The sequence below is a fragment of the Fodinicurvata sediminis DSM 21159 genome (genome assembly GCF_000420625.1).
Classification (GTDB): domain Bacteria; phylum Pseudomonadota; class Alphaproteobacteria; order Kiloniellales; family DSM-21159; genus Fodinicurvata; species Fodinicurvata sediminis.
In genome coordinates this window covers 1-54532 of sequence record NZ_ATVH01000019.1, presented here as the reverse complement: position 1 = coordinate 54532, position 54532 = coordinate 1, and the positions used below count along the sequence as shown (strand labels likewise).

The window sequence follows — 54532 nt, the reverse complement described above, 5'->3', positions numbered from 1 at the left end:
CCAGCGCCAGCAGGTGATGGACGATGCGGTCGCGAAAGTCCGGTGCCTCGATCAGGCGCGTCTTGGGCCGCTGCACCGTGAAGCGCCGCATGGGCCGGGGCCGCCACATGTCCCAGACCAACTGATGCTGCAGCTCGATCAGCTCTTCCTCCCACTGCCGGCCAAAGCGCAGCACGTCGGGCTTGTAGCGCTTGCCCTTCGCGGCCAGGCGCCAGGCCTCCAGCATCCGCTCCCAGCTGATCATTTCATCGAACACGGTCATCCTTCCTTCTGTGCCGGCCGGGGCCACGTCTGCCGCCCCAGCCTGTTAAGATTTCGCCCTCCTGGCGAGGACACGCAGCTCCGATTCCTTTCCGGATCGCTGCAGGACAAAACCCGGTCTGCCCTGTCTATCGCGAACCCCAAGGGGTCGCAGGCGGCGCGGAAGCCATAGTTGCCATTGACATTCCACAGATTGCCGTTATTCGAGCAGCGGGCGCCGGCCGTCGAGCCGTCGTCCCAGTTGCCGCCTTAGGGCCGCGCGCCCTGTTTCGTCTTGATCAGGCCTCCCAATATCTTGCCTATTTCCGTGACCCAGCGAGCTACAACCTCCTGGCGCCGGTTGGACAAGAACCTCCGCCTGTGTGCATGGCGCACCAGAAAACGCAGTTGCTCGAGGCCGATGTCGATTTCATACAGCCACTTCAGTTTGTCCCTGGACTTCCGCATGCGGATGGTCAGCCGCATCAGGTCGTAGACCGCGTTCTTGATCTGGGTCGCTAAGGCGAATTTTTCCGTTTTCGGGAAGCGGTCCACGACAGGAAAAAGATAGTCAGCGAAGTCCGCCATCTTTTGCTCCAGGATCAACGGTTCCAAGACAGGTCTCCAGATGACAGGTCACAGCGGATCGCAGGCGGCGCGGAAGCCATAGAGGCCACCGACAAACCACAGAAGGCCGTAATGCGAGCAGCGGGCGCCGGCCGTCGAGCCGTCGGCCCAGGTGCCGCCTGTCAGGGCTGTATGGTGGCGTGCGCTGCCCGTCGCGAAGGCGCTGTCCTGGCCCTGGCTGGTGCCGTTATAGCTGCCGTCTGTATTGCCTATGTCCCATGTGACGTGCCATAGCGCGCCGCTAGGCTGATCAATGTTTTTGCACGAAACAGCCTCAAATCCATACCCCGTGTCATCGCCAGTATTGTTGGGCCCGCTACCGCCCTGCGCGCCGCCAGGGATGCCATAGGCGGCCACCATCATCTCTGTAGCCATCGCCAGGCGCTTTCCGGCGTTCGCGGCCATCCAGTAAAAATCCCATACCGCATAGGGTGAATTGTCATTCCGGACCGGTGCGGCGTCATATACCGACAGACCCATGGTATCGGGCCACGTCGCGCCATCGGCGGAGTTGAGATAGATGTCGATCCAGGGCCCGCCATCCCAGATTTCGACCATGCCCGTGGGATCACAGGTGGGCCGGTGCTTCAGGTCCCAGACACTGTTCGGCACGATTTGAACCGGCAATGTAGCCCCGGCGCTGTAGCGATCCGACAGCGGCCGCACCCGGCCATAGTGAAACCCGCCCAGCTTGCGCGAATTGTCCGCCGTATAGCCGTCCGGGTAGGTGGCGTTCTTGCTGGCGACCAGCCCCGCCGTGCCGCTGCTGTCCTGTACGGCATAGATATAGACGTCATCGCCCAGGGCCAGGGCTGTGACCGTTCCGTCATCATTGGCGGTGGGGTCCCAGTCGGTCGCGGATGCCAAGCGGAAGCCCTCGCCGGCGCCGCCCACATTGATGATGCCGGCCGGGATATCCAGCGTGTCGCCTGTCCCCTTGGCCAGGCGGCCCATCAGATTGATGTGACCGGGCCCGTCTGCTGGGACTGCTCTCTTAACCAGCGCCATTGATAACGCCCTCCATGTCTGAAATCGCCGCCTCGACCTCGGGCACGCTGTAGCCCAGCTTGAAGATCCGGGCCTTGGGGTCCTCGATCCGCACGCGCTGCTGGCGCGCGGTCACCGCGTCGGTCTCCTCATCGCGCAGGACCAGGACAGTATAGTCCGGCTCCGGCCCGTCCGGCGCCTCACCTTCCGCCAGCTCGCGATCGAAGACATAGCGGTGACGGCTCAGCAGGGCCTGCCAGTGCGCCAGGGCGCGTGCCCTCTCCTGCGCGCCATAGCGGCCTTCCAGCACGCCGGCGCGCACGTTCTCATAGTCCTGCCGTGTGCGCAGGACGCGGGGGACTCCGATCATGGGTCAGGCCTCCTCGACTGTGATCATGGTGATGCCATTGATGCGGCCGATATAACCGACCACGGCAGTCGCATTGGGCAGGTTGGTCCCTGGTGCGCCTGGATCGATTTCAGTGGTGGTCGACACGCTTGCCGCAGCAGCCTCGGCATCGTTCTTGTGCTGCTCCGCCGTGTCCCGGTACCCGGCCGCCGCCGCTGCCGCATTCGAAGCTGTAGAGGCAGAACTGGACGCGGCGGACGCGCTGTTGGCGGCCGCTGTTGCCGAGGCCTCCGCATTGGCGGCCTGGTCGTCATAGTCGTCTTGCGAGACGCGGATGTTGCCGTCCCCGTCGAAGACCAGGGCCTTGTTGGCGCGGCCGCTTTGCGTCGGCAAAATCTGATCGGCCACCTGGGCATCGCCCGGGGAAAGCTTCAGCGTGCGCTGAACGGCTTCCTCCAGTTGCTGGATCAGCACGATCGCGCGATCGGCCATGCGCTCCATGGTCGAGCTGGGAAAACGGCCGCCGCCTGGCAACGCGACTTCCTGGGTGGACTCCACGCGCCGGATGAGGACAAGCGTCTTGCCGGTCTCGAGCGCCGGATCGATCGTCACCGTGCCGCCGTCGCTGCTGCCGGCGCCCGACACTTCGTACTCGATATTCAGGTCATCCAGGTCTTCGCCGTCCAGCAGGACCTGAATATCCGCTGCATCGAAAATGACGTTGTCGAACGAGAACTCCGTGGTTTCTCCGTCCGTCGTATAGGCCCAGCGGCTGGTGGTGGTCTCGATTGTCATGGCTCTTCTCCTACCTCAGGCGCGGCTCTGCGCCGCCCTCCGGCGTGTCTGGTGCGGGACTGCCCGTCACGGCCCGGCGCTGCTCTTCCCAGCGTTCGCGGCGCAGGGCGCTCAGTTCCGGGAATTCCTGCATGACCTGCTCCCGGGCCAGGTCGCGAAACTCGCCTATGACACGGCGGATCATGGTCCGCTTCATCTCATCGGTGGCCGAGGCATAGCGGCCGGACAGCGGGTGGCTGCCCTCCATGATACCGTTGAGGGTGTCATAGGCCCCCAGGCCGGTGGATGGATCCTTGGCGCCGTTGCCGGCCAGCTGGACGTAGCGGTCGTATTCTTCCGGCTCCAGCTCGATCTCCTCGATCGTCTTGGTGGGCAGCTGCACGCCCAGGTCCAGCCGGATCATCTCCTCGTCGATCGGGCTGTCCTTTTCGCCCTGCTTGTAGATCGGCGATATGATGTCCGGCCCCAGGCCGCCTTCCAGGACCACCGGCTCGCCCCACAGGTTGCGGCGCGGCGGCAGGGTCTCCGAGTAACCAGGTACCCGGCTGACGATCGCATCACGGATCGACCAGACCGCGCGCTGCGTGGGATCCATGGTGCTCGCCACCTGGGCCGGCCCCGTGGGCACCACCAGGGTGCCCGTAAAGCGCTGCAGCCAGCGTTCGCCATAGCGATCGGGATCCGTGATCGCGTCCATCAGGTCTGCGGGGCCCTGCAGCCAGGTCTTCGAGGTGACGTTGTTGGATACGGCCAGCGTACCGGCGGCGACCAGTTCCGCCGCATCCTTCTCGCTGATCTGTCCGGCGATCTGGGCATAGTCCGCGGACAGGCCCAGGATCATGCCGAACGGATCCGCGCGGCTGTAGCTGTACCAGGTATCCCCCACCTTCACGGAATAGGGCTGCTTGCCCGAGCGGCGCCAGGCCGCCTTCAACTCCGGCTGCTGCGGGCCGGAGCCGGTGACGACGCCGGACAGGGCCAGGTCGGCCGCTGTCAGCATTAGCATGGACCCCATGGAGATCTTGGCCAGGGCCAGGTCGCGCGCGGCGCCGCCGGCGCGCAGGTCCGCCTGCACGGTCGGGTTCAGCAATGCGAACGGCGTTCGTGACCCCGCTTCCTTCATCAGGTTGACCGGCGTGCGGATGAAGGGCAGGACGAACTTGGCCGCGGGCATGTTGTTGACCGCGCGCTGAAGACTCTGGCCAGCATCGCCCAGCGGCCGCGTGAAGGTCAGGGAGCGTGAGAAGGCCAGCGCATCGTCCAGCATCTGGTCACTGGGATTTTCCAGCAGCTCGTTGACCCGGGCGACCAGAGCATCGCCTTCCAGGCCCTCCTGGCGCGCCTGCCGCAAGGCGGTGGCACGCGTCTGCATCGATTTGCCGATCACGCGGAAGAACTCATCCTGCGCCATCAGCGCCCGTGTCGGCAGGCGCAATACACCGCCCAGCAGGTCCAGCGCCTTGCCAGGCACACCCTCCAGGCCGAAGTTTTCGGCCGATACCGCCCCTTCCCGGCGCGTCTCGACCTTGCCGAACACGTCCGATGGCTCTCCGGTGCGGAAGGCCCGGCCGGCCAGGCGCAGGGCATCGCGGAACCCGTGGACCAGGCCATAGGCCATCGCGGCCGCCTCGCCATCAGCCACACCGTCCCCGCCGAAGGCGCGGCCGATCCGGCTGGCCAGCGCGCGCTCCGGGATGCGATAGAGCGAGAACACCCCCGACGATGCGATATTGACGGCGTGCGTCTTCGGACCGGACAACAGCGCGAAGTACCAGGCCTCGATCAGGCTGTCCGTGACGCGCTGCCCGATCGAGCCGCGGGCCGCCTTGTCCAGCAGGGCCGGGTCGCTGATTTCGCTCATGGCATGCGCCAGCTTGCGCACCTGGTCGGGGCCGCCGCCGGTCTGTTCCAGGGTCTCGTTGATCTGCAGCAGCTGCCGCGCCCGGCTGCCCGTGGGCAGCTGCAGGGCGCGTAGCGCCCGGCCGGCCTCCGAGGCCGCGCCCTGGAACTGCTTCTGCAGGGCGCCGTGCAGGGCCATCATGCGTTGAAACTGATAGAGATCCTTGTTGTCGGTACTGCCGCGCGCGACCCGGGCCAGTTCCGTCAGGTTCTCGGCCGAGCTTTCCAGGACGGCGCGGGCGGCCACCATTTCCTCGGCATTCCAAGTGTCCCCGCCCTGGCGTGCCAGCAGGTCCTCCGGCGTCATGTCCAACCGGCCGGCCAGGTCCTGCAGGGCCTCGTCACTGATCCGGCCGCGCCGGGCGTCATCGATCCGCCCCTTGAACAGGCCGGCCACACGCCGCACCGCCGTCTGCAAGTCCTCTTCCGTGGCGACCTTGGCCCAGTTCATCCGGAAGGGCAGGTCCTTCACGGACACGCGGCCGTTCAGATAGCGGTCCGCGCGCTCTGCGACCTCTTCGGGGTCGAGGCCGAACCAGGGATCCTGCGGTGCCTCTGCCTGCCGGCCCGTTCCGGCCTCGGTTGCGTCCGCCGCCGCATCGGCCGCCGCATCATCCGTGGCCGTTTGACCGGACAGGCCGTCTTCCGCCGCGCGGCCCGTGCCGGCTTCGGTGGCCTCGCGGGCGGCGGCGTCCTCGGGCAATTCGACCAGAGGCCGCGCCGTATCGCCCAGGCGATCGTAAAGATCCGTTGGCCGGTCGGCTTCCTCTTCCAGGGCTCGCGCGGCGCTCTCGGCATCCTCTCCGGCCGTCTGTCTCAGGCTGCGGGCATTGCGCAGAGCGCGCAGCCCCAGGACCACGCCGTCCGCCACCACCCCCACGCCGCTGCCCACCAGGGCGTTCTTGATGCGCCCCTCCAGGCGTTCGGCGGCCCGCGCGTCCGCGCTCTCGCCTTCCGCCTCACCGGTGGCCAGGTACTCGGTCACCGGGTTTTCCAGGGCCGGCACGGCCTCGATCAGGCTGGCCAGGTTTGGATCCTCGGGATCGAAGGCCAGCGCATCGGCCACAGCACCGGCGCCGGCAGCTTCCGCGACCTTGCGCCCTGTACTGACCTGCCGCGCGGCGCCTGCGGCACCTGTGCCCCGGGCCGCGCGCAGGGCGCGCAGGGCCGGTAGGAAGCCGGTGAGAAAGGCCGTGACATCGCGAATGCCCTGCCCGGTCATCGAGCGCGGTTCGGGAATTTCCGGAAGCTCGACCGTGACATCCTCGCCATAGCTCAGGTCCGCCACATTGGCATCCAGCCACCCGGCCAGGTCATCCACCGCATCGATGGTGTTCCGGGCGAAGTCGCGCACACCGCCCGCCACGCTGCGCGGCAGGTCGATTGTTACGCCGGTGCCGACGTCGGAAGCCACATCCCCCGCCGTGTCCAGGGTCTGGTCCCACAGTCCGCCATCATCGCCATCCGGACCCGCTGCAGACTGGGGCGCCGCGTCAGGCCCTTCGGCACCGGCACCGGTTTCGCTGTCCGCACGGGCCGCCTCACCGCCGGCGGCTTCGGCTTCCCGTTCCCGGCGGCGCTTACGCAGGTACTCCATGTGCGGGCTGGTCTCGCGCAGCTTCTCGCGATAGGCCTTGGACAGATCGTCCTCTTCCGGGATCAGGACCGGCTCCTGGTCCGCCGGCGAACGCCGTTCGTCCAGCTGCGGACCGGAGGTGCTGGCCTGGTCGCGATCGGCCGCACCATCATCATCCGCCGCCGTGCCAGCCGGGCGCAGGTCCGGAAGGGCCTGGTCATCACCACGCGAAAGGTTATCTGTCGGATCCGCCGGGGTCCGTCCGGTCTGGCCCGACTGTTCGCCCCGGATGCGGTCTGTCAGGTCGCTCATCGGCTGCGGTCCCCGTCCTGGTTCATCTGTTGTTGTTGCCGCATCTGCGCGCGCAGCCGGCGTTCGTATTCGTCCAGCAGTTCCATTTCCTGCTCGAAGCGATCGACGGCCAGTTCGCCGGCATCATGGGCATCGGCCGTGGCGGCGCGCGCGGCTTCCACGTCCTCCAGGCTCTCGACGCCATTGGGCGCGCGCCGCGGGCGCGGCAGGTCCAGGGTGCTTGTCGTCTCCGTGCCGTAGCGCTCGACGATATCCTCGCGAATGGCCGGCAGCTCTTCGCCGGCCTCCAGCCTGCGGTCCAGTTCCGCCATGGCGCGGGCCAGGCGGCGCTGTTCGTCGCCGCGCACGAAGGTCGAGCCGGGCCCGGTGGTCACGATATGCCGCTCGATGAAATCCACGGCCCGGCTGTAATCGTGGCTGCTGTAGATACTTTCCTGCCGGCTGATCTGCCGGTTCTTGTCCCACAGCCGGCGCACGGTATCATCCGTCAGGCGGCCATCCTGCCGGCCCTCCAGGATCATTTCATGCACCTCTTCCGGCGCGCGCGTTTCGCGCAGGATGATGTCCTCAATCGCCAGGACCAGGCCCTCATCGTCCTCGGGCGCGCTTTCGTCCTCCAGCGTGCTGCGCAGCAGACGATAGTCCGAGAAGCTGATCTCGCGCTTCCGGGCGGCTTCCTCCAGCTCTTCGCCCAGCAGGGTCGGATCGTCGGCCGTGCTTATGGTCTGGAACATCTCGAAGGCCCGGTCCTCACGCCGGCGGCGCGCGGCGGCCTCTTCCTGGCGCTGGCGTTTTTCCTGGGCGGCCAGCGCCGACCTCTGACGGGCTTCGGCGCGGCGGTCCGCGCGATCGAGCAGCCGCGCGCGCTGTTCCTCGCCCAGGTTGCGATAGTTGTTCGGATCGATCAGCAGATCCACCGCATGATCGGGATCCTCGCGGATGGCGTTCAGGACGTCCGCCGTGTCGACCTGGCCCAGCAGGTCGCGCTCGCGTGCGACGGCCTCCTGTTGCGTGATGTAGCCGGCTTCGGCCATTTCCCCGATCGCCGTGCGCCCGCGCGCCAGCAGCTCCGTGCGTTCCGCCTGGTTTTCGGCCGAGGCCGCCAGGCGCGCATATTCGGGCAGCGTGTTGTCCAGCGTGGCCTTGGCGTCGTCGACTTCCATCTTGAAGGCCTTGCGGCGGACGTTGACTTCCTTGTCGAGCGCCAGGCGCTGATAGGATTGCTCGAAGGCCTCGCGCACGGCCGGGTCATCGGTGTCTTCCAGGATCTGCTCGCGCAGGCCCTGCACGCCTTCCTCCCAGCGCTGTTCCATGTTGCGCCAGTCGCTTTCGCGCTCCAGCTCCAGCTGCAGTTCCGTCAGGCCGCGCGCGGCGGCACTCTCGACGCGCACCAGGTCGGCTTTCCGGCGCGACTCCAGGCGCTGTTCGGCGAACTCCTGCACCTGGTTCATCACGTCCTGGGCGCCCTGCATCGGCGCGGCGGCCGCGGCGGCGAAGCGCTCGGGGCTGACCCGCGGCATGGAGGTCACGCTCGCGCGGGCCTGGGCTTCGTACTGGGGAATCCGCACACGCACCATGGATCAGTTCTCTTCGTCGTAATAGCGCGCCAGGGAGGTGGCGCCGCTCAGCAGCGAACTGCCCGCCCCCATGTATCCGGCCCGCTGCGCCTGCTGGCCCTGCATGCGGTCCAGGGCGGCCTGGCTGCGCGCGCGCACGGCGCGTTCGCTGCCGGCGTTCCGGATCAAGAGGGCATCGATTTCCCCCTTCATCGCCGTTTCGCCCATCATCAACAGGGGCGTGCCTTCCAGGCCGCCGCCGGCGGCGGCCGCGGCGCGCTGGGACCCGATCATCCGGCGCACACGCTCCCGATGGCGGCGTTCCTCCAGGGCGGCGGCCTGTTCGGCCTGCTGGGCTTCGCGTTCGGCCAGCTTGGCGTTGTAGTCTGCCGCGGCATTGGCCGCCTGGCCCTGCTGGATGGCGCCCATGGCGCCGACGGCGGCACTGCCGACCGAGGCGATCGCCGCGATGGTGCCGATCTCGATGCCGCTCATGATCCCCCCTCACTGGCATAGCGCACGCGCCCATAGAGCGCATAGGTCTCGCCCCGCGCGCCATAGCCGGCCATTGGCCCTTCGTATGTGAAGCCCAGCATTTCCGCCCAGCGGTGCCCTGCGGGAAAGCGCATGATGACGGACATTTCGATCCGGTGCAGGCCGTCCTCATGGGCCTGGTCCAGAACCCGTACGGTCTTGCGCGTGATCGCGGGCCAGGTGTTCGCCGGCATCCGCCCGAAGAACGACCAGGCCAGCGCCCGCCACTGCCAGACCGGCAAGACACCGGCGGATCCGACGCAGGCGCCGTCACGCAGGCAGCTCCAGGCATAGCCGTTGACCAGGCCGGAGGCATCGGCATTCTCGATCCAGTGCCGGGCATCGCGCGTGGGTGCGTCGATTTCCTGCAGGTGCCGCGGCTCGAAGGGCACGAACTCGATCATGGCTCGCCCTCCAGGCGCGGCATCAGGCAGACCACCATCAGCGGCAAGGGCAGATCCTGCACCACCCAGATATCGGCATCGCTGTCATAGTCCCCCGGAAAGGTGACCTCGATGTCCCCGCTCATCAGCGGCACCGGCGCATCCATGGCATCCTCGACACGGCGGAACGGCACTTCGTCCAGGCTGTCCAGGCTGCGCCCGATCTTCATGCCCAGGCTGCGCTCAAGGCGCACCGTGCATTTCCACACCCGCTTCGTCTTGCCCTGGGCGGTGCCTTCCCGGGCGGCGGCTTCCAGGCTCATGGGGCGGACGATCGAGCGGTAATCCAGTCCGACGCGCACCTTCGAGGCTTCATAGTCCAACTGGATCTGACCGTTCTCAACGGTGCGTTTCGGGTGGTTGGCCCCATCGGTGACGATGGCGACCTCACAGCCCTCCAGATGCTCCAGGCCGCTGAGCGTATCGGTGGGCGCGCCATCGTAATCCAGCGCGCAGTCCAGATAGACCTGGTCGATCGCCGGCGTGTCTTCGTCGCGGAAGCTGTCCATGACCTCGATGTAGCGGCGCGTCTGGCCATCGATCGTCCGGCGCGTGACCATCCAGAGTTCGTCCTGGCTCTTCCCCGGCTGCGAGGCGACGTCCTCGACCCGGGCGTCATAGGCCTCCTCTCCGCCCAGGCTGTGCGGCGCCCAGGCGGTTACCTCCTCGGCGCGCACATAGGTGAAACTGCGCAGGCGATCGTCGGCCGTCACCGTCCAGAGGATCGACCAGGGCTCCGGCTGCCAGGCGATGGCGCGGATGCCGCGGCGAACCAGATGCGGCGCACGGCGCGTCATGTCCGCCGTGCGGTAGGCATCGCTTTCGAAGGAATAGACCAGTTCGTTCAGTTTGCGCCCCTGGCGCTGCACGAACAGGATGACGTCATCCACCTGGATCGGGCGCACGCGCGCGCAGCCACGGCGCGTCGAGACCGTCGAGGACACGTTGCTGGGGGTGATGATCGCATTCGGGCTGTCGCCGCCGATGCGCGCTTCCCCGCCCAGGGTTCCGGCGAAGATCTCGCGTGCTGACGACAGCCAGCGGATCGCGGTGACCTTCTCGCTGTTGATGTCCCGGCGGAAGGCATCGTCATCGTTGTCGCCCGGCGCGAAGGTGTTGTAGCCGCCGACCTGGCTGGCGTCGTACCAGTTGGGATATTCGCGCGCGCCGCCGAAATACAGGCGCCCGTCACGGATCATGACGGCCTGCGGCCAGCCGGTCGTGTCGGAATAGGCGCCCAGGCGCCAGGCAGCCGTGGCGCCGGTGCCGTTCAGGTCGCCCTCGACGCTTGCCTCAACCTCGGTTGCCGAAGTGAAGGAGGTGATGCGGCACCAGCCCCATTCGCCACTGTGGCGCAGACGGACCAGGCGGCCGACATCCGTGGCGGCGAAGGGCTGGTGACCGGCGGCCGTGATCGTGATGGTGCCGGTGGTGCCGCTTGGCGACAGCGTCTTGTCGTCATCCGCGTTCTCGGTCAGCCAGGGGCCGTCCTCGAATTCGAAGGTGACCAGCTCCCAGTCGCTGTGTCCCATGCGGCGCAGCTCGCGCGGCTGATGATCGCCGTGCGCCAGGAACAGCACGTCATAGGACTGGGTATAGTCCAGCAGCATGCGGCCGTCCTCATCGAACAGCGCGCTTTCGCTCCAGGGCGCAGCAATCTCATAGGGATCGTCATTGCCGTCGAGGATCTGCCCCTTGTCCCGGTAGAAGCGCAGGTATGCGTCCCCGATTTCGATGATGTAGGTCTGTATGGTCGAGAACTCGAAATCGATCAGCGCGCAGCGGCGATCGTGATACTTCGCCGGCGCCACGAAATGGGTGCCCGGGCGCCGCTCTGCCGGACCGTGCGGCAGGGAGATCATGTTCTGCAGGCTCCGCGCGCCGTTATAGTACCACTGCAGGTCCGGACGGCCGGTCAGCGTCGGAGACAACTCCCCGGCCGTGAAGTTGGTCTGGATGGGCGAAAAGGCCATCAGCTGCGCCTCGCCTTCAGGAAGAGTTCGTCATGCTCCGGCGCGCGGGCGCCGCCTTCCTGCGCGGCCGCGGTCCGGGCCTCCGCGATGCGCCGCGCGTAGTTGTCCTCGTGTTTTTCGCGGTCGTTGGCCTTCGCCGTGAAGCGGTGCGCCGTGCAGGCGGCCACCTTGGATATGAAGGCCGAGGCGAACAGCGCGTCCCATTCGGCGGGATCCGTCACGCGGCGCGTGTACTTCAGCCGGATCGGCGAGGGATCGTCACTGAGGATCCAGCGGCCTGATATTTCGTAGTCATCGATCCGCCCGTTCACGCGCAGCACCCGCAGACAGTAGGGGTCCGTGGGAAAGGGAAACGCCCGCGCCCAGTCGAATTCGGGCGGATTGGCCGAGGCCGCGACCTTGCGGCGGTGATTGGCGAAGGTCCAGGGATGGGCGCGCAGCACTTCATCCAGCACGCTGTCCCAGACGGCGCGCAGGATGCGTGCGTTCTCGTTGGATGGCTGGTCGAGATCGGTCAGCGTACCCGACGCGCCGACCTCGACCAGGATCCTGTTGGCGATATCCGTTCTGGATGTCACGGACCGAACCCCTGGCTCAGTCCTGGACGTAGAGCAGATAGCCCTTCAGCGCCGTACCATCCGGCACGCCGGCGCCTGTGAACGCCGCCTGCAGGGTGAAGCCGCTGCGGGTGATGAACGCCTGGTCGATCTGGACAAGCTGGGAGAAGTTGTTCTCTCCCGACTGGCCGTCCAGGAAGGCGTTTCCGGACGCGGCTGTCACCTCGCCATCGGGATCGCTGTAGTCCCCATGGCCAAGGTCGACGTCCAGTGCGGCGCCGGCGCCGCCCCCGGCGGTATAATCCAGGTAGGCGCACAGCAGGCGGACACGCCCGCTGGGCACCTGGGCCAGGCGGGCCAGAGACCCGTCGTCCCCGGCACCGTCCTGGGTGAAGTCGAAGTGTGCGACACGAACCCGGCCCCCGTAATCGGTGGCGGGGTTCGTCACCACCGGCCGCTTTTTTCCGTTGGCGACCTCGGTGGAGTCCTGTTTCGTAACGGCCATGATCGGCCCTCCTTTCTCGCTTTAGACCTTGAAGTCGCGGATCCGGCGATCGGCCGGATCAGCTTTCGTCGACGTCGATCTGAACCACCTTGCGTTCGTCGTCGCGACAGGCGGCCACCATCACGCCGCCGCTCACCTGCCAGGACTCCTTCTCCGGCAGCCAGGCCACGTTTCCGTAAGGCGGCTTGGGTTCGCCGTAGCGGATGCCCGATTTGGTGAAGAGCGGGATCGAGCGCGTGTTGCCGTCCTTGGGCAGCATGCGGCCGTCCTCGGTATCGTCCACGTCCTCGAGCAAGTGGAAGCGCACGCGATAGAACTCATCGACGCCGCCATCGACCATGACCTTGTTGCGGTTGAAGTCGCTGCTCTTGACTTCCGTGGTGTCGATGAACTCCTCTTCCTGGCGCGCGGTCCAGAAACAGTGCAGCTCATCGCCCTTCATCAGGGCGTGGTTGGACTTCAGGATCCGGACGGCCTGCTTCAGCTTGTCCAGGGTAAAGCCGGTGCCGCCGACCGCGATCTTCTGCGACGACGGAAGCTCGATCTGCGTGACGCCATCCTTGCCGACATAGTTGGTGCCCAGGGCCCCATCGATGACCGCCTTGTCGAAGGTCCGGGCCGCGGCTGCGGCAAAGGCCTGGGTATAGGCGTTCGTCGGATCGGTCAGCATCTGCAGCTGATCGAACTCGTCGATGAAATCACGGGCATGGAAGGCCGTGGGGATCAGCCAGCGGCGCTTGTGCGGCGTATCCACCGAGGGGATATCCGCATGACGCCCGCCGCGCGGCTGCATCTTGACAAGACCGACCTGGTCGAAGGAGGTCTTTTCCGCCTTCATGTTCGGGTAGAGGGTGATGGCCTTGCGCGTTTCTTCGCTTTCCTGCTGAGCCAGCAGGGTGATGCCATCGGAATACTGCTGCACGAATGCAGTCGTGATATCTTCGGACACTTTTCGTCCCTCCTTCTATGGTGTGGCCGCGGACCTCAACCGCTGACCACGGTTTCTCACGAGGCGGAGGGGGTGCCCGCCGACGCCGCCGGATGAACCGGCGGCGCCACGGACCCTTCCTGGTCGTTACGGTCGACCTCGACCGTCCCGCTAGCCGCGGGCCTTGGCACCGGACCCGGCCTCCTGGCCGGGGTGCCCGGATTTGGATCCCTTGGCGGCCTCCGCCGCCGAGGCGGGATCCTTGTTTTCCTCTGGATCCTCATCCGTGACGCCTTCGCCTGTCTCGGCTTCGGGGGCCAGGATCAGACTCTCGTAATCGTCGATGGCCTGACGCAGAGCCGGCTTGTTGGCCACGGAATGGCCCTTGCTGAGGGCCAGCTCCAGGCAGCGGTAACGCAGTTCGCGGCGGGTCACTTCTCACCTCCCGCCGGATAGGCCAGTTCGTAAAGGCGCTTGCGCCGGGCGATCAGATCCTGATGTTCGGGGTGAGCATTGTCGGTCAGGATCTTTCGCTTTTCCGGATCCTTGGTCAGGCTGTCGAGTTCCTTGCGGGCGTCCTGCTGGTTGAGCCCGAAGCCCTTGGCCGTCACGCTGCCGATCAGTTCGCCGTCCTCGGACATGGCCTCTCCGATGGAGGCCAGGGCCTTGACCAGGGTCTTGTTGCGGCCGAAGCCGCTTTTCTCCAGCTCCGCGGCCAGCTCCTTGCCACCGAACTCGCGCACCACGCGGTTGGCCAGGTCCAGGCGTTCGTCATAGGCGCGGCCGAACTCCTTGCGCAGCTCGCGTTCCGCGGCCTGGGTCTCCTCTTCGGCCTGGGTCTGCAGGGCCTCCTGCTGTTCGGCCAGGAAGCTGCCATAGTAATCCAGGGCGGCCTGGACGGCGGCCTGGGGGGCGCCGGCCTTGTGCATGGCCTGCAGGAACCCCTGCTGCGCCTCTTCGTTCCAGGGCACGCCCTCCGGCGGCTGGAATTCGCCCAGGTCATAGTTCTCCGGACTTTCCGGGCGCCCGATCGCGGCATAGTAGGCATCCCAGTCTTCCTGCGGCGCATCTTCGCCCGGCTTGATGATGCCCTTTTCCCCGATCTTGCTTTCCAGCTTCAGGTAGGCCTTGGCCAGTTCGTTGGCCGTCTTGTAGCCCTTGGGCTGCAGGTCCTTGGCGACCTCGGGATCCAGGTGCGCCATGAAGCCTTCGGGCGCCGGCGCGGGCTCCGCACCCGGCCCGTCGCCTGAGGAAGGCGGCGCCTTCGCGGCACCTGCTGGATCCTGCGCAGCCGGATCGCCACTCCCGGTGCCGGCCTCTGTTCCAGGCGCGGCGGCGCCTTCCGGCTTTTCCGGTGCAGCAGAAGCACCGCCGCCGGCTTCCGTCTGCCCGGCATCGCTTGCGGCTGTCGTTTCGCTCATTGGCGCACCCCCTTCAGCGTGTCCACCTTGGTCAGGAAGGCCTGGCGGGCGCCCTGGCTCTGGTTCTGCACCACGTTCGCGGGCAGCGAGCGCACCAGGTCCCCCAGCGCGATCAGGGCGTCACGGACCGCGGCCTGCTCGAGGGCCTGCTGGTCCGCCTTGCTCTTCGCGGGCGCCTTCTTTGCGGTTGCTTTCTTTGCGTTTGCATTCTGGGGTTTCGGCTCATTCGCCATCGAAGCTCTCCTCTTCGTGGATCGTCGCCTGCCTGGCGAGTTTCTGGGCATCGGCTTCACTCATGTTCAGGAAGCCGAGAATGCGCAGCGCCATACGGCGCTGCCCGTCGCGAAAAGCGGTTTCCTGGGGATCGCCCGGCATGTGCACCTGTGCGTTCAGGTTTCCCTGCTCGCAGAGATCCCCCAGGACCAGGGCGCCGTCGTTGCCGGCGAAAACCCGCTTGTAGGCACGGCGCAGCCGCAGGAACCGGATCGGTCTCATGCCGCACCTCGCTCATTACCGCCGGAGCCCAGGCCCAGCGCCTGCCGCAAGCCGCCGCTGTCCAGGGCCTGGCCGGCCGATTGCGCGGCCGCCGCGCCGCGCTCCAGCGTTTCCGCCTGCTGCGCTTCCTGTTGCGCCTGCTGGCGTCGCTCGCGAATTTTCGCCACCTCGCGCGGATCGCGCAGGATTTCCGGGGGCAGGGACAGGCGATCGCCCACATGGCGCAGGGCCTGGTCGCTGTTGATGTTGTCCATCAGGCTCGGGTCCTGGCTGATATAGGGCGCCATGACCTCGACCAGCTGCGAGACTGCGGTGACCTCGGACAGCCGCTGCGCCTTGGCCAGCGGCGAGACGTACTCGATCGTGATGTCCTGGTCGTGCAGCTCCGGTGGTACCTCCCCCAGGGCGCCGGCGCGCAGCATGATGCCGAAGACGCGTTCGATGATCGGGCCCAGCAGCTCGACGTAGAGGCGGCCGAGGAACGGCCCCAGGACGCGCAGGGCCTCTTCGTCCAGCTTCAGGACCTGGGTGGCGGTCATCCGCGGATCGCGCGACATCTGGATCAGGTGGCGGAAATAGGCCTGGTCGATCCGCTGGCGGATGGTGTCCAGGAAGCTTTCCTGCAGCATGGGATCGGCACCCGTCTGCAGGCCCGATATCGGCGACCAGCGCCCCATCAGCAGGTCGCGGCGGACATAGTTGATGGCGCTGGCGCCGGTGCGCACCGGCCCGACCACACCGTCATCGGCCACCATCAGCGGCGGATCCGCGGATTTTTCCACGACACGGAAGTTCAGCCGCATGCCTTCCTGCAGCGATTTCACGTCCGCCAGGGCGCGCCCCCCGCAGCCGCGGCCCCAGCTTTCACCCGAGCGCTTGTTCCAGCGCGCCACCACCATGGGCATTTCATGATAGCCGCGCTTGCGCAGGGTCTGGTTGTGATCCATCAGGATGTAATCGCTGGCGACCGGCAGGTTCGCCGAGTCCCGCGCGTCCGACGAACGGCGTTCGCTGTTGGGATAGATGGCATGCAGCATGCGGAACTTGCGTTCGCCGTTGCGCTCGGCTTCCTTGGCCAGGCCGGCGCCGGCCGCCTCACCGAACTTCTGCACCACCTGGCGCGCGGTCATGTCGAATTCGCGGTGGACCGTGTCGATCTTGCCGTCCGCGTTCTCCGCGATCGCCAGCTCGTTGATCGGCCGTGACTGGAACAGGATGCGCTGCCCGGGGCGATCGGCGATGTACATGCCGGCCGTGCCGAAATCCACGATTTCCTGATAGACTTCCGAGATTACGGGCGCGAAGCCCGAGCGCGGCGAATTGAAGACGTTCATCATCCGGTTGCGGGCCTGGGACAGCCAGAGCGCAACCCGCTCGTTGTCGTTCAGGCTGTTCCGCTCCGCACGGATCGAGAACCATTTCGTGAAGGGATTGGTCAGGCTTCCGTGCAGCGCCGCGGCCAGGTCGCTGCTGGCGGACTCGCCACTGGAATCCAGGATCCTTTCGCGGTTTTGACGCCCAGGCGTCTCCTTGCCGCTGAAGGATCCGATCAGGGGCAGCAGGAACGCGCGGATCTGCTCGAAGTGACCTTCGAAGTGCCGCTTTTCCTGCATCAGCTCGCGATGGCGTGCGATCGTATGTTCCGCTGCCTGATCCAACTCAGCCCCCCAGCAATGTCTTGCGGCCGACGTTGGCCTCGCTGGTGTCGCCTTCCCCGCCGGTCAGCTGGGTGGAGCTGCGGCCGCGGGCACGGCGCTGGCGCGTCAGGCGCTCACGCCTGGCTTCCTCGACCTGCGGATCCTTGGGTTCGGGCGGAGGAGGCGGAGCCGGCGGCGGATCGGGCGGATCCGGCGACTTGAATGGATTGCTCACGGGGCTCACTCCCTCTGGATTACGCGTGTGAGAGCATTCTCAGCGCCGGAGAGTGGACCACCTTGTTCGTGACTTGCAACAGGCCAGATGTTCATGAACATTTTTCTTGGCCAATACAGGTCTATTAAGAACACTTTCGTTTCATTATTCCCCGTTTTCCGGGTTTTTACTTTGATTGTTGGTGGCCTCAGCCTGGCGCCAGATCTGATAGAGCCGCGTGCGCCCCAGGCCGTAGTATTCCGCCAGCACCTTCCATGGGATGCCCTGGGCGCGGGCCTGCAGGAGCTTTGGCCCCAGGGTTTTCGGATCCACGCTTGCAGGACGCCCCATTCCGGCTGCCTCCCCTTCAGTCGAGCGCATAGGCCTGGCGGCCGCCGCGGTCGTATTCGCCGCGCGGCCAGCGTTCGTCATCGATCGCCCGGGTCTGGCGCTTGCCTGGCTCGCTGCGCCGGCGCCCCAGGGCCGCATCGCCTTCCCCGCCGCCCAGCAGCAGGTTCTGCAGGGCGTCGTGCGGGTGCGAATATTCGTTCTTTTCCGGCTTGTCGTCATAGCGCCCCGATCCGCCGGCCATGCGGCGATAGCGGTAGCCGCTGTTGAAACCCTTGCGGATCATCAGGCAGTCCGGCGATATCAACAGGCCGGGCGCCCCGTCGATCAGGCGGTTCAGCGGATCGCGCACCGCCTCCAGGCGCAGGCTCAACGCGTTCCCGCCCGGGGCGGCCGTCCAGGGAACCTCGGTTGCCGAGGAGAAGATCTCAAGCCACGACATCTCGTCCTGGTCGCCGGCGAAGGCGCTTGCCGGATCGCCGTGCGCGGCCGCGATGCGCAGGCCGGGATAGTGTTCGCCCAGGATCCGCTTGACCATCTTCCCGAAGGTTTTGGCGCCCATGTTTTCGGCCAGGATCTCCTCCAGGATGCGCCACTGCCCGTTGGCCATCACCTGCCCGACGATCACGGCCGGCGTGCGGCCGGCATCCGCGCCCAGGCGCAGGGGCAGTTCCGGCACCGCCTGCAGGGGCTGGGAGGCCACGTGCAGGTCGTCGCTGAAATCATCGAAGACCGGCATGCCGTGGCGCGAATAGCCGATCTGGTTCTTGATCATGCGCCGGATGTACCAGTCCGGCTGTCCGGCGCATTGCTTCTGGTAATAGTCCGGCGGCAGGTTCTCCAGGTTCTCCGCCTGGCCGGACAGGCCCGACGGCTGCTTGAAGAAGGCCCAGTCCTTGGGCCGCTTGTAGATCACCTGGTCGCAGAGGTAGTTGTCTTCATCCGGCGCGTTGAAGTCCATCAGGATGCCGTACCAGGAGGGGCCGCCGTGATCCTTGGCCGGATAGCGGCCGGCACGTCCCAGGGCGTAGGTGAAGACCTCCTCGGACAGCAGGTCCGCCTCGTTGAGGTAGAAGGCCGTCGGCTCATAGCCCTTCAGAACATCCTCGACGTTGTTGTCGCCGATCGCGACGAACTCCAGGATGAATTCCACGCGATCGCCGGGCGCCAGTTCGAAGAGGATGGTGTGCGTGGCCGGCCCGCCGGAGGCGCCCACCCAATTGCCCAGCTCGCGCGGCACCCACTTGTTCCAGGATGGAATGGTGGTGGACCAGAGCTGGCGATAGGTGTCGCGCACCACGCACAGCTTGAAGTGCCGCACGCCGGTCAGCGGTGAGGGGCGTTGCTTCTGGGCCAGTCGGATCGCCTTCATGAAGCAGCAGGAGGTCTTGCCGCCGCCGATCGGCCCCATGATCGCCTGGACCATGGCCGTGCTGGACATGAAGCGCGCGGCCACCGGCCCCGGCGGCTTGAACTGGATGTTGAGCACCCCGCCACCGTCAGGCATGGCCACCTCCCTGACCCGCCGCCTGGTCTCTTCCCTGACCCGGGAGCGACGAACGGCGTTCGCCTGCCCCCTGTCCCCGATGAAGCGCAATCGATTTTCGCGCGCTCCGGTCCGGCGGACCCCACGCCCCCGGGTGTGGGCCTTCTGGTTTCGCGCGGAAAGCTTTCCGGCAAAAAATTCGGTAAAGCTCGGAGGCACCCCACGTATGCCCGTCGCGGGCGCGCGATTTGGGCCCCCGGGGGTCCGCGACCCCGGGGGTACCTGCGCACGAACCGACTGATTTCAGATCAGCCGGCCACACCCCCCCTATGCCCAGATTTTCTGCGGGTTTCCGGCTGGCTGTCCAACCCCCCCCTGTCCAACTTCGGTCGATCGGCAGAGGCCAAGTCATTGATTTTCCTCACTCTCGATGATCTGCGCGTGCACCAGGTCGGCGCCGTCCGGATCGCCGCTGTCCGTCACCTCGCCCGAGGCATCGGCCACGATCGACAGCTGCACCACCTTGCCCTCGACCTGGACGGCCACGGGCAGCTTCTGGTGCACGTACGGCGCCAGCTCCTTGGCCGCCTGGATCTGATGGCGGAAGGCGTCCTCCTTCTTGCAGCCGAGCTCACGCGCCAGGTCGGCGACAGGTCGGCTGTACGTCTCCGCCAGCACCACCAGGGGCGAGCGATACTGGCTCAACAGATACTCGGTCCAGGCCTCGGTGCGCCGGTTCTTGGCGCCAGGCGGCCGTCCAGGTCCCCGCCGTACGTCCGGCGCCGCCCCCGCCGCCTCTGCCGCCTCCTGCGCCACCTGGTCAGCCGGCTTCAGCGGTCCCGGCAACAGCTCCAGCTGCTCGCCCTGGTCTTCCGGCTCCGGCGCTTCACCCGGCCCGCCGGCTTCCGTCAGCGCCGAGCCCAGCCCGCTCTTCCCGTCCTGGTCACCGCTCATGAATAAAACCCCAATATTTAATTGGCTGTAACGCTTCCAGCTCGAGCGTTACACCCAGCGTTACAGGCAAACGCCCTTTCAACTGCCTGAATTGAAAGACTCTTTCTCTACTCTGAAGGGGAATGTTACGCTGTAACGCTTGTAACGGTCTCTCGGTCTCCGCGCGCACGCGTGCGCATACGCGTATAAGGGCCGAAAAGGGCGTTACAGTCGTTACAAGCGTTACGGATAGGGGTTTTCGCTTTTTTATCAGTCGGTTACACTGTAACGCCTCTCCCAAACCCAGCGTTACAAGCGTTACACCGCGGCGCCCCCTGAAGCGAATTGACTGAGACCAATGGGGTTCGGGGCGCGCGAAAGCGAACCTAAGCAGGCTAGATCGAGAGCCCCGCGTCGGGCAAGCCTCTTCCGTCATCATGCCTCCGTGGGGCGATCCTCTTGTTGAACGATGGCCTCGATCGGGATCAGCGTGCAGCGCGACGCCGCACCGCCCAGCCTGACCAGGCAGCCTTGCCCCCACCTGGCGCCGGGAATGCGCCGGGCCGACTGGACCCAGCCGCCGGCCGTGCCGCTGCGCCCGCTCCATTGGCTGCCATGGAACAGCGCCTGCAGCCCCTGGTGCGAGTTCGCCACGGCCAGCCAGGATCGCTCGTCCTTGCGGATCACGCGCAGGCCATAGTTGCCCAGCAGGTCATTGGCATCGGCCACATAGTCGAACTCGCCATGCTGTTCATATTGCCGGACCTCTGCCGCCTCCTCGACCAGGCGCCCGATCGTGCGCTTCGAGCCGCCGCGCCACGCGTCCACCACAGAGGTCAGGAGATGCTGAAGCCAGCGTTCGTGATCCCGCGCGGCATCGTCCTGTTCGGCGATGTCCGCGGCGGACAGCCGCTCGCTCCAGACGGCCAGCTCATCACCGGCCGGCAGGTGGTCATGCAGCATCAGGTCCGCCACGGCCAGCAGCGTGCCGAACTGATCACTGCCCCGCGCGCCGTGACCGCCGCTGGTCAGCTGTGCGCGATAGGCCTCGAGGGTTTCCTCGAAGCGCGGCCAGCCGTCCAGCAGGCGCCGCTTCAGCCGTGCGCCCAGATCCATCATCGTCGCGCGGTCCACCTTGGGCGGCGGTGCCGAGCGGTCCAGCTCCAGCAGCTCCAGGATCGCCATGCGGCTGCGGTCCTGGGTCAGCAGCGGCGGCACCAGGATCGAGCTGAACAGGAAGCAGCTCCTCGCCTGGAATTCGGTGCCGTGATGATCGGCGCCGCCGCGCAGCACCACGCCGCCCGAAGCCGCCTGGCGCGCCAGCTTGATGACCTTATAGGTCGATCGGTTGTCCTCGTCGTTCTCCAGTTCGTCGATCGCCACGGGCAGGCTGGCATGGCCCAGCTTCTGCCAGATGCCGGCGGCCGTGGGATCCGACACGCTGACGATCGCATCGGCCAGCACGCCCTGCAGCACGTCATGCAGCGTCGACTTCCCCGTTCCGGCTTCGCCCGTGATCCAGGCCAGCGGCCGCCACTTCAGCGCGCCGCCCAGCATGGCCGCCCCGATCCAGCCCATCAGCAGATGGGCGTCACAGTCCGGCCGCCGCCAGTTCCAGCTCTGCAGCAGGGTCAGCAGCTGCGCCGCCGGCCCCGTGTCGCCTGGCGGCTGCCGGCGATGGGCCGGGCGCGGAATGGCCGCGGCCGAGGGATAGACGTGACGCCCCACCTGACCCGGCTGCGCCAGGTGATGCATGGCGCCATCGGGGTTCGGGCCGCGATCGGGACCGGTGGTCAGGATCGCATCGCCCAGATGCATGACCAGGTGGCCCTGATCGTCCTGCCAGGTGCCCGGGCCGCGCACCCGCCCGAAGACATCCCAGACGCCGGCGCGCGCGGCTTCCTTCATCAGGGATTCCGCCGCGCGCTCGGGGCGCCAGCCGGTGACGGCGCCATCCTTGTCGGTGCGCGGCCAATAGTCGTACAGCTTGGCGATATGCCGGCCGAACAGCGATTGCACCCCCAGGCGCGAGTGATCCTTGGCCTTCAGGGCACGCAGCTGCCGCTCCGCGTCCAGGTACCAGCAGACCTCCCCCTGGATACCCAGCGGCAGGACCGGACAGCCCTCGGGCAGGTCCCCGCCCTTGCGCGAACGCCGTTCGCCACCGCCGCCGTCCTCGCTGTCCGGCGGGCCGGGGTTGGGCGGCGGCGCCACCGCTTCCGCCAACTGGATCGTCTGTCGCACGTCCTGGAATGGATCTTCCGTCATGGCCGGTCCCCCACCTGGTTCATAGCCGCCTGTCTCAATGCCGCATCGCTCATATCAGCCCCTTTTCGAACGCCATCCATTCGGGCAGCGTGAAGGTCCCCTGTCCGTCGTAGTCCGCCTGGCTCTTGGGCAGCCAGACTTGGTTCGTCCCGGCATCCACCAGCCAGGCCTTCTCGGTTTCATAGATCGGCAGGCCCGCGACCTCGATCGCCTCACCGGAGCCGCGCGCTGACGCTCCATGTGCGGCGCGCCGAATCGGGGCTTCCCGTGACCGCGCAACGACCTTTGACAGATCGCCAGCCGGCCGCCGGCATGCGGGCAGCTGTCCAGGAAGAAGCCCTCCTCAGCCGTCCAGGCGACAGTCCAGGGCACCGGCACGCCCCCGTAATGCAGCAGCTCTGGCATCACGCCGCGCCCCCCGTTTCGCTGTCACGCCGGCCGGTCAGCAGGTCGTTGATGTCCTTGATCGCGCGATTGGCCGGCCGGGCCAGGCGCACCTGGTGGCCCTGGCGCAACAGGTTCGTGACCCCGCGGTCCAGGCCGGTCAGCGCCTGGGCATTGTCCCATTCGTTCTGCGCCAGGATCGTCACCTCCAGCCGCCCGGGCAGGCGCAGGTGCTGCAGGTTGCCCAGCGAGACCGCCGCAATCACGCGATAGTCCGGACAGGCCAGCGCCGCGGTCAGGCCGTCTTCCAGGCCCTCGCTCACCAGCACCGCCTCCCCTTCGCCCGCCCGGCCCAGCGGCCGCCGGCTGGCGCCGCGCCACAGGCGGATGGAGCCGCCGCGATAGTCGCCCAGCACCAGCTTCGGCTTGACCAGGTCCGCCTTGCCCCAGCGCCCGCGCTTGTCCTGGCCCAGCCAGGTGCGATGGACGGCCAGGAAGCCCTCGCTGATTTCGCCGCTGTCCGGATCCACGCGCTCCCCGGCGATCGCCGTGACCAGGGCCGGCAGGCAGGCGCCGGCCTCGCTCGACCACAGGCGCGGATGATAGCGCAACGCGCGCGGCTGCCGGCCCAGCCGGTCCAGCTCGATGCCGCGCGAGCGCAGGTAGAGGTCCGCCGGCGTGCCGGCGATGCGCTCTTCGGCCTGCAGCCAGAGACGATAGGCCGAGGAGCGGCGCTTCTCGGCGTTCGCGCGATCCTCTTCCGCCCGGGCCGTGGCCTTGGCCGCGATCTCCCGGCGCCGGATCTGCAGGGCGGCCGGGTCCAGATCCTCCAGGCCCAGCCAGCGGCGCGCCCAGCGCACCGCCTCGCGCTTGTCACCGCGGAACAGCACGGCGGCGACTAGGTCCAGGGCATCGCCGGCTTCGCCGCTGGCGAAGTCCGACCACACGCCGGCCCGATCGCCGCCCAGGTGCACGGCCAGGGACTGCCCCGCCTCGCCGGCCAGGCTGCCCGCGCGCCATTCGCGCCCCTCGCGGTGACCGCCGGGCAGCAGCTCCGGCGCCAGGGCGTCGATCCGTTCGGCCAGCATCTGGCTGATCTGCGGCAGGGACAGCAGGTGGCTCATGACGCACCCCCGCCAGGGCCAGAGGATTGCGCCGGATCCGGAACAGGACAGGGCAAGGCGTCCGGATCCGGCGCACCGCACCCGCCGCCCGAGAGGGCAGGCAGCGGAGCGTCGGGACGATCGGCCTGGATGATGGCGATCAGGTCATCGGGGGTCAGGCTGGACGGCACGGCACGCTCGATCACGGCCTGCTGGCCACGGCCCGGCGGCGGCGCGACCAGGACACGCCAGCCGGCCGCCTCCCAGCGGGGCAGATCGGCCACGGAGGCACAGTGCACCAGCCGCGGCATGATCAGGCCGCCGTATCGTGCTGCAGGCCCGGGGCGCCGGGGCGCAGGGCCGGCAGATCATAGAAATCCGCCGGCCCCACCTGCCCATCCGTCAGCCGCCAGATCGCCGCAACCACATGCGGCCGGGGGACACGAAAATCAGGTTCCGAGGGGCTCAAACAGATGCAGCGCGCGGTTTCCGTGGAGATGTCGAGAAGATCGCCGAGCTCTCTATTACTCAACTCCTTGATTTTACGCCATTCATCAAGCCGCATTACTAGATATCCCTATTTTTCGGGTAAGTGGCCACCATATTTAGTGGCTCACGTTAACCTGAATTTTGGGTTATCTTCAAGTCATGTTGTCCACAGAAGATCTTTCCGTAACACGCTATTCAGTTTTGACCCATTTTCCGGGTGAGCGGACAGTTAGCCCCATGACTGTCCATAAAACGTCATCCGAGCTGTTACGGAAAAAGAGAGAAGAGGCCGGCCTCACCCAATCTGAACTGGGGGAGCGCGCGGGCATGACGCAGCAGCGTGTTCACCGCTTTGAAAGCGGGGAAACCCGTTTTCGCGTCGAGGATATTCTTCAGTTTTCTGAAGCGCTGAAATGTGAACCGAATGATCTCATTCCCGGCGCCCGAACGCTTTCCGATCGCGAGCGCGCTCTGCTTACGATCTTCAGCCAACTCCCCCCGGAAGAGCAGGACAAGTTTTTACGCGTCGGCAATGCGCTCGCTGAACCGCCGCCCGAAGACAATGGCGGATCCACCGGTCAAACGCCGCACCGCAAGGTGAGCTGATAGAGGGCGTTTCCTCAATCTTGCCTGCGGTTTTTTTCCTCCATCCGCGCACGATCCAGGATGTCGCGCTCGACTGATTGTTGCCACAGATGCACACCGAAAACCGCCATTGCCGTAAGGAACATCATCATGATTGCTGCCGTGGAACCACGAGCTGAATAGAGATCCAGGCTGTCTATGACATAGATACCGGCGCCGACCGCTGCGAGCATACCGATCGTCCACCACGATGGCACCAGGGCCAGCAGCGCACGCGGGCCCTGTTGCCACAGGCGCACCAGCCCAATACCCAGCGCGACGATGGCGATGCCGCCCACGGTCAGCAGCCAGAGCGCTGTCGTGCCCCAGGCGAAGACAAGCATCAGCCAGTTCCAGGCAGTGCCAAGCGCGCTCAAGATATCCATCGTCCCTGCTCCCTATTCTCTCCAGATACCCCGGCCGGCACGGCGCGCCCTGGCTTCGGCCGCCTCATAGGCAGCGGCGCGCGCGGGATCCCCGTCGTCTGCATAGGCATAGCGCCCCCAGACACGCGCCCAGCCGCGGCGCAACAAGGCCTCACTGACGTCCAGGTCATCGCCGGAGCGGCGGCAAATCGCCACGGTCCTGCCATAGCGGTCTTCGTGCATCCGGCGGCAGGACAGCGTCCGCTCTGTAACCAGGTCTTTCATCTGCCGGCGCGCCGCCTGGCCGGGCTGTCCCGTTTCCAGCTCCGGCGCATCGATCGCCCAGAGGCGAATGCGGATCTCACCTGTTGAGGTGTCGAGCGCCAGGGTGTCCCCGTCGATAACACGCGCCTGGCCATCCTGCACAACGGGGCCGCCAGCCACCAAGGCGCCGCCTGCTGTCATCAGCAAGGCGCTAAATAGGACTGCTGCTGTCGCGGAATGCTTCCTCATTCCGAGCGCCGCCCTATTCTACGATAGAGCCAGACGCCGCCGACAACCACGATGGTTAATGGCGCCCAAAAGAAGATGCCCCAAAGAAGGCCGTCCACCACCTGAATGAGCATCCAGTTCAGATACCAGAGTATGGCTTCGCCCAAATTCATTCCTCAGTCCTCACCATTTTGCTCACAGCTGGCCCCAAAATCCTTGCCAGAACTCCTTGAGGGAATCCTTGCCGTTGTCTGAGTCCTTGCGGAATTCCTTGTAGGACTCCTTGCCGCAACAACACAGCCGTGTGTCTTTTCCATCCAGAGTGGCGTCTCCTTGATGGGTTCCACAGTCATTACGTGAGTATGCCGTGTGACCGTTTCCGGGTCTAACCTGATTTTTAGGTTGATCTTTAACCTAGAAAATAGGTATTTCTATCTGCATTGCCGTTCGACACGGCAGAGCAGGGAGGAAAGCCCAATGCCTGAGCCCCTTGGTTCGGACCTTTTCAAGAAGGACTACAGCGCGGCGCGCTTCCAGCGACTGCTGGAGCGGTTGCAGTTTCGCCAGGTGGCCTCGGGCGGCTGGCCCACCTTCCGCGACGAAAGCGGCGTGGCGCCGGACCGCGTCTTCGAGGCCGCGGCCCTCATCATCGATGGCCAGCCGACCTTCCATCGCCGCCTGACCCTGGCACGGATCTGCGAGGCCAGGCGCCACGCCTGGCGCCAGCAATACCGACAGGGCCGCACGCCGCTGATCCACAGCGGCGCCCCCAAATCTACTTCACAGGAGAGTTTCTGATGCCGCTACCAGACGAGCACCTGCGCGTGGCTTCGTTGCGCGAGGTCGCCCCGGCCAGCAGCCCGACCATCAGCCTGTTCGGAACGGCGATCGTGCGCCTGCCCTGGGCCACGCTCTATCGCCCCATCGACGGCAGCGCGCCGCGCTGGTGCTACCGCCACCACCGGCCGGAGGCGCGCCATGATGCCTGACAGCCTGCACCTCCCCGATCGCCATCACCTGGAGCGCCGGCCGCTGCGCCAGGCGGAGGCCGGCACTGGCCTGGACACGCGCATCCTGGCGCTCACCAGCGAGGCCATCGGCCACCTGATTGACACCCTCGAGGCGGCCGAAAACGTGATCGCCCACGAGCGCCGGGCGGCACAGGCGGCGCTCGATCGCGGTGATCCCGAGCTGAGACGCCAGGCCGAAGCCCGCCTGGGAGACAGGGCCTGGCACGCCGTCGCGGATGAACCTGTCCTGCAGCTGGAGCGCGCGCTGAATGACCTGACGGCGGCCATGGCAGTGCCGGGAGGGCGCCCATGATGGCCATGACCAACGCGACAGCCCAGGGCGCGCAGCCCGAGCTTCAACCGGCGGCGGGCCGGCTGCCGGCGGATCCGGACAACACCGATCGGCAGATCCGGGAGCTCCAGCGCATGCTGGACGAACGGCGTTCGCGCACGCCGGCCCTGATCGCCGCCGGGTCCATCGGCGCGGCCGAGGCCAGGGCGCGCATGAGCGCACTGGAAGGCGCCCTGGAAAACCTGCGCTTCATGGCGATCGTCGGGCGCATCGCCCGGGCCGACTTCGATGGACAGGGCGCCGCGCCGGCAGAGATCGAGGTGGTGCGCGGCGGCGCCCGGCTCACCTACCGGCTGGCCCGGGAGGCATCATGACCGATCGTCAGGACAGCCCCTTCCATCCCACCGAGGCACCGCCCAAGGGCGGCACCACCGTCGCCTTTGCCACCCCGCGCGAAGCCGAGCGCTACCGCGTGCTGCGCACCGGCTATGGCCAGGACCTGCACAATGCCCTGGAGCGCATGCTCCATCAGCTCAACCTGGTCCAGGACGATATTGCCCAGGGCCACTGCACCCTGCCCGCCTTCGACATCAACCGCCTGCGCCAGGACGTCGCGCAGTTGCTCTGCGAGGCCGAGGCCAGCTTTCGCCAGATGAAAGGATCCGACCATGAGCAGCGTTGAACCGACAGGCGGAGGCGCGGCGGCCCAAGACGCGCCGGTCCAGGGTGCGGACGACAGCGCGGCCTTCGACTGGCCGGCCCTGCGCCAGCGTGTGCGCGAGGTGATGGAGGAGCGGGGCTGGGGCGTCAGCGCCCTGGCCCGCGAAAGCGGCCTGGACGGCGGACGCATGAGCCGCTTCCTGTCCGGCCAGGCCGCGCTCTCCCTGGAAAGCCTGCTGGCCTTGAGCCACGCCCTGGACCTCAGCCTGCTGGAGCTGCTGGGAATGGAAGAGGGTGCACAGGCGCGCGGCCAGGGCTTCGCCGAGCTGGCCATCGCCCACATTCACCCCAATCTGCACAACCCGCGACGCACCTTCGACGAGGAGCAGCTGCAGGAACTGGCCCAGTCCATCGCCAGTCACGGCCTGCTGCAGCCGCTCGTGGTGGCGCCGCGCGCGCACGGCGACGGCTATCTTTTGATCGCCGGCGAACGCCGGCTGCGCGCGCTGCAGAAACTCAAGTTCAGCGGCAACTGGCCCGTGGATCGATTGCCGCAGGAGGGTTTCGCCCCGGCGCGAATCCTTTCCGTCGGCCCGGAGCAACAGCGCGCCATCGCCATCATCGAGAACCTGCAGCGCGTGGACATATCGCCGATCGAGGAAGCCCGCGCCTTCGCCGCCCTGCGCAGCGACAGCGGCTGGTCAACGGCCGACATCGCGGAAGAGGTCGGCAAGACCCGCCGCTACGTGCAGCAGCGCCTGGCCCTGGTCGAGCGGCTGTCTGCATCGGCACAGGGCGCGCTCGAGCAGGGCCACCTGTCCGTGGCCCAGGCACGCATCCTGACCCAGTGCGAACCGGCACGCCAGCGGGACCTCTTGCCCCGGATCCTCCAGGGAGACCTCAGCACCGAGGCCGAGATCCACGCCGCCATTACCGGCACCCAGGGCCGGCCTGAAGAAGAGCCCCGGCAGGAACAGCTCGACGTGGAAGACCTGGCCAGCGGTTCAGGGGGCGAGCGGGACAGCACGGCAGAACCTGTCGAGGAAGACGCTGACGGGGACAGGCCGGATCCCGTGACGGCCTGGCTGATCGACCCCTCGGGATACAGGCAATACCCTTGGCTGCCCCCTGCGACACAGGTGCTGTTCGAGGTCTTTCAGACAGAAGCGGGCGGGCATCCGACCATGGACGCCTTCACGGGGGGCGCGGAACGCATCGGCAGCGCCCGCACCAACCTCAAGCCGCAGCTTCAGTTGCGCATCTTCGATGATGGCGCGGGCAGCTATGCCGCCGTCGAGATCGCCATGTCTCCGGAAACCGGCCTCTTTGGCCAGGCCGTGCGCCTGGACCTGAACGGCCTGGGCTTCATGGGGCCGATCCGCATGGAAGGGGCTATCTACGCCAGCCCCAATGCGGCCTTCCAGCATGGCGCCCGGTTGCTCGCACAGCGCTGCCACGTCCGCCTGAACCTGGCCGGCACGAAGAAGGAACAGCGTGCGCTGCAGAAGATCCTGGATGTCCTGGCGAAAATGCACATTCGGGTGCCGGCCGCCGCCGACGAGGAAACACCGCCGGACCCGCCCGGATCTTCCGATGCCGGCGCGCCGGCCGAAGGGCCTGGCGATCAGGCAGCGGACGCACAGCCTGTCGCCTACCGCTACTCCGCCGCCGCGATCGACCATGCCGCCCACGCCCTGGCCTTTCACGACAGCGGCATCTGGACGGTCTGGCAAGACCTGACCCAGGACGAGCGCGACGGCTACCTGGAGCGCGTGCGCCTGGTGCTGCGCGCCGTCGATCATGCAGAGGAGCACGCGACATCATGACCCTGCGCCGCCTGCTCACCACGCCCGAAGTTTGCCGGCTCCTGAACGTCACGCCGGACTGGTTCTATCGCAACCGCCTGCGTCTTCAGCGCGAGCAAGGCTTTCCCACCCCGCTGCCCGGCCTTGGCCGCGACATGCGCTGGGACCCCCGCGCCCTCGAGGACTGGCTGGACCGCGTCTCCGGCCGCACCCAGGGGCCCACAACGGTCGAGGTTCAGAGCGAACCGGACTGGGAAGCCGAGCTCGAGAACCGCATCCAGCTGGTCGCCAGCAGCGATCATTGACATCAAGGAGAAAAGAAAATGCCTGAAGAAATGAGTGTCGGCGATGAGTGGAAATTCACTACCACCATTCCGCTATACGAACGGATTGACCTTGAGGATAAAGAGGGTCTGCAAGCACTTATTCGAATGATTGACTTCGCGAGAAACAACAAGCACCTGCACGAGCAGCTTAATCAGCTGTCCCAGCAAGGACCTCTCTGGGATGGTGACGTGATTTGCAAGGCTGATCGCGGAGACCTCCTCAAGATTGGCGCTTGCGTCAAGGTCTGCGTTCGAGGAGAGCAGGGGTACAACGCCTGTTCCTATTATGGCCACGAGCTCCTTGGTATATACGATTGGCTATATGGGCGGCTTGGAAAGAACCTGCCTGACGATCAGCCCCAACTTGCTGACAATTTCACGGAAGGCGGCGGTGCGGCGTGTGATCCAGAGTGGCCGCATGAGGGTGCTCAATACTTCTGGCTTAACCACAGAGGCCGGCCAGAAACCAACATTTGGCGCAATGATCGCTTGGACCGCTATCGCCGCGATTGCTTCCTCGGCATCTTCAAGACCCACGCCCTGGCCGATAATGCAGCGCGGACCATTAAGAGAATCATGGAGCGCCTGAGGGTTGGTGATAGCGTGACGATTGCGCGTGGGGCAATCGACGAAGAGACGATTAAGCTATGACAGATCCTCGAGTGAAGGCCGTGGCGCGGACTCTATGCAAGGCGTTCGGCTTGGATCCGGACACAACAGAAGCCCCCACGGCCTTCATGGAAAAACACTTTAGGCGGGCGGGTGCTGCATCGCATGTCTCGTGCGGAGATCTGTTTGCACACGAAGGGCGGTCGCCTCTTTGGCAGGAGGTGGCGGGAGGGGCGAAGCTCATTCTCAAAGCCGCCGATGCAGCTGCATGCCGGCCGATCGAAGAGGCTCCGACAGATGGGCGGCCATTCATTGGCCTGGCCACAGACGGCGGCGTTTACCGCGTCTGGATCGGCCCGTCGCCGACCTCCGGACGCCAGGCCTGCATAAGCTACGGCGGGCCTTTCGTGGAGGGGTACATCACCCACTTCCTGCCCTGGCCCACACAGTTGGAGAAAGGCTCATGACCCGCCACCCGCTGTCCGCCTTGCGCGAGGCCACCGCCATCGAGCCGCCGCATCAATGCCACTTCAATATTTCACTGCGCGCGGCGGGCTTCCACCTCCGCGCCTGGTGGCACCCAACCGGCACGCTGATCTACCGCAATGTCCAGACCACCGTGCCCTGGGACCAGGCGGAAGATCTTCCGCCCACCCTGCGTCACATGCTCGACAGCGTGGCGCGCACTTCACCGAAAGGAGACCCCCATGACTGAGACCGCCAACCCCGGCGGCGTGGCCGCCGATCGCCTGCGCTCCTATGTCGAGCGCATCGAACGCCTCGAGGAAGAGAAGTCGGGCCTGACAGACGATATCCGCGAAGTCTATTCGGAGGCCAAGGCTGCCGGCTTTGACACGAAGGTCATGCGCGAGGTGGTCAAGCTTCGCCGCATGGACCAGTCCGATCGAGAGGAAAAGGAGACGGTCCTCGAGGTCTACAAGCAGGCCCTGGGGATGGCCCTATGACGGGACGGGAAAAATTCATCAGCCCCGAGCCGGCGCCTGAAGGCCTCGAGCGAGAGCTTCTGACAATCCTGGCTGAGGAATGCTGTGAAATAGGGCAGCGCGTGACGAAGGCCCTGCGCTTTGGAGTGAGAGAAATCCAGCCAGGTCAATCGCTCACGAATGATGAACGGATTGCCGAGGAGGTCGGCGACCTTCTGGCCGTGCTCGTGCGTCTGCAAGAAATGGGGCTGCTGTCCAACGAAACGATCACGGACAGCTTTGAGAGCAAGCAGAAGAAGCTTGGTCGCTACCTGCAGAACTCTGGAGAGGAGGCTGTCCGATGACCGGTCGCCTGTCTCAGGATATCGACCAGCATGGCGAATGGGGCTCGGAAGAAAACGCCTGGGATCCCGAGACTGCCGAGGTCGGGATCCAGCTCTTCGCGAACGCCGTTCAGGTCTGGTCGATGTTCCAGCGGCGGCCGGTCACGGTGTTCATGGCTGCAGAAGCTTTCAACTGCGCGCCGGCGCGGATCCGTGAGGCGGTCGAGCATCACTACTGGATGTTTCTCAAGAGCGACCTCATTGAGCACGAAGGAGAATGAGCATGCATGAAGAGGATATCGCCTCCGAGAGGCCCAAGGGATCGAACGCCGACGAATGGCAGCTCTTCCTGACGGAGTATCCCATCGCCTACGTCGCCGTCCAGATATCCGAGGCGATTGAACAGGCCGCCCGCACTGCGAAAGATCGCTGCCGTGAACGCTACGAACGGGAACTGGCAGAAAGAACCCGTTTGGCAGGGTATCAGCGGATCGCGCTTGAGGATTGCCGGCAGCGCGCGCAGCAGATCGAGGCCAGGAACTCTACACCTATGGACCTTGGACGCGGCGTAACGGCAGGCGTTTGCATCGCGGCCGCCTGGTTGGTGCGCGACCACAATGAAGACGAGCTTGCGCGCCAGCTCCTGGATAGCCACGGCATCGATCGCAGCGCGGCCGAGGCCTGCCGGCTGGACGCCCACGACATGGATCCGCTGCGCCCCGTCTTCGATGACATCGACGCCAAGAAACGTCACACCACCTGATGCCGAAAAGCAAAACAGTTGCAGAGGGTTACGGGTCCGGGACAGACTGACCCGGGAAACAGGGCAAGGCACGAGAGGACAGGGCCATGGCACAAATCAAGGTGCGCTATTTCGTCGAGAAGCCCGGCCGCAACGGCGGCCGGCGTTTCTTCTGGCAGCCGTCCAGGACACTGCGCGAACTGGGCTGGGCGCCGCGCCGGCTGGCACGGGCCACCGACAGCCGGGAAGAGGCCATTGCCGAGGCCGAGGCGCTGAACCGTGAGCTGGACGCCTGGCGCGGCTCCGGCGGCGTGGCCGTGCAGACCAGGCAGGGACCGCCGCCTGGATCCGTCGCGGACCTGATCCGCCGCTACAAGGCCAGCCCAAAGTTCAAGTCCCTCAGGCCCAAGACGCAGAAGGACTATCGCGCCCACCTGCAGCTGATCGAGGACTGGGCCGGGCCGGCGCCCGTGCGCTCGCTCACGCGGCGCCTGGTGCAGCGCTGGTACCACGCCATGCAGCCGGGCACCCCGGCCAAGGCGAACGCCGCGCTGCGCGTCCTGCGGATCCTGCTGAACTTCGCCATGAATGAAGGCGATGTCGAGGTGAACGTGGCGGCCCAGCCGGGCATGATCGGCACCCAGCCGCGGCTCCGGATCTGGACGCCCGAAGAGATCGAGGCCTTTGTCGAGATGGCGGACGTCCTGGACCGGCCGTCGATCGGCGATGCCGTTCTCTGCGGCGCCTACCTCGGGCAGCGCGAGGGCGACCTGCTCGAGCTCACCCGCCTGCAGGTCTCCGGGCAGCGTGTGCGCCTGCGCCAGTCCAAGCGATCGGCCAGGATCGACGTGCCCATGGTGCCCCGGCTGGAACGGCGCCTGAAGGCCGCGATGGCGCGGCTCGAGCACTACGGCTGCACGGCGCCGCAGATCATCGTCAGCGAGACCACCGGCCGTAAGTACAGGGCCGACAACTTCCGGCACGTCTTTGCCGAGATCCGCGCGGCCGCGGCCGCAGACGGCATGCCGTCCCTGCAGGGCCAGCGCGCGCCCGATGCGGCCGAGGAAGCAGAGCCGCCGGTGCCGGCGCAGTTCATGGACCTGCGCGACACGGCCGTCACCAACCTGGCCGAGGCCGGCTGCACCATTCCGGAAATCGCATCGATCAGCGGCCACAGCGAGAAGAGCGTCTACAACATCCTGCAGCACTACCTGGCGCTCAACAGTGCCATGGCCTCCAGCGCGATCGCCAAGCTGCTGGCCTGGGAGGAACGCCGCGACCAGGAAGCCGCTCGCGCAAAAGGCGAACAGTCCGCGAACGAACCGGGCCCATCCAGAGCACGAAAGTTGGACAGTCCACTGTCCGCAGAGTTGGACAGTTTGCCGAAAAACCCGCTAAGTCATTGAAAAGAATGGTGGGCGCACAAGGACTCGAACCTTGGACCCGCTGATTAAGAGTCAGCTGCTCTGCCAACTGAGCTATGCGCCCACGGGTCTGTTTTTCGACAGAGGCGCCTGATAGCAAGTTCTCAGGCGCTTGTCGAGACCATCCTGATGACCTGTTGCGATTTTCGCAATGCCCGACTGCGCTGCTCTAGGCCGGATCCAGGCGATCTGTTTCCGGCAGGCGTTCCTGGCCATCAAAGCTGACGCCGAGATCGGTCACCAGACCGTTCTTCAGGCCGTAAATCCAGCTGTGCACCTTGACCGACTGCCGACGATGCCAGGCATTCTGGATGATCGGCGTGCGCGCCACGTTGAGGGCCTGGGACATGACGTTGAGTTCGCACAGGCGATCCACCCGGGCGTCCACGTTGTTGATTTCCTGCAGTTCCTTCTGGTGTTCGCCATGCAAGCGGCGCAGCGGCCAGAGCCAGTTGTCGATCAGGCCGAACTGCTTTTTCTCCATCGCCGCCCGCACACCGCCGCAACCATAGTGGCCGCAGACGATCACATGGCGCACCTTCAGCACTTCCACGGCGAACTGCAGAACCGACAGGCAGTTGAGGTCGCTGGAGACCACCAGGTTGGCCACGTTGCGGTGAACGAACAACTCGCCCGGATCCAGGTTGACGATCTCGTTGGCCGGCACACGGCTGTCGGCACAGCCGATCCAGAGATACTCCGGGGCCTGCTGCCGCGACAGACGCGGAAAGAAATCCGGGTCCTGCTGCGAGCGCTCCTCGGCCCAGCGCCTGTTGTTCTCGAGCAACTGTGAAATCATGACACCCTGCCCTGCTTGTGACACCATACCGGATCAGCTTCCGGACAAACGGCACTGGCTATATCACGCCTTTCTCGCACGTTCCACCGGCCTTTGAAGAAAAACCATAGGCTCCATGCGCTTATTCCGGCTCCTGCTGCTGCTCCTTCCGCTGCTGCTCGTCCTCTATGGCGTCTGGCAGGGCAGGCTCGAATTTCCCGACCGCTGGAACCCCTGGGCGCCGCTGGATGTGGCGAACGAACCCACACTGGTCACGGGCTGGAAGCTTGGCCGCCTGCGCGACAACGACGACCTCTGCCGGCAGGCGCTGGACACCTCGCGCCTGGCGTATTCCGCCCTGCCCGACAGCGAACCGCAGGCAGGCTGCCCGCTCCACCGACAGCCTGCGCATATCTGCGGCCGGTGATATCGGCTTCAATCGTAGCTTCGTGGCGACCTGCCCGCTCGCGGTCGCACTGGCGCTCTATGAACGGCACAGCCTGCAACCCGCCGCCCGCGATATCCTTGGAGAACAGGTCACGGAGATCACGCACCTGGGAAGCTATGCCTGCCGCAATGTCTACAACCGGGAAGAAGGACGCCGCAGTGAACACGCCCGGGCCAACGCCCTGGATATCTCGGCCTTCACCCTGGCCGATGGCCGGCGCTTCGAGGTCGAGACGGACTGGCCACGGGGAAGCGAAGCGGAGGACAACGCCGCAGCGCGCTTCCTGACACGCGTCCATGAAGGGGCCTGCGCCTTCTTTCGCGTCACGCTCGGCCCCGATCACAACCAGGCTCATGCCAACCATTTCCACCTGGACATGGGCGGCTATTCGGCTTGCCGCTGAACGGCACGGCTTGGCGTGCACCGCTATCCGACCTAGGTTGACGGGAGTGTTCGCCACCGCATGAAAGCGAGAGCATGCCTGTCCTACAGGGTATCAAGCTGCGCATCGATCAGGCCCTGAACCTGCAGGAGCGTGAATTCCCGGCTCTGGCCCTGGCGTTCGTCTATTTCTTCTGCCTGCTGGGCGGCTATTACATCCTGCGGCCGGTGCGCGATCAGATGGGCATCGCCGGCGGGGTCGATAACCTGCAGTGGCTCTTTACCGGGACCTTCGTCGCCATGCTCTGCGCCGTGCCGGCCTTCGGCTGGCTGGTGGCGCGCTTTCCCCGGCGGCGCTTCATGCCGACGGTCTATCGCTTCTTCATCGCCAATCTGGCGCTCTTCTGGCTGCTCTTCCAGTGGCCCGAGGCCGAGGTCCACACCGCGCGTGCCTTCTTCATCTGGGTCAGCGTCTACAACCTGTTCGTCATATCGGTCTTCTGGTCCTATATGGCCGATATCTTCACCCGGCAGCAGGGCACCCGCCTGTTCGGCGCCATTGCCGCCGGCGGCACCCTGGGCGCGCTGACGGGGCCGGCGTTGACGGCCCTGCTGGCCGAGGACATTGGCACGGTGAACCTGCTGCTGATCACCGCCGTCCTCCTGGAAGTGGCGGTCTTCTGCATCCGGCGGCTGGCGCGCTTCGACTTCCGCAGTGCCGCAGAAAGACAGGAGAGCGACAGTGAAGACGGCAACAGGGGAAATCGCCCCATCGGCGGCAATATCCTGGCCGGCGCCACGGCCTTCTTCCGCTCGCCGCACCTGCTGGGCATCGGTGCCTTCATCCTGCTCTATACGCTGACCTCCACCTTTCTCTATTTCCAGCAGGCGGAGATCATCGAGAACGCCTTCGACGATCCGGACCGGCGCACGCAGGTCTTTGCGATCATCGACCTGACGGTCAACCTGCTGACCCTGAGCCTGCAGCTCTTCGTCACCGGACGTCTGCTGCAATGGACCGGCACCGCTTTCGGCCTGGCCCTGCTGCCCGTACTTTCGGCCATCGGCTTCCTGGGCCTGGCGCTGAGCCCGGGGCTGATCGTGCTGGTGGGCTTCCAGAGCCTGCGACGCGCCACCAACTATGCGATTACGCGGCCATCGCGCGAGGTGCTCTTCACGAGCATCCCGCTGGAGCAGCGGTACAAGGCCAAGAACTTCATTGATACCGTGGTCTATCGTGGAGGCGACGCGGTCAGCGGCTGGCTCTATTCGGGCCTGGGTGCTCTGGGCCTCGGACTGGCCGGCACGGCCCTGATGGCGGTGCCCGTCGCCCTCATCTGGCTGTTCATTGGATACTGGATAGGACAACGTCATGACAGACAGACCGACAGACAAACCCAAACTGCCGAAACACCTTCGTAGAACCAGAGCGCAGAGTGCCATCCTCTCGCGCAAGGATTTCCTGAAGCTCTCGGCCGCCGGCCTGGCCGCCACGGCCCTCGCAGGCGGCAGGGTGGGCCTGCCGCCCGCGGCCGCTTCCGAATCCGCGCAAAGCATGCGCACACGGCAGATCCCCGCCAGCGGGGAAAGCCTGCCGGTTGTCGGCCTGGGCACCTGGCAACAGTTCGACGTCGCCGAAGACGCGCCCGAGATGGAGGCCCTGACCGAGGTGGTCCAGCGCCTGTTCGACAACGGCGGCAGCGTGATCGACTCCTCGCCCATGTACGGCGCGGCCGAAGCCCGGGTCGGCGAAATCCTCACCGAGCTGGACGCCCACGACGACAGCTTCCTGGCCACCAAGGTCTGGACCCGCGGGCGCCAGGACGGCATCGATCAGATGAAGCGTTCGGAAATCCTGCTGGAGACCTCGACCATCGACCTCATGCAGGTGCACAACCTGGTCGACCTGGACACCCACATGAACACCCTGCGCGACTGGAAGGCCGAGGGCCGCATCCGCTACCTGGGCGTCACCCACTACACCACCGGCGCCCTGGACCAACTGGCGGATATCATCGAACGCGACCAGCCCGATTTCGTGCAACTGGCCTATTCCATCGGCGTGCGCGCGGCCGAAGAGCGCGTCCTGCCCCTGGCCCGCGACCACGGCGTGGCAGTCCTGGTCAACCGGCCCTACGAGGGTGGCGGCGTCTTCCGGCGCGTGGGCGAGCGCGAACTGCCGGACTGGGCGCGCGACTTCTGCGACAGCTGGGGCCAGTTCTTTCTGAAGTACATCCTGGCCAACCCGGCCGTCACCTGCGTTATCCCCGGCACCAGCAGTCCGGAGCACATGGACGACAACGCCGGCGCCGGCTACGGCCGCCTGCCCGACGCGGCGGAACTGGACCGGATGCGGAGCTTCTGGGAAGATCTCTAGGCATTACATCCGGATGCGTTCACGCTTCGGGTCGAAGAAGGGCTTGATCGAGGCCTGGGCCCGGCAGCGCTGCCGGCCGATCTCCAGCTCGAACGCCGCGCCCTCCAGGTCCACCGCCTTGGGCGCCCGGCCGCCGGAGAGTGTGACGTAACCCATGCCCAGCGCTGCCCCGACCTCGTGCCCGTAGGCGCCCGAGGTCAGGTGCCCGACCCGTTCGCCGTCCAGCCAGACCGGCTCGTCGTGATAGAGCAGAGGTTCGGGATCGGACAGGCGGAACTGGACCAGACGCCGCTCGACACCGGCCTGCTTCTGCTTCAACAACGCCTCCCGGCCATTAAAGTCGTCCTTTGTCCAGTCGACGGCAAACGACAGGCCGGCCTCCAGCGGCGTGTCCTCGTCCGTCAGGTCGTCGCCCCAGTGGCGATAGCCGCACTCCATGCGCAAGGAGTTGAGCGCATGCAGGCCGGCCAGTGCCGGCGGCTGCGTCGTTTCCATGATCGTCTCGAAAACATGGCCCGTGAATTCTGTCGGGATATACAGCTCCCAGCCCAACTCGCCGACATAGGTGATGCGCGAAGCTTGGACGAGGGCGGAGCCCAGCTCGATCTGTCGCGACGTGCCGAAGGGAAAGGCCGCATTGGACAGGTCGGCCGTGGTCAGCGGCTGCAGCAGGTCACGTGCCCGTGGCCCCATAAGGCCGATCACCGCCATGCCAGAGGTCACGTCGGTCAGGTAAACGCGCTCACCTTCTTGCAGATTGCGCTCCAGCCAGACGAAGTCGCGGCGCTGGCTGCCGGCGGCGGTCACCACCATGTAGCGGTCTTCGGCCAAGCGCGTGACCGTCAGGTCGGCCTCGATGCCACCGCGGTCGTTCAGCCACTGGGTGTAGACCACCCGCCCCGGCGCCACGTCCATCTGGGCCGCCGAGACCCGGTTCAGGAGGGCCGCCGCATCCGGGCCTTGCACCAGGAACTTGGCGAAGGTGGACAGGTCGAACAGCCCGCAGTCGCTGCGCACGGCGCGATGCTCGGCGGCGGAATGCGCGAACCAGTTCTGTCGCCCCCAGCTGTATTCATAGATCGGCTCCACGCCCTCGGGCGCGAACCAGTTGGGACGCTCCCACCCGGCCAGTTCGCCGAAGCAGGCGCCATGCTGTCGCAATGCGTCATGAAGCGGCGTGCGCCGGACCTGGCGCGCCGTCTCGTACTGCCGAAAGGGAAAGTGGTCGTCGTAGAGCAGCCCCAGAGTCTCGCTGACCCGGGCCTCCAGGTAGGTCCGGTTGGCCTGGAAGGGCTGCAGGCGCCGGATATCCACGTCGCTCAGGTCGAAGGGCGGCTCGCCGGCCTCGATCCACTCGGCCAATGCCTTGCCGACACCGCCCGCCGACTGGATGCCGATGGAGTTGAAGCCGCAGGCCAGATAGAAGTTCTGCAGTTCCGGCGCCTCGCCCAGGATATAGCGGTCGTCGGGGGTGAAGGATTCCGGCCCGTTGAAGAAGGTGTGGATCCCCACGTCCTGCAAAGCCGGCACACGTTCCATGGCCTGGGCCAGGATCGGCTCGAAGTGCTCGAAGTCCTCCGGCAGGGAGTCGAAACAGAAGTCGTCCGGAATACCTTCCAGGCCCCAGGGCTTGGCGTTGGGCTCGAAACAGCCCAGCAGCAGCCGGCCTGCATCCTCCTTGTAATAGGTACATTCGTCCGGCACCCGCAGCACCGGCAGCTTCCCGCCCATGCCGTCCATCTTCTCGGTGACGATGTAGAAATGCTCGCAGGCCTGCAGCGGCACCGACACCCCGGCCATGCGGCCCACTTCGCGCCCCCACATGCCGGCACAGTTGACCACCACCTCGGCCTGGATGGGGCCCTGGTCCGTGTTGACGCCGGTCACTCGGCCATCGGCCTGCTCGATGCCGGTGACCTTCACGTTCTCCAGCACCTTCGCACCGTGGTTCCGCGCCCCCTTGGCCAGCGCCAGTGCGATGTTGGACGGATCGGCCTGGCCATCGCCCGGGATCAGCACACCGCCCTTCACGTCCCCCTTCAACTCCAGCAGCGGATAAAGCTTCTTGCACTGCTCGGGCGAGAGCATCTCGGCTTCCACGCCCCACATGCGGCCCATGGCGGCGCCGCGGGCGAATTCCTCCATGCGTTCCCCGCTCAACGCCACGCCCAGCGAGCCATGCCGCACGAAACCGGTGGCGACCTCTGTCTCCGCCTCCAGGTTGGCATAGAGCTCGCAAGAGTAATGCGCCAGCCGGATCAGGTTCGGTGTCGCCCGCAGCTGGCCGATCAGGCCGGCGGCATGCCAGGTGGTGCCCGAGGTCAGCTGCTTGCGTTCCAGCAGGACCACGTCCGTCCAACCCTGTTTGGCCAGATGGTAGGCCACCGAACAGCCGACGACACCGCCGCCAATGATCACTGCACGCGCCTGCTTGGGAAGGTCTGCCATGGGTATGAAGTCCTTTGATCACATGAAGTTGGAAGAAACAGCTCAGTAAACGGGCGGGGAAATCACCCAGACGATGACAGCCGGCTCGCGGGCCATGTTGCGCCAGCGGAAAGGTTCCTTGCGGATCTGGAAGGAATCGCCGGAAGCCAGCTTGAAATGCTTGTCCCCGATCCAGAGTTCGATCTGGCCAGAGACCACATAGCCCACCTCTTCTGTCTGGCGCAGAGTTGGTTGCGCCAGCTCCGCGCCAGGGTTCATGGTGCTGAGGATCACCTCGAAGGATCCAGAAAGATCGGGCGAGAGCAGTTGCTCTACCAGGCCCTTTTCCTCGACCCCCAGGGTGCGGCGATAGCTGCGGCGCACCACATGGCCGCGCTCGTGATCCGGTATGTCCTCATGCTGGAAGAACCAGCTGAGCGGCACGTCCAGCACCTGCGCCAGATCCCGAAGGTCGAGCAGAGTCAGCTGGGACAGGCCACGCTCCACTTGGCTAAGGAACCCGACAGACCGGCCCATTCGCTTGCCCATTTCCGGAAGCGTGAGACCACGTGTTTTCCGCAGGGCCCGAATTTCCGCCCCTACGGCCACCTGTACAGGATCACCCTTCTCCGTCTTGCTCATCCCCGCCACCATGAATGAGAGAAGATTTTATTTTCATGATATGAAAATAATGGAATTTTTTTCATGGTAAAAGGGAAAGATTGCCTTTGGTTCCGTAGCCTTCAATAGCTCGTAAAATCTTGAGTTCCGTCGCGAGTGCAATTCGCTAAACTGTCGCTGGAGTTGAATCCTGGCACGACGCCAACAGCGAGATGGAAGAAACGGGGGCAGGCAGACATGATTGATACGGCACCGCTCTGCATCGTTCATCCAAAGCTTCAAGAAAGCTGGATCGACTGGAACGGGCATCTCAGCGACGGCTACTATGCCGTTGTCATGATTGAATCCACGGACAAGGCCCTGGCCTGCTTCGGGGTGACACCCGACTATCCGGCGCGCACCGGCCGCAGCGTCTATACCGGCGAGATCAAGCTGCGCTACCTGGCCGAGGTGAAGCTGGACGACGCACTCAGGATCGAGACCTATGTGGGCCACCACGATGAAAAGCGGGTGACCCTGCACCACCAGCTATACCGAGAGGACCAGAACGTCCTGGCAGCCGAGATGGAAGTGCTCTGCCTGTCGGTCGACCTGGCCGGCCCGAAGGTCTGCCCCTTCGAGCAGCCTGTCATGCAGGAGATCACCTCCTGCGCCGGCAAACACGGTCTCTCTCCCGACCGCGCCGCCCGGAACTTGCAGGCTTGAGGTGCACCACAGCACAGGAATGCTCAGGCCAAATCTCACGATCCAGAACAATAATCTGTAAAGCGCCGGTCAAAAATATGGCGCCCCTTGCGGTCTACGGTGAAGACTATTCGACAAGTTGCGGAAAACTGTGGAGAGCCAAAGCCAAATACCACTTTCGAGTTAACACGATATCTCAATACACAGACCCTCCCGAATACCGATAGCCTCCCCCGGATCAACAGCAGAACAAAAATAACTGCAGTCTAAACTGAATAATCAGGTTCGGGGTATACGGGGCATTCCAGGTATTACGTCAGAAATCGTCGTGCAGTCTTGTTCCCGCACACAAGTCAAGATTCAAGTGCCTGCATGCCTGTCCGAAGAACTGGCTCCGATTCTTCCCTTCCTGGTCAGTGGCGTAACTCATACCAAGGGAGAGTTCTTCATGTCACACGGATCAAGCAGTAAGGGTGGTGTCCTGGCACCCCGCTCACGCCTGTACCAGGGCCCCTTCGGGCGCATCTTCGCACAGCTGCCCCCCTGGTCTCCTCCGGGTCTCGACGAGTCGAACATCGCCGATCACCTCCTGGAGCTGGCCCAGACGCAGATGGTGGAAGCGCCTGGCAAGAAGCCTGCCGAGGTCATCTCGGACACTGATCTCAGCAACCAGCTGGACACTGAGTTCGATTCCGAGATTCCCGCCGGCTACACCTATTTCGGCCAGTTCGTCGATCACGACATCACCTTCGACCCGGCCTCCTCGCTCATGCGGCGCAACGACCCCGAGGGCCTGCTGAACCATCGCACGCCCCGGCTGGACCTGGACAACATCTACGGTCACGGCCGGGCCAACAGCCCCTATCTCTTCGACCAGCAGGATCCCGACAAGATGCTCATAGGCAGCATCGAGGGCTCCAACCTTCCCGACCTGCCGCGCACTCATCCCCTGAACAGCCAGGGACGCGCCATGGTCGGCGACATGCGCAACGACGAGAATGCAATCGTCTGCCAGCTGCAGCTGGCCTTCCTGCTGGCGCACAACACCCTGGTCGACCGGGCCCGCAGTGCCGGCCTGCCCGATCCCTTCGAGGCGGCCGCCCGGACCCTGCGCTGGCTCTACCAGTACGTCGTCTGGCACGATTTCATCAAGCGGATCACCCAGCCCAGGATCTGGCAGGACGCGCTGCGGCACGAGGACTGTCCCGACGGGCGCAGCGAATGGAACATCGGCCTGGGCAGCGTCTACAACTGGAAGCACCAGCCCTTCATGCCGGTGGAATTCTCGGTGGCCGCCTATCGCTTCGGTCACTCCATGGTGCGCAACGCCTACCAGACCAACCAGCCACACCGCGGCTTCGGCAACTTCGCACCGCTGTTCGACAACACCGGGGCGGCCGATCCCGACGACCTGCGCGGTTTCCGGCCCATGAAGCCCGGCAACTCCATCCAGTGGGACTGGTTCCTGGACATGGAGAGCTCCACCGGACCCTTCCCTCAGCTGGCCCGCAAGATCGACACCAAGCTGGCCAACGCGCTGACGGCCCTGCACGAGGCCGAGGCCGGCTCGAACCTCAACATCCTGGCCTTCCGCAACCTGCTGCGCGGCTGGCGCTTCGAGCTGCCCTCGGGCTCCTCGGTGGCCACGGCGCTGGGCTTCACGCCGCTCGACATTCCGCCCGAGCGGGATGCCCTCTGGTTCTACATCCTCGCCGAGGCGGAGGACGGCGGCGGCAATCGGCTGGGCCAGGTGGGCTCGGTCATCCTCTGTGCCACCTTCGCCGGCCTGCTGAAGGGTGATCCGCAATGCTGGATGAACATCGATCCCCGCTGGACGCCCGACAAGGATCCCCTGCTGCAGGCGAACGACAAGCGGGACTCCGACGACTGGGAGGTCGCGGCGATCATCCGGCTGTCCGGCCTGCCGGTGGCCGGCGGCGACTTCAACTGACGCCGTGACCCGCCCCCCTGCCCCAGGCAGAGGGCGGCAGCGAGGTGGCTCATGGACTCGGCACTGATCGAGGCGGCGATCGGACTGGTGCTCGTGTACCTGGTCTTCAGCCTGTCCGTGACCAGCCTCAACGAGGCCATCGCCTCGCTGCTGCAGCTGCGGGGCCGCGTCCTCTACCGGCGTCTGCAGGAGATCTTCGCCGGCGAGGCGGAGTTCATCCTGAACGACCCCCTGCTGCGCAGTCTCTCGGCCAACGGCCGGCCGTCCTACATTCCGCCCGCCCTGTTCGGGGAGGCGGTCGCCGTGCGCTTGCGGGACTACCTGGACAGGATCCGCGACCTGCGCAAGGCGGTGGCGACGGAGGCCGCGCAGGCACAGGCCCTGAAGGAGGCGGCCGCCCAGTCCCTGGCCGACCTGCCGGCCCCGATACAGGACTACGCCTCGGGCCTGCTGGAGCGGGTCGGTGAGACGGCCAGCGACATCCGGGGCGAGATCGAGCGGCTGGCCACCCGCCACTTCGACGAGATCGCAAGCCGCTTGAGCGGCGTCTATGCGCGCCGAATGAAGCTCTTCTCGGCCATCATCTCCACCGTCCTGGTCGTCGGCGCAAACGTGGACAGCCTGCGCATCGTCAACCTGCTGCTGGCCGATGCTTCGTTACGCCGCCTGCTGGTCGAGCGGGCGGACAGCCTGGGCGAAATCTCGGGCACGCCGGACGAACTCGCGGCGGGCCTGGATGACGCCCTCATCTCGAGCCTGCCCATCGGCTGGGACTGTGCGCCGGCCATCGCCTTTTCCGGCATTCCGGACCTTGCCTGCGGGTTCCGCCCCGACGCCCTGGCCGTCAGCCTGCTGGGCTGGAGCGTCTCGGCGCTCGCGATCATGCTGGGCGCACCCTTCTGGTTCGGCACGCTGCAGCGCCTCACCAACATCCGCGGTTCGGGCAGCAAACCGGAGGCGGGGCGCTCGAGCTAAGGCCGGAAGCGCTTAGCCCTGCTCCGCCAACGCCGCCGCGTCGATTTCCTCGGCACGGCGATAGGCAGGACGTTTCGTGCAACGCGCCACATAGGCCTCGAACACCGGCCGCGGCTCCAGGATGCCCAGCATCATACCGTACTTGAGGCCGCCGGCGATCATCAGGTCCGCCATGGTGAATCGCTCCGCGGCGATCCATTCCCTGCTCTCGAGCTCCCTGGCCAAGGTGGTGAAAACCTTCTCGAAGCTGCCCCAGCCGGCGCGGCGCGCATCGATTTCCAGGCCAGACATCTTCTCGAAATAGGCGGCCTCGATACAGCTGGCCGCGAAGAAGAGCCAGCGGTAGTAGGCGCCGCGTCGCGCATCCTCCAGAGGCAGCGCCAATCCGCTCTCGGGGACCTTGTCGGCCAGATAGGCGCAGATGGCCGGCGCCTCCGTCACCGCCACCTCCCCGTCGCGCAGGGCCGGCACCTTTCCCATGGGGTTGATGGCCCGGTAGTCCGCACCATCCTGCTGCCCCGACCAGATGTCGATCAGCACCTTCTCATGCGGCAGGCCCGTCTCCTCCAGCGCCCAGAGCGCATAGAACGATCGCGTCCGCGGTGCCCAGAACAGTTCCATGGCAAGGCCCTCATACTGTAGTTGCGTTATCCGAATATCGGTCCCGAACGGGCTCGTCAGGAGAGCTGTTTCGTTCCATTGGGAAGGACCTCCAGGATACGCTGAGCCGAGACCTGTTTAGGCCGCGAGGCAGACCCTCCTTCCGATTCAATGGACACTGCAAGCAGGCCCGTGCGGCCCGTGCCGATCACGGCATCCTCGAAACCGGCTGCTATGACGGCATCCGAAAGAGCATAAGCGTCATGGCTTCCGCCATCCGGCAAGGCAAACACGAAATCGAAATCAGTAGGCTGTCTCATCGTCTTGTTCCTTTGCGTGTATCCCCTGCCGGCATTCTCGGTCTGTCCGATAGCTACAATTATACCGCAGCCGTGACGATGATTTCCACCTGCAGTTCGGGACTGGCCAGGCGGGCCTCGCCGCAGGCGCGGGCCGGGGCGTGGCCTTCAGGGACCCAGGCGTCCCAGACGGCGTTCATCTCGGCGAAGTGCTTCATGTCGTCCAGCCAGATGACCGCCTGCAGGATCTTGGTGCTGTCGCTGCCGGCATCGGCCAGCAGTTTCTCGACCTTCTGAAGGATGTCCTGGGTCTGCTTGGTGACCGAAGCGCCGGTCTCGCCCACCTGTCCGGCCAGATAGACCGTGCCGTTGTGAATCACGGCCTGGCTCATGCGCTGGCCCACGCCCTTACGTTCAATGCTCATTCCCTATGCTCCCGTTTCCTGTGATCAATTCAGAGTCCGTGTGCGTTCGTGAAGCCGTCCAGGAAGCTGCTGAGGTTGAGTCCCAGCTCGTCGCAGAGATAGCCGCCCTCCTGCACGATCACGCTGGGCAGGCCCAGTTTCGCCAGCCGTTCGCCGATGCGCGCGAAGCCGGGCGTGGAAATCTTCATCCCCTCCAGGGGATCGCCCTCGTAGGCATCCAGGCCTAGCGCCACCACGATCGCCCCGGGCGCGAAGGCCTTCACCCGCTGCAGGGCCCGGTCCAGGACCGGCAGGTAGTCATCGTCCGCCGTGCCCCGGGCAAGCGGCAGGTTGAAGTTATAGCCCAGACCCGGGCCCTCGCCGCGCTCATCGGCATGACCCCAGAAGAAGGGGTAGTAGCGCACGGGATCGGCGTGAATGGAAACCGTCAGCACGTCTTCGCGCTTGTAGAACATGCCCTGGGTGCCGTTGCCGTGATGCACGTCCACGTCGATGATGGCCACCCGCGCGTGACTCCGGCGCAGTTCCGAGGCGGCCACGCCCGAGTTGTTGAGGAAGCAGAAGCCGCCGGCCATGTCGGCATAGGCATGGTGGCCCGGCGGGCGGCTCAGCGCATAGGCCGCCGGCGCCCCCTCCCGCACCAGGCGCGCGGCATGGGTGGCGGAATGCGCGCTCCACAGCGCCGCCTGCCAGGTCTCGCCCGAGATGGGACAGGCGGTGTCCGCCATGTGATAGCCCGCCTGCCCCACCACCGAGTGCGGATAGCGGCCATCCCTGTAGTTGGGGTGGACGTTGGGCACCACCTCCTCGGACGCCCCTTCGATGCGCTGCCAGCGCGCATAAACGTGCTCCAGGAAGTCCAGGTATTCGGGCGTGTGCACGGCAGACACGGCGGACAGGCCATAGTCCGGCGGCGTCACCTGCTCCAGCCCGCTGTCCAGGGCCGCGGCCAGCAGGCGCTCGGCGCGTTCCGGCACCTCCGGATTGGGCTTCTGCGCGCCGCTGACCAGGAAGTTCCTGGGGTAATGGCGCTTCTGGGCTTCGTTGAAGACGACTTTCATGCTCGGCCCTTACTCCTTGCGAGATTCGGGAGAGAAAAATCAGAAGGCGACCTGGTCGCCGCCCTTCAGGTTCAGGCGTGCGCGCGCCTCGGCAGGCGTGGCCACCTCCAGCGACAGCTCCTCGGCGATGCGGCGAATCTTGCGCACCTGCTGGGCATTGTCGGTGGCCAGTTCCCCGGGCGCAATGGTCAGGTTGTCCTCCAGGCCTACGCGCACATTGCCGCCCAGCGCCAGCGCCGTGGAGGCCAGCGGCATCTGGTGCCGCCCGGCGCCCAGCACCGAAAACTCGTAGTCGGACCCGAACAGCTTGTCGGCAATGCGCTTCATGTGCGTCAAGTTCTCCGGATCCGGGCCGATTCCGCCCAGGATGCCCAGCACGAACTGGATGAAGAAGGGCGGCTTCACCAGGCCGCGGTCCACGAAGTGCTTCAGATTATAGAGATGCCCCAGGTCATAGCACTCGAACTCGAAACGCACGCCGCGCTCCGCGCCCAGGCGGAACAGCGCGGTCTCTATATCCTGGAAGGTGTTCTTGAAGATGAAGTCACGCGTGGACTCCAGGAAGGGCTTCTCCCAAGCGTGCTGGAAATCCTGCATGCGCTCCAGGATCGGGAACAGCCCGAAATTCATCGACCCCATGTTCAGCGAGCACATCTCGGGCGCCGCCGACAGCGCCGCGGCCATGCGTTCCTCCACGCTCATGTTCTGTCCGCCGCCGGTGGTGATGTTCACCACGGCGTCACAAGACTGCTTGATGCGCGGCAGGAAGCGGTGGAAGACCTCCGGGTCCGGGCTGGGCCGCCCGTCGGCGAGGTCGCGGGCGTGCAGGTGCAGAATGGCCGCCCCGGCCTCGGCCGCGGCGATGGCCTGCGCGGCGATCTGTTCCGGGGTGACCGGCAGGTTCGGGCTCATGGAGGGCGTGTGGACCGAGCCCGTCACCGCACAGGTGATGATGACCTTGCGTGGCATGATCGGACTAACCTGACACCGGCAGGCCGGCCTCCCGCGCCAAGGCCTCCAGGCTGTCGCCCAGCAGGCCGATCAACTCATCGATCTGAGCCTCTTCGACGATCAGCGGCGGACAGACCATGAAGTGATCGCCCTTGTGGCCGCCGCGCGTGCGCCGGGAATAGATGATCAGGCCCTTGTCGAAGGCGATGTCCACTAGGCGCGCATGGGCGTTCAGCTCCCTGGGCAACGGTTCCATGGTTTCGCGGTCGCTCACCAGCTCGAAGGCCTGCAGCAGGCCCAGGCCGCGCACGTCGCCGATGAAGGGGAAGCGGTCCATCAGGCCGTGCAGCGCGGCCCGCAGGCTCTCGCCCCGGCGCGCCGCATTGGCCGGCAGGTCCAGGCGTTCCAGCTCGTCCAGCACCGCCAGGCCGGCGGCGCAGGCCAGCGGGTTGCCGGCATAGGTATAGCCGTGGATGAAGCCGCCAGCGTCCAGCACCGCCTCGACGATCCGGCCGTCCGCCGCCATGGCGCCCAGCGGAGCATAGCCGGCGGCGAAGCCCTTGGACAGCGCCATGATGTCGGGCCGCGCCGCCGGCCAGTGATCGGCGCCCAGGAAGCGCCCGGTGCGCCCGGCCCCGGTCATCACCTCGTCGTAGATCAACAGGATGCCGAATTCATCGCAGATCTCGCGGATGCGCGGCAGGTAGCTGTCGGGCGGCACCAGCGCTCCGGTGGAGGCGCCGCCCACCGGCTCGACGATGAAGGCCAGAACGCTCTCCGGCCCCTGGCGCAGGATCTCCTCGCGTAAGTGCTCGGCATAGCGCAGGCCGCGCTCTTCGTCGCTGTAGTTGTCCCGGTCCAGATAGCAGGTGGGCGCCGGGATCTTGGGCATCTCCTGCATCATCGGCGCGAACGGCTGGGTCATGGTCGCCGTGCCGGTCAGCGCCAGCGCTCCCAAAGTCGAGCCGTGATAGGAGGGGGTGCGCGAGATTACCTTCCAGCGCTGCTCCTGCCCCATGGCCAGGGCGTACTGGCGCGCCAGCTTGATACAGGACTCCACCGCCTCGGACCCGCCGGAGACGAAGAAGATGCGGTCCAGCCCCGCGGGCATGCGCAGCGCTGTGCGGCGCGCCAGCTCCTCGGCCGCCTCGGTCTCGAAGTGCAGGCGATAGCCGAAGGTCGCCTTGTCCATCTGCGCGCGCATGGCCGCCAGCACGTTGGGATTGCCATGCCCGATGTTGACCACCATCGCCCCGCTGGAGCCGTCCAGGTAGCGCTTGCCCGAAGCGTCCCACATGTAGATGCCCTCGGCCCGGTCCAGCAGCGGCCGCCGCTGGCGGGTCTGGTAGAAGAGATGTGATTTGGGGCGGTCGGCAGTGCTGTCCATGAGATGCTTGGGTGCCTCGATTGAGTCAGGAATAGAACAGGCCGACGCAGTCGCGTGCCTGCCAAGTACCCCGGAACCCTAGCCGTCTGCGAAGCTTCCCTGCAAGGCATTTGGCGAGATCTGGTTCGGCCGCCACGGTCTCGACAGCCGCGCCGCCGGTGCCGGCATGTTTCGAGGCACCCTTGCAGGGTGCGCCTCAACATGAGGATATATTATAAGTATTTGAAAAACAAAAAACTTCCTCACGCTGAGGCGCCCGGCCCGCAGGGTCGGGCCTCGAAGCGCGTCGGCACTGATGGCACAACCTGGAGAACACCAAAGGAAAAGGGCCGCCCCGAAGGACGGCCCTTAAGTGATAACAACTCTCGTCAATCTTGATCAGGATTCATCGGGCTTGTGCTGGTCCTCGACGTAAACCTGAGCATCGCTGACGTTGCCGCTGTAGACTTCGCCATCGCTTTCCTTGATGCGGACTTCGGCATCATTATTCATGTCGTCAGCATCAACATTATTGTCGAAGCGTGCCACCTCTACTTCATGATCCTCGCCATCTTCACCTTTTACCCGAACCGTCATGACAGTGTCCCCGTTGTCATCCTTGAAATTGACATTCGAGGACAGGTCATCCTGATCCCAGAGGATATCCGAGAGGTCCGAAAGGTCGATGGCATCATCGTTTGTATTGAAGTCCTTTACGGTATCGGTATTGCCGGAGTTCGTCAGCAGGTCGGCTAAGGCCTCGTCATCGAAGACGAAGGTGTCCTCGCCATCACCACCGTCCAGGGTGTTCTTGCCGGCCCCACCGATGAGAACGTCATCGCCTTTACCGCCTTCGAGGGTGTCATTACCAGGTCCCCCAGAAAGCAAGTCGTCTCCTCCGTAACCTTTAAGGGTGTCATCGCCAAAGCCGCCAACAAGCTCGTCACCGGAGGAAGTGCCCTCAATTAATTCGCCATCGTTAGCATCAGGAATTGAGGCCATAGCAAACATACTGGCGCCTTGTGTGTTTGCAGCCGAACCTGTCGATTCAGTTATATCTATACTGTTGTTATTCCCTTCATTCCAGTTACCGCCGTCCACAAAATCCAGAGAACCATCCCCAAGCCCTGTTAGGCTATCAGAATCAGTAACACTGAGATTTATTTGAATATCATCCCCATCTATCCAGCTATCACTATCCGATGTATCAAAATCACTTATATTTATTTTTATTGAATCTAAGAAATTTTGATATTCGGAAACAGAGCGTTCTTCCGTTAAACTAATCTCCCAAGTTCCAGAGCCATCTGGTTCATTAACATTACCATCATCATGCGTTACAATTTCATAAAAATCACTGCTTAACCCATCTGGGTTATCAATAGAAACGGTCATCATACCCGCGACTAGACCACTTATAGTCATAGTTGCTCCAGTCAGGTTGGGCCGATCATCAGTTACAGTAACTGTTGGATCCCATGTATCGCCCGTTACAGACTTTGCACTCCCATTCTTTGTGGGTAGAGCCGCTGTCGCACTGCTTACCGTTACTTCTGGAGGCGTATCATCTCCACCATCGCCAGAGTCCTCATCGCCATCATCAATGGGCGGATCATCACCCTCAGCTCCAATCGTAACCGTGGCCTCATCGGAGGTTTTCTCGCACTCGTCGACCACCTCGTACTTGAAGGTATCCTGGAGGAGGCCCCCCTCGTTTCGCGTCACCTCCACGCTCTGGATCGAGAAGTTCGCACCTGCATCATCGCTGTCGTCCCGGCCAGCCGGGCCGATCTGGATGCTGTGGAAGTCCTCTCCCGGGTCCACGGTGAAGGTTGCAGTGGAGCCGTCGAGGTCGTCCACATCAACTTCATCTGACTTCAGTTCTGTCCCGTTCTCGTCGAAGATGGTGTAAGCCACCTTGCCATCGGGTTCGCCGTTGTACGGCTTTGCCGTGAAGGTGGCGCTTTTCACGGCCTCCTCGAACTTGACCCCAAGCCGTTCGGGCTCGTCGATCTGATTGTTCGACGGAGCACCGGCCCCGGTCTGCTTCACACCCAGGCCATTGCCGGTATTGAAGAGCGAGCCTCCCTCGACAAAGTCGCTACCAACCTGGATGTAACTGGTGAAGGTGACCTCTCCGAGAGCCGGGTCCGTGATCTGCGTTTCTGTAGTGTGAAGGGGGCCATTGCCGATGCTGGCTAGGTTGACCGTGGCGGAATTGGATCCGGACCCATCGCTTGCCTCATTGCCCAGCCACCAGATCCTGTCATCCGAGGAGAAGGTGGAGTTGCTCTCATCAAGGGGGGCATTGTCGATCACCCTGTAATTACCAGTGGTGCCATCCTTGATGACCAGGATGCCCTCTGTCGGAGCTTCGGTAATCCTGAACTCAAGATTCTCCAGCGAGGTCTCGAGATCCGCGCCACCGAGGCTTGTGTCATTGAAGGTACTATCCTGATCGTTGCCGATGAAGCCGTCGATGGAGAACTCACGCACATAGGCGTAATCGCTTTCGTCAAGATCGAGACCACTGCCGTCGTCAAAGGCCCCTTCAAGTGCACCGCCACTGTGGTCATCCAGATACTGGTCCAAGGACACGGCCGTACTGTTAACATGGTCGGCCTGCGGCGGCGCGCTGGCGTCGACATCGATATCCACCTTGGCGGTATCGATGCAGTTGAGGCAATCCGGATCATCGTAGACGCCGTACTCGAAGTCGGTGCTTCCCGGGATCTCGCGCGTTTCGATGCTGCGCAGCACGAAGTCGGACAGGTTACCGCCTGATTCCTCGTTGTCCTGGGGCTCGAGCACCAGCTTGTCGAAAGGCACACTGACATCGAAGGACCGAAGACCATCTTCGGAACCATACTCGATTCCGCTGGCGACCTCGTCGCCGCCGCTATAGGCGGTCCACTTCATCTTCTCCGCATCGATACCGGGGTTGGCTTCATAATGACCACCCGCTTCATCGCCTCCGAAGAGAAGACCGAGCTGAACCGTGGCCCCCAGAACCTTCTGACCGGGCGTGAAGACAAGCTTTTCAGCCTTCCCGTCCTTCCAGTCGACCTCTTCGTCGCGACCTGGTTCGGACTCAACACCAATGCCGCCGTATCCATCTCCGACACTGCCATCATACTTGAAGTCAAGAGCCGCAGACTCCCAGTTGTCACCATCCTGGCGGAAGGCTTCCAGCAATATATTGCCTTCGTCGTTTTCGAAACTATCCGTCCAGTCGCTCAGGGACGTGTTGTCGTCATCATTCGAGAGGCCATAGCTTGTTGTGTCTGCATCCTCCTGGGTTGCAGCCCAGAAGATCGCGTGGTCGGAGGTGAAGGTGCCACCCGCATCCAATTCCTCCAGAGTCGTGCCATCCCACTTATAGAGCGCGCCGAATTCAGGCGACTTCGTAACCTTGAAGGTCAGGTCATTGCCCTCGACATCCCAACCACCAATGACATCATCGCTCAGATCACCACGCTCCGAGAGCTCTTCAACGTCGAAGCTCTTGAAGGAGATGATGTCATCGGCTTTGGGGATATCGGGGTCGTTACTGCTATCAAAGGCAGTTTTTATCTCTACATCGGTGATGGCGCAGACTGTATTGACATCGTCTAGGTCATCCGCAGCAAGCGGTTTGTCGTTACGACCGTCAACAGTTACCTCTGTAAGAGTCTGGAGATTGAGATCAGCCCAGTCATCGGTGCGCTTGGGCTCGCAATCCTCGCTGCCCTCATAGATCGGACCATACTCGGTGGCCTGGACCTTGCCCTCGAACGTCACCTCGCCTTCGAAATCCTGAGGCAACTGGAACTTGACGGGGGAGCTTCCCTCGCTAAACACGATCTCTTTGATGCCGCTCTGGCCATCAATCTCCGAACCGTCTTCATTGACCGGCGTAAATATGAAATCGTCGCCATCCTGATCCACCTTCAGCCAAACTGGCTTTTCGATGACTGCATCCCCTGTATCCACTTTGCCAGTGGCGTCAACAATCAATGGCTGGCCGTCAGTGTAGCTGTCATAAGTTCCGTCCGGCTGACGGAAAACGAATGAACCACCCGGAATGGTCGGCGGTGTCAGCTTGATGCCCGTAATGGATTCAGTGCCGTCGTTATCCTGAAGACTGGTTGTGAAATGGACTGGCACCGAAAGCGGCCCGTCATCGCGAGTCTGACAGTCGTCGTCGACGTCATCTTCCACATCATTCGACTCTCCAGTCGTAACAATCGCCGGATCAACATCACCGGAAATCTTGAAGCCGATCTTGTTGGAGACTGTTTCTGTCTTGTCTCCGCAGTCGCCGCAGATCTCTTCCCAGTTGTCCTTCAGCTGGCGCTCGGAGAGGTCCGAGAAGGCATCGTCATCGAACTCGATCGTGGTGGTCTCGATATCGAGGACGAATTCTCCGCTGTAATCATCGGGCAGCTTGATCTGCAGCCCAAAGTCAGAAGGATCACTTCCCGTCAAATCGGAATTTTGATTGACGAGCGCCTGATCCGGATCGAGCTGGAGCTCTTCCAGACCCGGAGCCGGAATATCGAGAGTCAGCTCTCCCCCATCGATTGAGACATCCGCCGCTACTTTCTCACCATTCTTGTCTAACAGCCAGATGGTGCCTTCATCGGCCAGTGTCTGATTACCCTGCATCCAGGTTGCACCGGCCGTGGCCAGCGCCGACCCGATGTTCAGTGTGACTTTGGTGATGCCCTCGGAACCGTCATCGTCCTGGGTTTCGGCTGAATACTTGACCGGCAGGACCAGCGGATCATTCGTCTGCTGATCGCCCTGGTCTTCCGAGAAGACGTAGGTCTTATAGTCCGCAGGATGGACAGTGAGCTCACCCCCGTACAACACGAGTCCGCCATCACCGGAAATCTGGACCGTATGTTCCCCGCTATTTTCTATATCGAAGGTATAGTTCCCCGAACCATCATCTGACCGGGTAAGCGGCCCGTTTGGACCAATCACTTCCACTTCTATATCTGATAGATTCTCTGTAAAAGCCTCATACACTTCTTGTTGAGAAATATCTCCGAGATTAGGGAAGTTTTCCCTAACAATAGCCCATATATCTGATAAAAATCCCCCGGAATCTACCTCTCCACCATTTCCACTTATCTCAAGTTTTTCGCCCTTGTTCAAATGTATACTATATTCGTCCTTATTATCGATGGGACGAGTATCATTATATTTCTCATGACCAAAAATCGATATACGGCCGACCCCATCTCTTTCTTCAAGATCGGACCTATTGATTTCCCTAGGTGCACCTTCACTTGACCCATCAACAAGCTCATAGGGTGGATTAGCCCATTTAAAATTAATGCCTTCAAAAATGGGGCCTGTGCCAGTTCCGTGGAACCCGGTTTCCTGCTCGCCACAGAACCCGTCGACAGAGTTATAATCGCCAAAGTCCGTCTCAGCCTCGGCAACAACACCCGAAACGTTGAACTGCTGGGAGACGAACTGATCGGCCGTCTTGTCCCCGCAGTCGCCCTCGCAGATCTCGCGCC

General features: G+C 64.7%; 62 protein-coding genes and 1 tRNA gene (1 of these 63 cut by a window edge). 23 read left to right on the top strand and 40 right to left on the bottom strand.

The annotated features are described in order from the left end of the window. From G502_RS20870 to G502_RS0116345, 26 genes are all read right to left on the bottom strand, one after another. Nucleotides 1-262, bottom strand: the 5' end (the start) of a protein-coding gene (locus G502_RS20870; RefSeq protein WP_022729785.1) for a reverse transcriptase/maturase family protein. 785 nt of this gene lie to the left of the window's left edge; only the first 262 of its 1047 coding nucleotides appear in the window; its start codon is at nt 260-262; the stop codon falls past the left edge of the window. Nucleotides 263-510: 248 nt separating this feature from the next. Continuing rightward, nucleotides 511-846, bottom strand: a complete 336-nt coding sequence (avd, locus tag G502_RS0116470; protein ID WP_281170032.1) for a diversity-generating retroelement protein Avd — start codon at nt 844-846, stop codon at nt 511-513. A gap of 30 nt (nt 847-876) precedes the next feature. Then, a complete protein-coding gene (locus tag G502_RS21690) occupies nt 877-1875 on the bottom strand; it encodes a phage major tropism determinant (RefSeq protein ID WP_155957884.1) in 999 nt (332 codons plus the stop codon). Further along, nucleotides 1862-2224: a hypothetical protein gene (locus tag G502_RS0116460; protein ID WP_022729782.1), complete on the bottom strand. Its 363-nt coding sequence runs from the start codon at nt 2222-2224 to the stop codon at nt 1862-1864. The genes G502_RS21690 and G502_RS0116460 overlap by 14 nt, the downstream gene beginning before the upstream one ends. 3 nt (nt 2225-2227) lie before the next feature. Further along, the gene (locus G502_RS0116455; protein WP_022729781.1) at nt 2228-2998 is read right to left on the bottom strand and encodes a hypothetical protein; all 771 of its coding nucleotides are present in this window, start codon (nt 2996-2998) and stop codon (nt 2228-2230) included. A 10-nt stretch (nt 2999-3008) separates the two neighbouring features. Continuing rightward, a complete protein-coding gene (locus tag G502_RS0116450; protein ID WP_022729780.1) occupies nt 3009-6785 on the bottom strand; it encodes a hypothetical protein in 3777 nt (1258 codons plus the stop codon). Next, nucleotides 6782-8362: a hypothetical protein gene (locus tag G502_RS0116445; protein WP_022729779.1), complete on the bottom strand. Its 1581-nt coding sequence runs from the start codon at nt 8360-8362 to the stop codon at nt 6782-6784. Before G502_RS0116445 ends, G502_RS0116450 begins: the two co-directional genes overlap by 4 nt. 3 nt (nt 8363-8365) lie before the next feature. After that, nucleotides 8366-8836, bottom strand: coding sequence for a hypothetical protein (locus G502_RS20860; RefSeq protein ID WP_022729778.1), 471 nt, complete (start codon nt 8834-8836; stop codon nt 8366-8368). Then, nucleotides 8833-9279 carry a hypothetical protein gene (locus G502_RS0116435; RefSeq protein ID WP_022729777.1) on the bottom strand — a complete coding sequence of 149 codons (447 nt, stop codon included), beginning with the start codon at nt 9277-9279 and terminating at the stop codon, nt 8833-8835. Before G502_RS0116435 ends, G502_RS20860 begins: the two co-directional genes overlap by 4 nt. After that, on the bottom strand, nt 9276-11291 hold the full coding sequence (locus G502_RS0116430) for a phage tail protein (protein ID WP_022729776.1): 2016 nt from the start codon (nt 11289-11291) through the stop codon (nt 9276-9278). The genes G502_RS0116435 and G502_RS0116430 overlap by 4 nt, the downstream gene beginning before the upstream one ends. After that, complete coding sequence (locus tag G502_RS0116425; protein WP_022729775.1) at nt 11291-11869, bottom strand: phage connector family protein; 579 nt, start codon at nt 11867-11869, stop codon at nt 11291-11293. The genes G502_RS0116430 and G502_RS0116425 overlap by 1 nt, the downstream gene beginning before the upstream one ends. 16 nt (nt 11870-11885) lie before the next feature. After that, nucleotides 11886-12353 (bottom strand): hypothetical protein, encoded by a 468-nt coding sequence (locus tag G502_RS0116420; RefSeq protein ID WP_022729774.1) that lies wholly within the window; start codon nt 12351-12353, stop codon nt 11886-11888. A gap of 58 nt (nt 12354-12411) precedes the next feature. Then, complete coding sequence (locus G502_RS0116415) at nt 12412-13302, bottom strand: phage capsid protein (protein WP_022729773.1); 891 nt, start codon at nt 13300-13302, stop codon at nt 12412-12414. Nucleotides 13303-13452: 150 nt separating this feature from the next. Further along, a complete protein-coding gene (locus G502_RS0116410; RefSeq protein ID WP_022729772.1) occupies nt 13453-13716 on the bottom strand; it encodes a hypothetical protein in 264 nt (87 codons plus the stop codon). Next, nucleotides 13713-14702 carry a hypothetical protein gene (locus G502_RS0116405; RefSeq protein ID WP_022729771.1) on the bottom strand — a complete coding sequence of 330 codons (990 nt, stop codon included), beginning with the start codon at nt 14700-14702 and terminating at the stop codon, nt 13713-13715. Before G502_RS0116405 ends, G502_RS0116410 begins: the two co-directional genes overlap by 4 nt. Then, nucleotides 14699-14935 (bottom strand): hypothetical protein, encoded by a 237-nt coding sequence (locus tag G502_RS0116400; protein ID WP_022729770.1) that lies wholly within the window; start codon nt 14933-14935, stop codon nt 14699-14701. Before G502_RS0116400 ends, G502_RS0116405 begins: the two co-directional genes overlap by 4 nt. Beyond that, nucleotides 14925-15197, bottom strand: a complete 273-nt coding sequence (locus G502_RS0116395) for a Bbp19 family protein (protein ID WP_022729769.1) — start codon at nt 15195-15197, stop codon at nt 14925-14927. The genes G502_RS0116400 and G502_RS0116395 overlap by 11 nt, the downstream gene beginning before the upstream one ends. Then, nucleotides 15194-16855 carry a portal protein gene (locus tag G502_RS0116390; protein ID WP_022729768.1) on the bottom strand — a complete coding sequence of 554 codons (1662 nt, stop codon included), beginning with the start codon at nt 16853-16855 and terminating at the stop codon, nt 15194-15196. The genes G502_RS0116395 and G502_RS0116390 overlap by 4 nt, the downstream gene beginning before the upstream one ends. Nucleotide 16856: 1 nt before the next feature. Further along, nucleotides 16857-17069: a hypothetical protein gene (locus tag G502_RS0116385; RefSeq protein WP_022729767.1), complete on the bottom strand. Its 213-nt coding sequence runs from the start codon at nt 17067-17069 to the stop codon at nt 16857-16859. A gap of 144 nt (nt 17070-17213) precedes the next feature. Further along, the gene (locus G502_RS0116380) at nt 17214-17399 is read right to left on the bottom strand and encodes a hypothetical protein (RefSeq protein ID WP_022729766.1); all 186 of its coding nucleotides are present in this window, start codon (nt 17397-17399) and stop codon (nt 17214-17216) included. Nucleotides 17400-17415: 16 nt separating this feature from the next. Further along, nucleotides 17416-18903: a hypothetical protein gene (locus G502_RS20855; RefSeq protein WP_022729765.1), complete on the bottom strand. Its 1488-nt coding sequence runs from the start codon at nt 18901-18903 to the stop codon at nt 17416-17418. Nucleotides 18904-19290: 387 nt separating this feature from the next. Further along, nucleotides 19291-19836: a hypothetical protein gene (locus tag G502_RS0116370; protein ID WP_022729764.1), complete on the bottom strand. Its 546-nt coding sequence runs from the start codon at nt 19834-19836 to the stop codon at nt 19291-19293. A 414-nt stretch (nt 19837-20250) separates the two neighbouring features. After that, complete coding sequence (locus G502_RS0116365) at nt 20251-22083, bottom strand: hypothetical protein (protein WP_022729763.1); 1833 nt, start codon at nt 22081-22083, stop codon at nt 20251-20253. Nucleotides 22084-22487: 404 nt separating this feature from the next. Beyond that, nucleotides 22488-23672: a DUF7146 domain-containing protein gene (locus tag G502_RS0116355; protein ID WP_245560786.1), complete on the bottom strand. Its 1185-nt coding sequence runs from the start codon at nt 23670-23672 to the stop codon at nt 22488-22490. Further along, complete coding sequence (locus G502_RS0116350; RefSeq protein ID WP_022729760.1) at nt 23588-23881, bottom strand: hypothetical protein; 294 nt, start codon at nt 23879-23881, stop codon at nt 23588-23590. Before G502_RS0116350 ends, G502_RS0116355 begins: the two co-directional genes overlap by 85 nt. Nucleotides 23882-23883: 2 nt before the next feature. Beyond that, complete coding sequence (locus G502_RS0116345) at nt 23884-24135, bottom strand: hypothetical protein (RefSeq protein WP_022729759.1); 252 nt, start codon at nt 24133-24135, stop codon at nt 23884-23886. 161 nt (nt 24136-24296) lie between these two features. On the opposite strand from G502_RS0116345, the gene G502_RS22105 reads away from it, so the two are divergent. Continuing rightward, nucleotides 24297-24665: a helix-turn-helix domain-containing protein gene (locus G502_RS22105; protein WP_022729758.1), complete on the top strand. Its 369-nt coding sequence runs from the start codon at nt 24297-24299 to the stop codon at nt 24663-24665. A gap of 14 nt (nt 24666-24679) precedes the next feature. On the opposite strand, the gene G502_RS0116335 is transcribed toward G502_RS22105, so the two are convergent. The 3 genes from G502_RS0116335 to G502_RS22330 are packed head-to-tail and all read right to left on the bottom strand — an operon-like array spanning nt 24680 to nt 25713. Continuing rightward, nucleotides 24680-25069 (bottom strand): hypothetical protein, encoded by a 390-nt coding sequence (locus G502_RS0116335; protein ID WP_022729757.1) that lies wholly within the window; start codon nt 25067-25069, stop codon nt 24680-24682. 12 nt (nt 25070-25081) lie between these two features. Then, nucleotides 25082-25513, bottom strand: coding sequence for a thermonuclease family protein (locus G502_RS21680; protein ID WP_245560788.1), 432 nt, complete (start codon nt 25511-25513; stop codon nt 25082-25084). Nucleotides 25514-25557: 44 nt separating this feature from the next. Next, nucleotides 25558-25713, bottom strand: a complete 156-nt coding sequence (locus tag G502_RS22330) for a hypothetical protein (protein ID WP_022729755.1) — start codon at nt 25711-25713, stop codon at nt 25558-25560. A gap of 304 nt (nt 25714-26017) precedes the next feature. On the opposite strand from G502_RS22330, the gene G502_RS0116320 reads away from it, so the two are divergent. The 15 genes from G502_RS0116320 (at nt 26018) to G502_RS21665 (ending at nt 33657) form a co-directional block, all read left to right on the top strand. Next, nucleotides 26018-26338 (top strand): hypothetical protein, encoded by a 321-nt coding sequence (locus G502_RS0116320; RefSeq protein WP_022729754.1) that lies wholly within the window; start codon nt 26018-26020, stop codon nt 26336-26338. Next, nucleotides 26338-26529, top strand: coding sequence for a hypothetical protein (locus tag G502_RS0116315; protein WP_022729753.1), 192 nt, complete (start codon nt 26338-26340; stop codon nt 26527-26529). The genes G502_RS0116320 and G502_RS0116315 overlap by 1 nt, the downstream gene beginning before the upstream one ends. Then, entirely contained in the window at nt 26519-26863 is a 345-nt protein-coding gene (locus G502_RS0116310; RefSeq protein ID WP_022729752.1) for a hypothetical protein, read from the top strand. Before G502_RS0116315 ends, G502_RS0116310 begins: the two co-directional genes overlap by 11 nt. Next, nucleotides 26860-27216 (top strand): hypothetical protein, encoded by a 357-nt coding sequence (locus G502_RS0116305; protein ID WP_022729751.1) that lies wholly within the window; start codon nt 26860-26862, stop codon nt 27214-27216. The genes G502_RS0116310 and G502_RS0116305 overlap by 4 nt, the downstream gene beginning before the upstream one ends. Next, nucleotides 27213-27524: a hypothetical protein gene (locus G502_RS0116300; RefSeq protein ID WP_022729750.1), complete on the top strand. Its 312-nt coding sequence runs from the start codon at nt 27213-27215 to the stop codon at nt 27522-27524. Before G502_RS0116305 ends, G502_RS0116300 begins: the two co-directional genes overlap by 4 nt. After that, complete coding sequence (locus tag G502_RS21675; RefSeq protein WP_022729749.1) at nt 27511-29328, top strand: ParB/RepB/Spo0J family partition protein; 1818 nt, start codon at nt 27511-27513, stop codon at nt 29326-29328. The genes G502_RS0116300 and G502_RS21675 overlap by 14 nt, the downstream gene beginning before the upstream one ends. Further along, a complete protein-coding gene (locus G502_RS21670) occupies nt 29325-29612 on the top strand; it encodes a helix-turn-helix transcriptional regulator (RefSeq protein WP_022729748.1) in 288 nt (95 codons plus the stop codon). The genes G502_RS21675 and G502_RS21670 overlap by 4 nt, the downstream gene beginning before the upstream one ends. Before the next feature lie 18 nt (nt 29613-29630). Next, a complete protein-coding gene (locus tag G502_RS0116285) occupies nt 29631-30284 on the top strand; it encodes a hypothetical protein (RefSeq protein WP_022729747.1) in 654 nt (217 codons plus the stop codon). Next, complete coding sequence (locus G502_RS0116280) at nt 30281-30709, top strand: hypothetical protein (protein ID WP_026989595.1); 429 nt, start codon at nt 30281-30283, stop codon at nt 30707-30709. Before G502_RS0116285 ends, G502_RS0116280 begins: the two co-directional genes overlap by 4 nt. Continuing rightward, nucleotides 30706-30957, top strand: coding sequence for a hypothetical protein (locus G502_RS0116275; protein ID WP_022729745.1), 252 nt, complete (start codon nt 30706-30708; stop codon nt 30955-30957). Before G502_RS0116280 ends, G502_RS0116275 begins: the two co-directional genes overlap by 4 nt. After that, a complete protein-coding gene (locus G502_RS0116270) occupies nt 30950-31207 on the top strand; it encodes a DUF2312 domain-containing protein (protein WP_022729744.1) in 258 nt (85 codons plus the stop codon). Before G502_RS0116275 ends, G502_RS0116270 begins: the two co-directional genes overlap by 8 nt. Then, nucleotides 31204-31530, top strand: a complete 327-nt coding sequence (locus G502_RS0116265) for a MazG nucleotide pyrophosphohydrolase domain-containing protein (protein WP_022729743.1) — start codon at nt 31204-31206, stop codon at nt 31528-31530. Before G502_RS0116270 ends, G502_RS0116265 begins: the two co-directional genes overlap by 4 nt. Next, nucleotides 31527-31790, top strand: a complete 264-nt coding sequence (locus G502_RS0116260) for a hypothetical protein (protein WP_022729742.1) — start codon at nt 31527-31529, stop codon at nt 31788-31790. The genes G502_RS0116265 and G502_RS0116260 overlap by 4 nt, the downstream gene beginning before the upstream one ends. Before the next feature lie 2 nt (nt 31791-31792). Further along, entirely contained in the window at nt 31793-32272 is a 480-nt protein-coding gene (locus G502_RS0116255) for a hypothetical protein (RefSeq protein ID WP_155957883.1), read from the top strand. An 86-nt stretch (nt 32273-32358) separates the two neighbouring features. After that, complete coding sequence (locus tag G502_RS21665) at nt 32359-33657, top strand: tyrosine-type recombinase/integrase (RefSeq protein ID WP_022729740.1); 1299 nt, start codon at nt 32359-32361, stop codon at nt 33655-33657. 6 nt (nt 33658-33663) lie between these two features. Here G502_RS21665 and G502_RS0116245 read toward each other — a convergent pair. After that, nucleotides 33664-33739, bottom strand: a tRNA-Lys gene (locus G502_RS0116245). A gap of 105 nt (nt 33740-33844) precedes the next feature. Next, nucleotides 33845-34501 carry a carbonate dehydratase gene (gene can / locus G502_RS0116240; RefSeq protein ID WP_245560785.1) on the bottom strand — a complete coding sequence of 219 codons (657 nt, stop codon included), beginning with the start codon at nt 34499-34501 and terminating at the stop codon, nt 33845-33847. Nucleotides 34502-34589: 88 nt separating this feature from the next. On the opposite strand from can, the gene G502_RS22740 reads away from it, so the two are divergent. The 4 genes from G502_RS22740 to G502_RS20815 all read left to right on the top strand — a co-directional run bounded on the left by G502_RS22740 (nt 34590) and on the right by G502_RS20815 (nt 37659). Continuing rightward, the gene (locus tag G502_RS22740; protein WP_245560789.1) at nt 34590-34880 is read left to right on the top strand and encodes a hypothetical protein; all 291 of its coding nucleotides are present in this window, start codon (nt 34590-34592) and stop codon (nt 34878-34880) included. Continuing rightward, nucleotides 34804-35304, top strand: coding sequence for an extensin family protein (locus tag G502_RS20825; RefSeq protein ID WP_245560787.1), 501 nt, complete (start codon nt 34804-34806; stop codon nt 35302-35304). Before G502_RS22740 ends, G502_RS20825 begins: the two co-directional genes overlap by 77 nt. Before the next feature lie 74 nt (nt 35305-35378). Continuing rightward, on the top strand, nt 35379-36704 hold the full coding sequence (locus G502_RS20820) for an NTP/NDP exchange transporter (RefSeq protein ID WP_022729738.1): 1326 nt from the start codon (nt 35379-35381) through the stop codon (nt 36702-36704). Next, nucleotides 36655-37659 (top strand): aldo/keto reductase, encoded by a 1005-nt coding sequence (locus tag G502_RS20815; protein ID WP_022729737.1) that lies wholly within the window; start codon nt 36655-36657, stop codon nt 37657-37659. The genes G502_RS20820 and G502_RS20815 overlap by 50 nt, the downstream gene beginning before the upstream one ends. Before the next feature lie 3 nt (nt 37660-37662). Here G502_RS20815 and G502_RS0116220 read toward each other — a convergent pair whose 3' ends face one another. Together G502_RS0116220 and G502_RS0116215 are read right to left on the bottom strand one after the other, a co-directional pair. Further along, nucleotides 37663-40107 (bottom strand): GcvT family protein, encoded by a 2445-nt coding sequence (locus G502_RS0116220; RefSeq protein WP_022729736.1) that lies wholly within the window; start codon nt 40105-40107, stop codon nt 37663-37665. Nucleotides 40108-40149: 42 nt separating this feature from the next. Continuing rightward, entirely contained in the window at nt 40150-40728 is a 579-nt protein-coding gene (locus tag G502_RS0116215) for a helix-turn-helix domain-containing protein (protein ID WP_022729735.1), read from the bottom strand. A gap of 216 nt (nt 40729-40944) precedes the next feature. On the opposite strand from G502_RS0116215, the gene G502_RS20810 reads away from it, so the two are divergent. The 3 genes from G502_RS20810 to G502_RS0116200 all read left to right on the top strand — a co-directional run bounded on the left by G502_RS20810 (nt 40945) and on the right by G502_RS0116200 (nt 44317). Further along, a complete protein-coding gene (locus tag G502_RS20810; RefSeq protein WP_022729734.1) occupies nt 40945-41412 on the top strand; it encodes a thioesterase family protein in 468 nt (155 codons plus the stop codon). 427 nt (nt 41413-41839) lie between these two features. After that, nucleotides 41840-43342 carry a peroxidase family protein gene (locus tag G502_RS20805; RefSeq protein ID WP_155957882.1) on the top strand — a complete coding sequence of 501 codons (1503 nt, stop codon included), beginning with the start codon at nt 41840-41842 and terminating at the stop codon, nt 43340-43342. 51 nt (nt 43343-43393) lie between these two features. Beyond that, on the top strand, nt 43394-44317 hold the full coding sequence (locus tag G502_RS0116200) for a hypothetical protein (RefSeq protein WP_022729732.1): 924 nt from the start codon (nt 43394-43396) through the stop codon (nt 44315-44317). A 12-nt stretch (nt 44318-44329) separates the two neighbouring features. Here the strand turns inward: G502_RS0116200 and G502_RS0116195 are convergent, their stop codons facing one another. From G502_RS0116195 to G502_RS22735, 7 genes are all read right to left on the bottom strand, one after another. Then, a complete protein-coding gene (locus tag G502_RS0116195) occupies nt 44330-44938 on the bottom strand; it encodes a glutathione S-transferase family protein (protein ID WP_022729731.1) in 609 nt (202 codons plus the stop codon). 56 nt (nt 44939-44994) lie between these two features. Continuing rightward, complete coding sequence (locus tag G502_RS20800; protein WP_022729730.1) at nt 44995-45237, bottom strand: hypothetical protein; 243 nt, start codon at nt 45235-45237, stop codon at nt 44995-44997. Between the two features lie 59 nt (nt 45238-45296). After that, nucleotides 45297-45641, bottom strand: a complete 345-nt coding sequence (locus G502_RS0116185; RefSeq protein ID WP_022729729.1) for a RidA family protein — start codon at nt 45639-45641, stop codon at nt 45297-45299. A 29-nt stretch (nt 45642-45670) separates the two neighbouring features. Then, nucleotides 45671-46702: a histone deacetylase family protein gene (locus G502_RS0116180; protein WP_022729728.1), complete on the bottom strand. Its 1032-nt coding sequence runs from the start codon at nt 46700-46702 to the stop codon at nt 45671-45673. Between the two features lie 39 nt (nt 46703-46741). After that, a complete protein-coding gene (gene kce, locus G502_RS0116175; RefSeq protein WP_022729727.1) occupies nt 46742-47671 on the bottom strand; it encodes a 3,5-dioxohexanoate:acetyl-CoA acetone transferase in 930 nt (309 codons plus the stop codon). 7 nt (nt 47672-47678) lie between these two features. Next, nucleotides 47679-49040 carry an aminotransferase family protein gene (locus G502_RS0116170; RefSeq protein WP_022729726.1) on the bottom strand — a complete coding sequence of 454 codons (1362 nt, stop codon included), beginning with the start codon at nt 49038-49040 and terminating at the stop codon, nt 47679-47681. A gap of 378 nt (nt 49041-49418) precedes the next feature. Beyond that, nucleotides 49419-54161 (bottom strand): calcium-binding protein, encoded by a 4743-nt coding sequence (locus G502_RS22735; protein WP_245560784.1) that lies wholly within the window; start codon nt 54159-54161, stop codon nt 49419-49421. Nucleotides 54162-54532 lie beyond the last annotated feature (371 nt).

Coding starts and splice junctions, on each gene's coding strand:
- G502_RS21690 (WP_155957884.1), bottom strand. CDS start 1,875: ATGGCGCTGGTTAAGAGAGCAGTCCCAGCAGACGGGCCCGGTCACATC.
- G502_RS0116460 (WP_022729782.1), bottom strand. CDS start 2,224: ATGATCGGAGTCCCCCGCGTCCTGCGCACACGGCAGGACTATGAGAAC.
- G502_RS0116455 (WP_022729781.1), bottom strand. CDS start 2,998: ATGACAATCGAGACCACCACCAGCCGCTGGGCCTATACGACGGACGGA.
- G502_RS0116450 (WP_022729780.1), bottom strand. CDS start 6,785: ATGAGCGACCTGACAGACCGCATCCGGGGCGAACAGTCGGGCCAGACC.
- G502_RS0116445 (WP_022729779.1), bottom strand. CDS start 8,362: ATGGTGCGTGTGCGGATTCCCCAGTACGAAGCCCAGGCCCGCGCGAGC.
- G502_RS20860 (WP_022729778.1), bottom strand. CDS start 8,836: ATGAGCGGCATCGAGATCGGCACCATCGCGGCGATCGCCTCGGTCGGC.
- G502_RS0116435 (WP_022729777.1), bottom strand. CDS start 9,279: ATGATCGAGTTCGTGCCCTTCGAGCCGCGGCACCTGCAGGAAATCGAC.
- G502_RS0116430 (WP_022729776.1), bottom strand. CDS start 11,291: ATGGCCTTTTCGCCCATCCAGACCAACTTCACGGCCGGGGAGTTGTCT.
- G502_RS0116420 (WP_022729774.1), bottom strand. CDS start 12,353: ATGGCCGTTACGAAACAGGACTCCACCGAGGTCGCCAACGGAAAAAAG.
- G502_RS0116405 (WP_022729771.1), bottom strand. CDS start 14,702: ATGAGCGAAACGACAGCCGCAAGCGATGCCGGGCAGACGGAAGCCGGC.
- G502_RS0116400 (WP_022729770.1), bottom strand. CDS start 14,935: ATGGCGAATGAGCCGAAACCCCAGAATGCAAACGCAAAGAAAGCAACC.
- G502_RS0116395 (WP_022729769.1), bottom strand. CDS start 15,197: ATGAGACCGATCCGGTTCCTGCGGCTGCGCCGTGCCTACAAGCGGGTT.
- G502_RS0116380 (WP_022729766.1), bottom strand. CDS start 17,399: ATGGGGCGTCCTGCAAGCGTGGATCCGAAAACCCTGGGGCCAAAGCTC.
- G502_RS20855 (WP_022729765.1), bottom strand. CDS start 18,903: ATGCCTGACGGTGGCGGGGTGCTCAACATCCAGTTCAAGCCGCCGGGG.
- G502_RS0116370 (WP_022729764.1), bottom strand. CDS start 19,836: ATGAGCGGTGACCAGGACGGGAAGAGCGGGCTGGGCTCGGCGCTGACG.
- G502_RS0116365 (WP_022729763.1), bottom strand. CDS start 22,083: ATGACGGAAGATCCATTCCAGGACGTGCGACAGACGATCCAGTTGGCG.
- G502_RS0116350 (WP_022729760.1), bottom strand. CDS start 23,881: ATGCCGCGGCTGGTGCACTGTGCCTCCGTGGCCGATCTGCCCCGCTGG.
- G502_RS0116345 (WP_022729759.1), bottom strand. CDS start 24,135: ATGCGGCTTGATGAATGGCGTAAAATCAAGGAGTTGAGTAATAGAGAG.
- G502_RS22105 (WP_022729758.1), top strand. CDS start 24,297: ATGACTGTCCATAAAACGTCATCCGAGCTGTTACGGAAAAAGAGAGAA.
- G502_RS0116335 (WP_022729757.1), bottom strand. CDS start 25,069: ATGGATATCTTGAGCGCGCTTGGCACTGCCTGGAACTGGCTGATGCTT.
- G502_RS21680 (WP_245560788.1), bottom strand. CDS start 25,513: ATGACAGCAGGCGGCGCCTTGGTGGCTGGCGGCCCCGTTGTGCAGGAT.
- G502_RS22330 (WP_022729755.1), bottom strand. CDS start 25,713: ATGAATTTGGGCGAAGCCATACTCTGGTATCTGAACTGGATGCTCATT.
- G502_RS0116320 (WP_022729754.1), top strand. CDS start 26,018: ATGCCTGAGCCCCTTGGTTCGGACCTTTTCAAGAAGGACTACAGCGCG.
- G502_RS0116315 (WP_022729753.1), top strand. CDS start 26,338: ATGCCGCTACCAGACGAGCACCTGCGCGTGGCTTCGTTGCGCGAGGTC.
- G502_RS0116310 (WP_022729752.1), top strand. CDS start 26,519: ATGATGCCTGACAGCCTGCACCTCCCCGATCGCCATCACCTGGAGCGC.
- G502_RS0116305 (WP_022729751.1), top strand. CDS start 26,860: ATGATGGCCATGACCAACGCGACAGCCCAGGGCGCGCAGCCCGAGCTT.
- G502_RS0116300 (WP_022729750.1), top strand. CDS start 27,213: ATGACCGATCGTCAGGACAGCCCCTTCCATCCCACCGAGGCACCGCCC.
- G502_RS21675 (WP_022729749.1), top strand. CDS start 27,511: ATGAGCAGCGTTGAACCGACAGGCGGAGGCGCGGCGGCCCAAGACGCG.
- G502_RS21670 (WP_022729748.1), top strand. CDS start 29,325: ATGACCCTGCGCCGCCTGCTCACCACGCCCGAAGTTTGCCGGCTCCTG.
- G502_RS0116285 (WP_022729747.1), top strand. CDS start 29,631: ATGCCTGAAGAAATGAGTGTCGGCGATGAGTGGAAATTCACTACCACC.
- G502_RS0116280 (WP_026989595.1), top strand. CDS start 30,281: ATGACAGATCCTCGAGTGAAGGCCGTGGCGCGGACTCTATGCAAGGCG.
- G502_RS0116275 (WP_022729745.1), top strand. CDS start 30,706: ATGACCCGCCACCCGCTGTCCGCCTTGCGCGAGGCCACCGCCATCGAG.
- G502_RS0116270 (WP_022729744.1), top strand. CDS start 30,950: ATGACTGAGACCGCCAACCCCGGCGGCGTGGCCGCCGATCGCCTGCGC.
- G502_RS0116265 (WP_022729743.1), top strand. CDS start 31,204: ATGACGGGACGGGAAAAATTCATCAGCCCCGAGCCGGCGCCTGAAGGC.
- G502_RS0116260 (WP_022729742.1), top strand. CDS start 31,527: ATGACCGGTCGCCTGTCTCAGGATATCGACCAGCATGGCGAATGGGGC.
- G502_RS0116255 (WP_155957883.1), top strand. CDS start 31,793: ATGCATGAAGAGGATATCGCCTCCGAGAGGCCCAAGGGATCGAACGCC.
- G502_RS21665 (WP_022729740.1), top strand. CDS start 32,359: ATGGCACAAATCAAGGTGCGCTATTTCGTCGAGAAGCCCGGCCGCAAC.
- can (WP_245560785.1), bottom strand. CDS start 34,501: ATGGTGTCACAAGCAGGGCAGGGTGTCATGATTTCACAGTTGCTCGAG.
- G502_RS22740 (WP_245560789.1), top strand. CDS start 34,590: ATGCGCTTATTCCGGCTCCTGCTGCTGCTCCTTCCGCTGCTGCTCGTC.
- G502_RS20820 (WP_022729738.1), top strand. CDS start 35,379: ATGCCTGTCCTACAGGGTATCAAGCTGCGCATCGATCAGGCCCTGAAC.
- G502_RS20815 (WP_022729737.1), top strand. CDS start 36,655: ATGACAGACAGACCGACAGACAAACCCAAACTGCCGAAACACCTTCGT.
- G502_RS0116220 (WP_022729736.1), bottom strand. CDS start 40,107: ATGGCAGACCTTCCCAAGCAGGCGCGTGCAGTGATCATTGGCGGCGGT.
- G502_RS0116215 (WP_022729735.1), bottom strand. CDS start 40,728: ATGAGCAAGACGGAGAAGGGTGATCCTGTACAGGTGGCCGTAGGGGCG.
- G502_RS20810 (WP_022729734.1), top strand. CDS start 40,945: ATGATTGATACGGCACCGCTCTGCATCGTTCATCCAAAGCTTCAAGAA.
- G502_RS20805 (WP_155957882.1), top strand. CDS start 41,840: ATGTCACACGGATCAAGCAGTAAGGGTGGTGTCCTGGCACCCCGCTCA.
- G502_RS0116200 (WP_022729732.1), top strand. CDS start 43,394: ATGGACTCGGCACTGATCGAGGCGGCGATCGGACTGGTGCTCGTGTAC.
- G502_RS0116195 (WP_022729731.1), bottom strand. CDS start 44,938: ATGGAACTGTTCTGGGCACCGCGGACGCGATCGTTCTATGCGCTCTGG.
- G502_RS20800 (WP_022729730.1), bottom strand. CDS start 45,237: ATGAGACAGCCTACTGATTTCGATTTCGTGTTTGCCTTGCCGGATGGC.
- G502_RS0116185 (WP_022729729.1), bottom strand. CDS start 45,641: ATGAGCATTGAACGTAAGGGCGTGGGCCAGCGCATGAGCCAGGCCGTG.
- G502_RS0116180 (WP_022729728.1), bottom strand. CDS start 46,702: ATGAAAGTCGTCTTCAACGAAGCCCAGAAGCGCCATTACCCCAGGAAC.
- kce (WP_022729727.1), bottom strand. CDS start 47,671: ATGCCACGCAAGGTCATCATCACCTGTGCGGTGACGGGCTCGGTCCAC.
- G502_RS0116170 (WP_022729726.1), bottom strand. CDS start 49,040: ATGGACAGCACTGCCGACCGCCCCAAATCACATCTCTTCTACCAGACC.